Below are 55,554 nucleotides of genomic sequence, written 5' to 3'. Positions count from 1 at the left end.
CCGGATCGCGAGGATGCCGGCCAGCATCAGGATGATGGCGATGACCCATGCGAAGATGGGTCGATCGATGAAATAGCGTGACATGGGCGGTTACTTCCCGGCCTGCGCGGAACTGTTGCTGGTCGCACCGGACGCGTCGCCGCCTCCGGGTGCCGCGCCGGGCGCACCGCCAGCCGGCTTGGCGACCTGCTGCGGGGCGGCCGGCTTGACGGTTGCGCCGGGACGCAGGTTGAGCAGGCCCTCGACGATCAGCTTGTCGCCGGGCTTCAGGCCGCTGGTGACGATCCACTTGTCGCCGATCACGCGGTCGGTAGTGACATTACGCTGCTCGACCTTGTTCTGCGCGTTGACGACCAGAGCGGTTGCACCGCCGCGCGGATCGCGCGTGATGCCCGCGGTCGGTGCCATGATCGCCTGCGCGCGCGTGCCCTCGACCAGCTTCGCACGGACGTACATGCCCGGCAGCAACAGGCCGTTGGGGTTCGGGAAGCTCGCGCGCAGCGTCACCGCACCGGTGGTCTGGTCGACCGTGACTTCGGAGAATTGCAGGCGACCCTCGATCGGATAGGTGCTGCCGTTCGGGAGGATCAGCTGGACGCGCGCGCTGCCGTCGCCGCGGGTCACGCCGCCGCTCGCCATCGCCTGCTTCAGATCGAGCAGCTGCGCCGCCGACTGGACGACGTCGACATAGACGGTGTTGGTGCGCTGGATCGTCGCGAGCGGATCGGTCTGGCCGGTCTGGACCAGCGCGCCGACGGTCACGAGCGACCGACCGATGCGGCCCGAAATCGGTGCCTTGATGCGCGTGAAGCCCAGATTGACGCGCGCCGACTGGACCGCTGCCTGCTGCGCTGCAACATTGGCGCGAGCCTGTTGTGCGGATGCGTTTGCGTTGTCCGCTTCCTGCTTGCTCACTGCGTTCAGCTGCACGAGCTGGCCGTAGCGTTGCGCCTGGAGGCGGGTCGCGTTGATCTGCGACTGGGCCGCGCCAAGCTGGCCTTGCGCGCTGGCGAGCGCCGCGCGGTAGGGGGCGTCCTCGATCGCGTAGAGGACCTGGCCCTTGCTGACCATCGCACCCTCGGTGAACAGGCGATCGCGGACCACGCCGCTGACCTGCGGACGGACTTCGGAGGTTTCTACCGCGGCGATACGGCCGGGAAGCTCGGAGGTGAGCACGACCGCTTCCTCGCCGACGGTGACGACACCGACGGTCGGTGTGGGCGGAGGCGGCGGAGCCTGCTCCTTGCCGCAAGCCGACAGCAGGGCGAGCGCGAAGAGCGCCACCGATCCCTTGAGGTTCAATTGCTGCATGTTAAGCATCCCGACGTCCGTGCAGATTAGGTTCACCGGAATGAACGTTCATTCCGCTTGCTTGCCCGCTAGGATTGTGCGAGCGGCCGGTCAACCTAAAAACGCGTCGGGAACATGGTTTTGAGTGCAGTGCAGCATGAAATGGGAAGTCGGGAGCGTATTGTCTCGTCGGCCCGTCATCTGTTTGCGACACAAGGGTTTCATCAAACCCCGATGTCCGAACTGGCCGTGGCGGCGGGTGTGTCCGTCGGCCAGATCTATCGCCTGTTCACCGGCAAGAACGCTGTGATCCAAGCGATCGTAATGGAGGATGCGGCGGCCAAGATGGGCGAGCTGCAGACGATGAACGACTCGGTCAAATCGGAACGATTCTCGATCGAGGAAGGGTTCGTCGAACTGGCGCGGCGTGCCTTGTCCAAGGGTGACGAGGCACTGTCGTTCGAGATCATGGCGGAGGCGCATCGCAACGCGGACGTCGCCGACACGATCGCCGACCTGTGCCGCGATTTCCGCCGGATGATCCGCGAACTCGCCTGCGTCGCCAATCCGGATTTGCAGGAGAACGAACTGGAGGGCGCGGAGGAGCTGATCCTCGCGTTCATGTTCGGGCTTGGCCACCGTACGCTGTCGCGGCCGCGGTTGTCGGAGGATGAGACGGCGCGATTGACGGGACGGATGATCCTGGCGGCGGTCCGCGCGCTCTGAAATAATCCTCCCCCGCCAGGGGGAGGTGGCTGGCACTTGACAGACGGAGGGGGAGGTAAGGGAAAACCCTTGTTGCGTGTGCCTCCCCCTCCGCCGCCTACGGCGCCACCTCCCCCTGGCGGGGGAGGATTAGAAGGCTAGCGTACCGCGGCGCGGAGGGTGGCGCGGACGCCCGTGTGGGTCGGGTCGTATTCGACGATCGACTGCAGGCTCTGCGCCATTGCGCGGATCAGCTTCGTGCCGAGACCGGTGCCGCGCGGGACGGCGTCTTCGGGAATGCCGCAGCCATCGTCCTCGACCGCGAGCAGGAAGACGTCGTCGTCGACCCGGCGGAGCGCGACGCGGACTTCGCCGCCGCCGGTGGGGTAGGCGTATTTGCACGCGTTGGTGACGAGTTCGGTGACGATGACGCCAAGCGACACCGCGCGGTCGGTGGGCAGGCGGATCGGTTCGGCGGCGAGGGTCAAGGCGCGGGGGAGCGCTTCGGTCGACCAGGTCTCGGCGAGTTCGTCGACCAGTGCGCCGAGATATTCCTGCATGTCGACGCTCTCGACGTCGTTGCTGGTGTAGAGCCGGCGGTGGACCTGCGCGATCGCCTGGATGCGGCGCTGCGTATCTTCCAGTGCCTCACGCGCGGACGGGTCGGTCAGCGCGGTCGCCTGGAGGCGGACCATCGCTGAGACAAGTTGCAGCGAGTTGGCGACGCGGTGGTTGACCTCGCCAAGCAGCGCCTCGAGCCGCGCGTTGCTGGCGCGGAGATCGGCCTCGGCGGACGCCTTTTCCTGTTCGAGCATGGAACGCGCGCGCACCTGTTCGAACGAGGCGGCGAGCAGGTCGAAGAAGTCGTCGCCGACCGTCTTCACGACGTAATCGGCAGCGCCGGCCTTCAGCGCGGCGACCGCGATGCGGCCTTCCTCTGAGCCGGTGACGTACACGACTGGGGGCGGATCGGGTAGGCGGCGGAGTGCTTCGAGGGTTTCGAGGCCGTCCATGCCGGGCATGTAATGGTCGACCGCGATCAGGTCGAAGCGTTCTGCGGCGGCCTTAACGACGCCCTCGGCCCCCGTCTCGGCAACGGTCATCCGGTAGCCGCGGCGCTCCAGGGCACGCGCCGCCAGCCGCCGGATGCCGGCGTCGTCGTCGATGTAGAGGACGCGCGTTTCGCTCACTCGGCTTCGGGGACCTGGATCACCGACAGGAACAGCCCGAGCTGGCGGATCGCCTGGGCGAAACTCTCATAGTTGACCGGCTTGGTGATGTAGACGTTGCAGCCGAGATCGTAGCAGCGCTCGATCTCGACTTTGTCGTCGGTGGTGGTGAGCACGACGACCGGCGTGCGCTTGAGCGGGCTGCCCTCCGCCTTGATCCGCGCGAGGATGTCCGTCCCGCTCATGTCGGGCAGGTTGAGATCGAGCAGGATCATCGCCGGGCCGCTCTTGGCGGGGCCATCGGCGGCATTGAACAGGAAGTCGAGTGCGGTGGTGCCGTCGGTGAAGTGGCGGATATCGTTCAGGATTCCGGCGCGGCGGATGTTCTTCTCGATGAGGCGGGCATGGCCCTCGTCATCTTCGATCATCACGATACCGACGGTCTTGTGATCGTTCATGCTGCGTCCTGGATGGTCATGTGGGTCGGCAGGTTAAGCCGGAAGGTCGCGCCGTCGCCGAGCGTCGATTGTACGTCGATCGTGCCGCCCAGACGATAGGCGAGCGCGCGGACATGCGCGAGTCCGATGCCTTCGCCCGGCTGGTCCTGCGCGCCCGAGCGGCGGAACAGGTCGAACACGCGCTGGTGATCGCGCGGATCGATGCCGCGGCCATTGTCGACCACCGACAGGATCACGCGCCCGCGTTCGGTATGGCCCTTGACCGTGATTTCGCCGGGGCGGCCCGGTTTCAGGTATTTGGTGGCGTTCTCGATCAGGTTCGACAGGATCTGCTCGAGCGCGAGGCGATCGGTGACGATCGTGGGCATCGGCCGCTCGACGCGGACCACGGCGCCGCGATCGTCGACGATGTGCTGCATCGCGCCGACGATTGTGTCGACCAGTTGCGCGGGGTCGATATGCTCGGGCGCGATCGTCCGGCGGCCTTCGCGCGCGAGCTTAAGGATGGCGTTGATGAGCCGGTCCATCTTCTGCGTCGACGTGCGGATGAAACCGATCGCCTCGGGCAGGTCCTCACGCGCCGCCAGTCGCGCGTCTTCGGTGAGGATGTGCGGTGCCTCGGCTTCGGTGCGATCGACCAGCTCGGCGAGCGGCACCGCGGCGGCGGCGAGTTCGGCGGTGAAGCCCATCACGTTCACCAGCGGCGAGCGCAGATCGTGGCTGACGATATAGGCGAAGCGCTGGATTTCCTCGTTCGCGCGGCTGAGGTCGGCGGTGCGTTCGGCGACCTGCTCCTCGAGCGTTTCGTTGAGGGTGCGCAGGCTGTCGCGCGAGGCGGCGAGGTCGGCGGTGTAGCGGCGGATCAGCAGGACCGCGAGGATCGCGACGATCAGCAGCAGCGCTGCTGCGAGCCCGGCGACCGAGAGGAACAGCGCGCTGGTGCGTTCCTGTCGTTCGGTGCGGATCGCGAGCAGGCGGACTTCGTCGGCGGCCATCGCCTGGGTGCGGTAGCGGATGCCACGCATCAAGGGGACGCTGGCATCGACCGCGAACCGACGCTGCGCCTCGGCGATTCGACCCGTGGCTACCAAGGTCATCGATTGTGTCCGGAGCGCGCGCAACTGGACGAAGCGCGGCTCGATCAGGTCGAGGCGGGCACCCTGCCGCGGATTGTCGCGGGTCAGATGGCGCAGCTTGCGGATCGACGGGACGAGGTTGCCCGCAGTCCGCGCATAGGCGGTGGCGAACAGCGGTTTGCCGGCCAGGATATAGCCGCGCCGCGCCGTCTCGGATTGCTCCATCTGGATCTGGAGCGTGGCGATTGCCTGGCGGACGTCCTGCGTGTGGAGGATCTCGGCGGTGTAGGTGCGGTTGCGGACGGTGATCCAGCCGATTGCGATCGCGGCGGCGGCCAGCGCGATGAAGCCGAGCGTCATGAACGCGACCAGCCAACGTGCGACTCGCCCTTCCGAAGAGGGCAGTTTCAAGCGTACGCGAACCATAGGACGGGCGGTGTAGGCTGGCGGATGTCGTTACGCCAGCGATACTGCCGGGTCCGCCAGCGCAACGATATTGATTTAGAGCAGCAGGTCCTGCGCGCTCGCCTTGCCGACGCGGCCGCCACCGCTGCGCCGGTCCATCTCGTGGTTGGCGGTGAAGCGGATGTCGGGATCGCGGTCGGTCATGAACGCCATCAGCGTCTCGTGATCGAGCTCGGACCATTCCTTGCCGCGATCGGGGCCGTAGCGGACACGGGGGATGAGCCCCGGATCACGCGACCATTCGAGCAGTTGCGCAAGGCTCGCCTCGTTGAGCATGTCGCGCAGGTGGAACGCGGTGACGTATGCGTCCGGGAACGCGCGGTGTGCTGGCAGGCCGCGCTCGTGCTCCATGCCGTGCGGCTTGCGCCAGTAGCGCAGCACCTGGTTCGAGAAGCTCGGCGAGTCGGGCCAGAGCCGCAGCGCGCACTTCCACGTGCAGATCCACTCGGCGTCGCGGGTCAGCGCGGGAGTGCAGAATTTCTGCTCGAAATCCGCCCGGTGCGCGGCGAGTGCGAGACGGCGTGGCCACGGGTCGAGCACCTGGCGGGCGCAGTCATGCCAATACGGCGCGTCGGCGACATGCTCGTCGAGGATGTGGTGGATCGCCTGCGTCACCGGCGGGATCAGTCGGCCGGGATTGACGAGCAGGCTGCCGCCGTCGCCGTAGATCTCCCAGCGGCCATCCTCGCTGAGTGCGACGTCCTGCCAGCCGATCTCGCAGACGCCGTGCGCGGGCGGGGCCGAGCCGGTCGTCTCCAGGTCAACGACCCGGATCATCTGCGGTTGGGGTTTGGGCTTGGGATAGGGGGGCGCCATGCCCGCCATGTGGGGACAAAAGCGCGCTTAATCCAGCGCGTATGAGTCCTCGACGTCGAGTTCGCGAACGCCGCGGCGCTGGCGGGCGCGGTCGACCAGTTTCCGGAGACCTTCGCGACGGTCGCGTGCCATCGGGATATCGCGGAGCGTGAACTCGCCGCCGCTGGTCGTGCGGTCGCTGGAGGTGAGGATGATCGTGCCGATGTCGGTCATCTGGTTGAGCAGGGAGTAGCCGAGGCGGACGTCCTTGATCCGGTAGAGCTCGATCTCGTCGATGGTCTTGAACAGGATGCCGCGCTTGATGATGAGGCGCTGGTCGGTGATCTCGTAGCTCGCGCTGCGGTTTTTCAGCCACCGGACGCCGATGATGACGAAGCCGATGCCGGCGAGACAGGTGAGGAGGGTGCCCCATCCGGCAAAGCTGCCGAGCAGCCAGCGGCGCGTGCTGGAGCGGAATTCATCGACTGGGCGCTCCACTGGGGGACTCCTTGGGATGGTGGCGGGACGGTAGGCGAGGGGGGCGGTGAGTCAATCATGTGTCGCTGTCGTCCAACATAACGCCACTATCACCACCTCATCGTCATTTTCGCGAAGGCGGGGATCCATATTCTCAGGACGGTCGTGATCCTTGGGAGGCCAGCCAGTCTGGGTTCCCGCCTCCGCGGGAATGACGGGGGAGAGAGTTGCACTTCACTGCTCGCCGCGAGGTAGTCGTCTAATTCTGCGAGCGCTCCCTCTACCAGCACCACCCCGGCGGAGGCGGGGCCCCAATTGGGAGCCGTTGCTAACGGAGGGCAGCGCGTCGTTATATCCACCTTTCCAATTGGGCCCCGGCCTTCGCCGGGGTGGTGCAATTCTCGCGGTTAGCGTCGCGTTACACCGCTTGCCGCCAGTTGCGCGTCTACCTCGGCCAGCAGCGCATCGAGCGCCGCCTGGTCCTTCGCCTCCGCGCGGACGGTCAGCATCGCCTGCGTGTTCGAGGCGCGGAGGAGCCACCAGCCTCCCGCGGTCGTCACCCTCGCCCCATCGGTCAGGTCCATCGCTGCGCCTTCCGATTTCAACCGCGCGATCACCTCGTCCACCACCGCGAACTTCCGCGCGTCCTCGACCGGGAAGCGCAGGTCGGGCGTCGCCACCAGCGCCGGCATCGCATCGCGCAACTCGGTCAGCGAGCGCCCTGACAGATGCACCGCGCGGATCAGCCGCACTGCCGCGTAGTGCGCGTCGTCGAACCCGTAATATTCGCCCGCGAAGAACAGGTGCCCGCTCAACTCGCCGCCGATCGGTGCGCCGGTGCGGGTCATCGCGGTCTTCATCAGGCTGTGGCCTGTGGCGGCCATCACCGGCTTGCCGCCCAGTTCGGCGATTCGGTCGAACAACGCCTGCGACGACTTCACGTCGGCGACGATCGGCGCGCCGGGGTGTTCGCGCAGGACAGGTTCGACCAGAATGGAGAGAATCTGGTCGCCCCAGATCACGCGTCCCGCGCCGTCGACTGCGCCGATCCGATCGCCATCGCCGTCGAAGGCCAGTCCGAAATCGAGGTTCTTCTCCGCGACCAGTCGCTTGAGATCGGCGAGGTTCGCCTCTTCGGTGGGATCGGGATGATGGTTGGGAAAATTGCCGTCGACTTCGGCGAAGATCACATGATGCTCACCCGGCAGGAGCTGGACGAGCTTCTCGATCACCGGGCCGGCGGCGCCGTTGCCGGTGTCCCAGCCGATCCGGTACGCCCCGCCCGCATAGCCCGCCATCAGCCGGCCGACATAGGCGTCGAGCACGTCAGCTTCCGTCACTTCGCCCGCGCCTTCGCTCCACGTGCCCGAGGCGGCGAGCGCGGCCAGGTCCTGGATGTCGTCGCCGAAAAATGGCGCGTGGGCGTGCACTATCTTGAAGCCGTTATATTCGGGGGGATTGTGGCTGCCGGTTACCTGGATGCCGCCGTCCACTTCTAGCGTCGCCTCGGCGTAATACAGCATCGGCGAGGTGCTGAGGCCGATGCGGACGACGTCGACGCCGCCCGCGACGAGGCCGGATACGAGCGCGGCTTCGAGGTCTGGCGAGGAGTTGCGGCCGTCATAACCGACCGCGACGCGCGTTCCCCCAGCGGCGCGGATGCGGGTGGCGAAGCCTCGGCCGATCGCTACGGCGTCGGTGGGGCCGAGCGCTTTGCCAACGATCCCGCGGATGTCGTATTCGCGGAGCGAGGTCGGGTCGAACTGGTGGGTCATTGGCCTCTCGCTGGTCTCGTTTCGATTTTTAGGGCTGCGGTTCCCCCGCGAAAGCGGGGGCCCAGAGCCAAGAGCGATAGCGTTCGTAACCCTGGGCTCCTGCGTTCGCAGGAGAACAAGCCTTTACCGGGTCCGCTTCAGGAGGAGATCGCGCGCCGCATTGACTCGCCGGGTCAGGTCGGTCGAGCCGCCGCGGTCGGGGTGAACCGAGGCGATCAGGCGGCGGTGGGCGTTGCGGATCGCGTCGGCGTTCGCGTTGCTGTCGATGCCGAGGATCGAGCGTGCTTCGGCTTCATCCGTCACCATGCGTTGTTTCGGCTTGGGGCGGAGGTAATGCCAGGCCAGCCAGATGAAGACGGCGGCGACGATCCACTTCACGCAGCGACGCCCGGAACCTGCTCGACCACTTCGGGCAGCTGCAATGCCGCCATCATCTCGCGCAGTTCCTGGCGCGCGGCGACATGCGCGAGGCCCATGCTGCCGAACGCCTTCGAATCGATCATCGTCAGGCCAGCGGGGAACATCTCGCGGTAGATCACGCGCTCGCCGAGCCCCGGGATGATCCGGAAGCCGACGCGCTTCGCCAGTTGCGCGAGCGCGTCCGACACGCGGCGCATGTTGCGCGCCTCAATATGCTGGAGGCGGTTGCGCAGCACGACCCAGTCGATCGTCGTGCCGTCGGCGCGTGCGCGCTGCTTTCGCGCATCCCAGATCAGTTCGGAATAGAAGCTCGGGCGCGTCACCTGATACGTCTCGGGATCGACCTGACCGATCAGGTCGAAGTCGACGAAGCTGTCGTTCATCGGCGTGACGAGCGTGTTCGCCAGCGCGGCGGCGGTGCGTGCGAACGGGTCGTCGCGGCCCGGCGTGTCGACGACGAGGAAGTCCGAGCCTTCGCACAGCGAGTGCCACAGATCCTCGAACTGGTCTTCACTCTGCTCCGACAGCGTCGCGTGACGCGGCATCGGCAGGATCGAGCCGTTGCGCTTCATCGTCTCGGCGCGGTTGTCGAGATAGCGGCCGACGGTGCGCTGGCGGTGATCCAGATCGAGACACGCGACGCGCGCACCCTTGGCGGCAAGCGCGATCGCGACGTGCACCGCGGTCGTCGACTTGCCGGTGCCGCCCTTCTCGTTGGCGAACACGATCACGTGCGTCGTTGCCGACGGGGGGACGTGCGTTGAGCTTTGAGGAGAATCCGGGCCCGTGGCCAACGCGCGTTTCCTTATTGATCGTAACAGTCACCCTTCATAGAAGCCGCGACCGCACTTATCGAGTAGGAGTTTCACGTGGACACCGTCCGGGACCTTAATGCGTTACGCGAAAGCGTCGCCGCCTTCCGTGCGGGCGGCCAGCGCGTCGCGCTCGTCCCGACGATGGGCGCGCTGCACGCGGGCCATGTCGCGCTGATCGAGGCGGCGAAGCGGCCGGGGACCAAGGCCGTTGCGTCGATCTTCGTCAACCCGACGCAGTTTGGGCCGAACGAGGATCTGTCGCGCTATCCGCGGCGCGAGATGGCGGATATCCGGATGCTCAACGAAGCCGGGTGCGACCTGCTCTGGCTGCCGTCGGTCGAGACGATGTATCCCGATGGCTTTGCGACGTCGGTGCGCGTGTCGGGTGTCAGCGATGGGTTCGACGGCGCCTCGCGACCCGGCCATTTCGACGGCGTCGCGACGGTCGTGTCGAAGCTGTTCAACCAGGTCGGGCCCGACGCAGCCTATTTCGGTGAGAAGGATTACCAGCAGTTGGCGGTCGTCCGGCGGTTCGTGGCGGATCTCGACTTCGCTATCGATATCGTCGGGGTGCCGACGCAGCGCGACGACGATGGCTTGGCGATGTCGTCGCGCAACATCTATCTCGACGACGAACAGCGCAAGCAGGCGGTAGCCCTGCCGCGTGCGCTGGGTGTCGCCGCGCGGGCGATTGCGAAGGGCGAGGACGTCGAGTCAGTGCTGGACGATGCGCGGACGGCGTTGGTCGGCGCGGGGTTCACGATCGACTACGTCGCGCTGGCGGATGCCGAAACGCTCGCGGAAAAGCCGGCAGTGGGTCGTCCGTGGCGGTTGCTGGCGGCAGCGCGGATGGGTGCGACGCGGTTGATCGATAACATCGCCATCGATGCGCCAGACGCGTTGTAAAAATCGAGCGTTAACCCATTAACCATTTCGTAGCCCGAATCACGGCAGTCTGCCTTCAAGAACATTGGGGGCAAGACCATGGGTAGCAGTCTCAAGAACGCGAATATCGGAATGGAACGCCGTCTGGCAGATGCCGCGCGCGGCGACGACCGGGCGTGTTACGAACTGGGGATGGTGTATTCGACGGGGACGTCGGGCGTCGTCCTCGACCTGATCGAGGCGCATAAGTGGTTTAACCTGGCGGCGGTGTCGGGGAACATCGCCGCGCAGGAATGTCGTGCCGAGATCGCCGAGGACATGACCGCTCGGGAAATCTCGGTGGCGCAGCGCGCTGCTCGGGATTGGATGCAGCTGACGCAGCGCCGGGCTGCTTAGGCTAGCGTCTGTATCCTCCCCCGCCAGGGGGAGGTGTCTGGCACTTGCCAGACGGAGGGGGCGGTAAGCGATGACCGTCGTTTCGTGTCCTCCCCCTCCGTCACCTGCGGTGCCACCTCCCCCTAGCGGGGGAGGATCGAAAGGTTACGCTTCCGCTGTCTTCTTTGGGACGGCTTTCTTGGCGGGGGCCTTTTTCGCTGGAGCCTTTTTCGCTGGAGCCTTCGCCTCAGCCTCAGCCTCGTCCTTGGCCATTGCCGTCTTGGCAGGCGCCTTTTTCGCCGCTGGCTTCTTGGCGGGCGCTTTCTTCTTCTTCGTCGCCGGCGCCGCGGCGGCGCGTGCGTCGATCAGCGACGCGGCTTCCTCTAGCGTCAGTTGATCCTTTTCGATCGACTTGGGCAGCGTCGCGTTGGTGGTGCCGTCGGTGACGTAGGCGCCGTAACGCCCTTCCATCAGCTTGATCTCGGCCTCGGTGCGCGGATGGTTGCCGAGGACCTTGAGCGGTGCCTGCGCCCCACGCGCGGTGCGGCCGCCGCCGGCTGCCGCTTCGGCAAGCTTCACCACCGCGGCATTCATGCCCGTCTCGAACACGTCTGCCGTGGTCTGGAGGCGGGCGTATTTGCCTGCGTGCTTCAGGTACGGCCCGAACTTGCCGATCGTGGATATGATCGGTTCGCCGGTCTCGGGGTGGTTGCCGACTGTCCGCGGGAGCGACAGCAGCTTGACCGCCCATTCCAAATTAAGCTCGCCGATGTCCTTCGGGATCGAGGCCATCTTGCGGTCTTCGCCTTCGCCGATCTGCAGGTACGGGCCGAAGCGTCCCGATTTGCGCTCGATCGGCTGGCCCGTGTCGGGGTGTGTGCCGAGCGTCGACGGGCCCGCATCCGCCTCGGCGTCGCCGCCGGGTTGCGCGAAGCGGCGCGTGTATTTGCACTCGGGATAGTTCGAGCACGCGATGAACGCGCCGAACTTGCCGCCGCGGAGCGCCAGCTGGCCCTCGCCGCAGTTCGGGCAGAGACGCGGATCGCCGCCGTCAGCCTTGGCCGGGAACAGATACGGCGCGAGGAAGGTGTCGAGCTCCGCCGTGATCGCCGAGGGCTGCTGCTCCATCACCTCGTTGGTGCGAGGCTTGAAATCGCGCCAGAACGCGTCGAGCACCGACTGCCACTGCGCGCGGCCACCGGAGACGTCGTCGAGTTCTTCTTCCAGCTCGGCGGTGTAGTCGTAGCCGACATATTTCTCGAAGAAACGCTCGAGGAACGCCGTCACTAGGCGCCCGCTCTCCTCGGCGAAGAAGCGGTTCTTCTCGATCCGGACGTAGGCGCGGTCCTTCAGCGTCTTAATGATCGACGCGTAGGTGGACGGGCGGCCGATGCCGAGTTCCTCCATCCGCTTGACCAGCGAGGCTTCGGAGAAGCGCGGCGGCGGCTGGGTGAAGTGCTGCTCAGCGTCGACCTTCTTCTTGGCGGGCGCATCGCCTTCGCGCATCCGCGGCAGGCGGCGGGCGTCCTCGTCGGCCGAGTCATCCGAGCCTTCCTCGTACAAGGCGAGGTAGCCGGGGAAGAGCACGACCTGGCCGGTGGCGCGCAGGATGTTGCGGCCGGTGCCGTCGGCCATCTCGACCGTGGTGCGCTCCATGCGGGCGGACGCCATCTGGCTGGCGAGCGCGCGCTTGAATATCAGGTCGTAGAGGCGCGCATGATCGCCGCCGCCGGCCTTGTCCTTGCCGAAATCGGTGGGGCGGATCGCTTCGTGCGCTTCCTGTGCGTTCTTCGCCTTCGACTGGTATTGCCGCGGCTTGTCGGGGACATAGCTCGCGTCGAAGCGGTTCGCGACCGCCAGACGCGCGGCGCTGATCGCGCTGCCGTCCATCTGCACGCCATCGGTACGCATGTAGGTGATCGTGCCGTCCTCGTAGAGGCCCTGCGCGATCCGCATCGTGTGATCGGCCGAGAAACCGAGTTTGCGCGAGGCTTCCTGCTGCAGGGTCGAGGTGGTGAACGGCGGCGGTGGGTTGCGCGTGGCAGGCTTGGTCTCGACCGACTGGACCGAGAAATTGCCGTCGAGCACCGCCTGCTTCGCGCGCAGGGCATCGCCTTCGTTGCCGATCGAGAGGCGGTCGAGCTTGTTGCCCTCGAACTGCGTCAGGCGCGACGTGAAGGCGGTGCCGTCATGCTCCATCTCGGCCGTAACCGACCAGTATTCCTGCGGCTTGAAGACGTCGATCTCGCGCTCGCGCTGGACGATCAGCCGGAGCGACACCGACTGGACGCGACCGGCGGACTTGGCGCCGGGCAGCTTGCGCCACAGCACCGGCGAGAGCGTGAAGCCGACCAGGTAATCCAGAGCGCGGCGGGCGCGGTACGCGTCGATCAGGTCGTCGTCCAACTCGCGCGGGTTCTTCATCGCCTCAGTGACGGTCGCCTTGGTGATGGCGTTGAAGGTGACGCGCTCGACCTCTTTCGGCAGCGCCTTCCGCGCCCGCAGGACCTCACGAACGTGCCACGAGATCGCCTCGCCCTCGCGATCCGGATCGGTCGCGAGGATCAGGCGGTCGGCGAGCTTGGCGAGATCGGTGATCGCCTTCAGCTGCTTCGACTTGTCCGCGTAATTCTCCCACGTCATCGCGAACGCATCGTCGGGATCGACCGAGCCGTCCTTGGGCGGCAGATCGCGGACATGGCCGTAGCTGGCCAGGACGCGGTAATCGCTGCCCAGATACTTCTCGATGGTTTTGGCCTTGGCAGGCGATTCGACGATGACAAGCTGCATGGGGAAACCGGGGTCCTTACGTGTACGCGTACGAGGGTGGGGACGAAGGGGCGGTGCCGTCAACCCGGGGTGGGTATGAGCGGAGTACGCAGATGAGGACGCAGGCGCTGCTTTTCGAGAGGGGCTCCTGGGGGCGGGGTATTTCCCGGATTATGCCGGCGCTGCTGGCACAATATCCGTGTCGGTATGATGACAGTAGACCAATCCCTTTCGTTGCGTCCGATCAGATCAGGCGCCGAGATCGTTACAATTGACGGTCCTCAGTCATCTCTTTCACCGGCCGCTATATCTGGTCGCGCGCACAATTTTCGTCCGGCTTCCTGGCTACCGCAACCGGATACCTCGTTTCGCCAAGGACTTGCAGTTCGGCGTAATCACGATGGATCGTTGCTGGAAGGCGCGAGCCAATGTTCTGCACTGGACGGGGAGGATAGAGCGTGACCAGACATGACCTCGCGATAGCGAAATGGAAGTGTTCGTTCCTTGCCAAAAACATCGTCATTCTTCGCCAGTCGGATCCGGAGCCTCATGTCCTCAACCTGATCGCCTCGCACCAGCACGAACTGGACCTGCTGCTCGCGGCAATCGCGAAGACGCATGAGGCAAAGGACTGGGCTGCGGCGTGGATGGCGAACTCGCAGGCTGAGGGTAGTGTGGCCTTGGCGGCGTCCTGAAACCAGGACGATCAGCGCAGGCTGGCTCGGCCGCCCGCATGACGTTCCAGATGGCCGCCGAGTTCGAGTTCGAGCAGCACGGTTTGGACGACCGCCGGGCTTAGGTGCGACTGGCGGATGAGTTCGTCGATCGTCACCGGTACGGGGCCGAGCAGGTCGGTGATCCTGCGGCGCTCGGTATCGGTCGCGTCTTCCGGGGGCGAGGCGGCGTAGGAATCGATCGGCGAGCGGACCGAACGCGGGTCGAACGGGCGGATCTGTTCGAGGATGTCGGCCGCCGATTGGACGAGCGTGGCGCCTTCGCGGATCAGCAGGTTGCAGCCTTGCGCGCGCGGGTCGAGCGGGCTGCCGGGGACGGCCATGACTTCGCGGCCGGACTCGTTGGCGAGGCGCGCGGTGATGAGCGAGCCGGACTTGGGGACGGCCTCGACCACCACGGTGCCGATCGCGAGGCCGGCGATGATGCGGTTGCGCGAGGGGAAGTTGCGCGCCTTGGGCTCGGTGCCGGGGGGCTGTTCGGCGAGCAGGAGGCCTTCGGTGGCGATGCGCTCTTGCAACGCGGTGTTGTCGGGCGGGTAGGCGATGTCGATGCCGCTGGCGATCACGCCGATCGTGGCGCCGCTGGAGTCTGCGCCGAGCGCGCCGATGTGCGCTGCGGTGTCGATCCCTCGGGCCAGGCCGGAGACGATCGTCGTGCCTTCTTCTGCGAGTTGCAGCGCGAGCTGGCGGGCGAAGCGGCAGGCGGCGGCGGATGCGTTGCGCGCGCCGACCATGGCGATGCAGGGGCGGCTGGCGTGCGCGATGTCGCCGCGGAGGATCAGGGCCGGGGGTGCGGTCTCGATCTCGGCGAGCAGGCGGGGATAGTCCGGGTCGTCGAGGAAGAGGTAGCGTGCGCCGAGCCTTGCGGTGGCGGCCATTTCGCGTTCGGCGAGGGCGGCGTCTGCGATTCTTGGCGCGCGTCCGCCGCCACGTTGGGCGAGCATCGGGAGCGCGTCGATCGCGGCGTCGGCGCTGCCGAAGCGGGCGATGAGTTGGCGATAGGTGACCGGTCCGATCCCGGTCGTGCGGATGAGCCGAAGTCTTGAGACCGTCGGGTCAGTCACCCGGTGGTCGTTTGGAGCGGCCGATGCGTGGCTCGGTGCCGGAGAACAGGCGATCGACGTTCTCGCGGTGCTTCCACAGGACGATCAACGCGAGTGCGAGGAGCAGCAAAACGAGATCGAAGCGACCGAACAGGGCCGCGGCAAATGGCGCGCTGAGGGCTGCGGCCATGCCTGCGACCGAGGAGATGCGCAGGCCTGCGAGAAGTCCCAGCCAAACGACCGCGTAGACCAGCCCGAGTGGCCAGTGGAGTGCGACGACGATGCCCATGAGGGTTGCGACGCCCTTGCCGCCCTTGAACTTCAGCCAGACGGGGTAGCAATGGCCGATGAACGCACCGGCAGCCGCGAGCAGTGCGTTGCCGGGGAACAGGTGTGCGACCAGCAGCACGGCGACCGCACCCTTGGCCATGTCGAGCAGCAGCGTGGCAGCGGCGAGACCCTTCCGGCCGGTGCGCAGGACGTTGGTTGCGCCGATGTTGCCCGAGCCGATCGTCCGCAGATCACCTGCGCCGCCGAGCCTCGTGAGGATGACACCGAACGGGATCGAGCCGAGCAGATAGCTCAGCACGAGCGATAGCGTGGGCGCGACCCAGAGAATTTCCGTCTGCAACTATGTCCCCCGTTCTGGAGGGGCTTATAAACGACGCGGGGCTGACGGCAAATGGCGTGAATTTCAGCGAGGGACGCCAAGGGCCGACGTGCTCCCCTCCCTGGAAGGGAGGGGCTGGGGGTGGGTAGGTCGGCTCATGTCGCGAGGTTTGCGGATGCGGAAGCCGACCCACCCCTAACCCCTCCCTTCTAGGGAGGGGAATCTGTTGCTCTGGTTTAACCCGGTTAATTCATCCTAAGGACAGCGCATGGACACGCGCCCCATCCTGTTTTTCGATTCCGGTGTCGGCGGGCTGTCGATCGTCGGTCCGGCGCGCGCCGCGCTGCCCGATGCGCCGTTCGTCTATGCCGCCGACTCGGCCGGCTTCCCCTACGGGACCAAAAGCGAGGCGGAGATTGCGGCGCGGGTGCCTGTGCTGCTGGGGCGGCTGGCGGAGCGGTATCGGCCGCGGTTGATCGTGATCGCGTGCAACACCGCCTCGACGATCGCGCTGCCGGTGGTGCGCGCGGCGCTCGACCTGCCGGTGGTCGGGACGGTGCCGGCGATCAAGCCCGCCGCGCTGCTGTCGAAGACGCGGACGATCGGCGTGCTGGGGACCGAGGCGACGGTGCGGCAGGCGTATGTCGATGATCTAGCGGCGAAGTTCGCGGGCGATTGCACGGTGCTGCGTTACGGCTCGGCGGCTCTGGTCGAGATGGCCGAGGCGAAATTGCACGGCCGAGTCGTCGCGCCGGAATGTTATGCAGCGGTGCTAGACGGCTTGTTTTCGCAACCCGGTGGCCATTCGATCGACGTGATCGTCAACGCCTGCACGCATTTTCCACTGGTGGAAGCGGAGCTTGCGGCCGCTGCTCCCGATGTACGCTTCGTCGATGGTGGACCGGGGATCGCGCGGCGGATCGTGCATCTCATGCAGGGCGAATCATGGTCGGGCGCGGGGGAGGGCGTTGCCGTCTTCACCCGGTTGGGCGACGAGGAGCGCGCGCTCGGACCGGCTCTGGCGGCGCACGGGTTTGGCAGGATCGAGCAGCTTTAAGCGCTGACCTGGGACAATGTGCCACCTTGCGTCGCGGCCGCATCGTGGCAATGTGCTGCCAGGATGAGGAAAGCGATCACCGTAAGAGCGGTATTGCGCTGGAAACGAGTGAAAGCGAGGCGTAGTGCCCAAGGCCATGATTAGCGACGGCATTCCGGCAACGGATTCGATCAAGGGTCCGCGAGTCGATTATTCGCGCGTTTTCACGCAGGCGATCGACCGGTTGCATGCCGAAGGGCGCTACCGCGTTTTCATCGACATTCTCCGTAACAAGGGCGCGTTTCCGAATGCGCGCTGCTTCGCCGGGCATAACGGGCCGAAGCCGATCACGGTCTGGTGCTCGAACGATTACCTCGCGATGGGCCAGCATCCGAAGGTGATCGCGGCGATGGAAGAGGCGTTGCATGACGTCGGTGCGGGCTCGGGCGGCACGCGCAACATCGGCGGCAACACGCATTACCATGTCGACCTGGAAGGCGAACTCGCCGACCTGCACGGCAAGGAAGCGGCTTTGCTGTTCACGAGCGGTTACGTCTCGAACGAGGCCACGCTGGCGACCTTGGCAAAGGTTTTGCCGGGGTGCATCATCTTTTCCGACGAACTGAATCACGCGTCGATGATCGCGGGCATCCGCAATTCGGGCTGCGAGAAGCGGGTGTTTCGCCACAACGACCTCGCGCATCTCGAAGAACTCCTCGCGGCCGAAGATCCGGCGGCACCAAAACTGATTGCGTTCGAGAGTGTGTATTCGATGGAGGGCGACATCGCGCCGATCTCCGCGGTGTGCGATCTGGCCGACCGGTACAACGCGCTGACCTATTGCGACGAAGTCCACGCGGTCGGGATGTATGGCGCGCGCGGCGGCGGCATCTCGGAGCGGGACGAGGTCGCGCACCGGATCACGATCCTCGAGGGGACGCTCGGCAAGGCATTCGGCGTGATGGGGGGCTATATCGCCGCCGATCGTACGATCGTCGATGTGATCCGCTCGTACGCGCCGGGGTTCATCTTCACGACCTCGCTGTCGCCGGTATTGGTCGCTGGCGTGCTCGCGAGCGTGCGGCATCTGAAAAGCTCGAGCGTCGAGCGCGAGGGGCAGCAGGCGTCGGCGGCGATGCTGAAGGCGATGCTGAAGGACGCCGGGCTGCCGGTGATGATTGGCGATACGCATATCGTGCCGCTGATGGTCGGCGATCCGGTCAAGGCGAAGAAGATCAGCGACGTGCTGCTCGCCGAATACGGCGTGTACGTGCAGCCGATCAACTATCCGACCGTGCCGCGCGGCACCGAGCGGCTGCGATTCACGCCGGGCCCTGCGCATACTGAGGCGATGATGCGCGAACTGACGGATGCGCTGGTGGAGATCTGGAGCCGCCTGGATCTGCGCAAGGCGGCTTGAGGCTGGTCCCGCTCACTGCGGTGCAGCGCTGATCAGTCGATCGTAATCGAGCCGTCAGCGCCCGGCACGTCTAGCGTTTCACCGAAACCTACCGAATGGAACCGCGTGTAATCGCCTTCCAGGGGGTTGGCGTAGACATGGACCACGGACCGGTTTCCATCGACCACCCAGTAATGCGGAATGCCGCCGCGCGCATAGGCGAAGCGCTTCATCGTGGTATCGCGCGCGACCGACGTTTCCGCGACTTCGACGACGAGCAGGAAGTCGGCGGCGAGCAATAGGCGGTTTTCTTCGACCGACGTGCGTAGAACGGCGACGTCGCAACCAAGCACCGTATCGTTACCCAGATCGACGCCGGCCTCGCCAACGATTCTTGACTCAGCAAATAGACGAGACAGGCGAATGGCGATCTTGGCCTGACGCGAGGCGTGCGCAAACTGGGGCGGGCTCATCCGGACGAGTTCCCCTTCGACCAGTTCGACCTTCATGTCGTCGAACGCGCCGGACTCACCCATGCGCAGGAACTCGGCGGTGGTGAAACGCGCCTTTTCCTGCCGATCGGTGCGGAGACTCGCGGCGGATGTATTCATGACCGATTCGTACCATGAATCGAGCCAGCCCGCGAATCGTGCGGCGTGGCCTTAAAGCGCGGCGGCGAGCATCGTCAGGACGCCGAGACCAAGCGACAAAGGTATGCGCAAGGCCATCCAGCCCGGCGGGGCGATGCCGGCGCGGACCAGCGCGCGGTCGACGAGCAGCGCGGCGATCAGGCTGATGCCGAGCACGACCAGCGAGGGACCGGGCCAGCGCAGGCCGACCATCCAGGGCCAGGCGGTGACTAGCGCGATCAGCGACGGCGCGACGCTGGCGAACCACAGCCAGCGGGGCGGCGAGTCGGCGCGCGCGGCCAAGCCCCACCAGAGCCCGCCGAGAAAGCTCAGGATGATCGCGGCATAGGCGTAGGCGATCGCCAGCGCGGAGAACCGGCTTTGCGGATCGCCGCTCAGCAGCAGCGCGACTGCCGCGAGTTGCGGGAGGAGGCCGCTCAGCCCGAGCAGCCGCGCGATCGGCGGGATGCCGCCGGTCGCGGTAGGTCGCACGGGCATCAGACGCGCGCGACCACGCCGGTAGCGACGACCGGGCCGGTTGGCAGGCCGGTCGGCGAGCCGCCGAGTGGCTCGACCGAGATCGCGAGCGTCGCGCCGGGGGTTATGCGACCGCGGTCGACGCCCTTGGGTGCCAGTGAGGTCGGACGGCCCGAGAGCAGGCCGAGCGAATGCGGCACGCCGTCGCCGCCGATCACCCAGAGCTGCGCGACGCGGGCGTTCGGAACGCCGGGACCGGCCGCGACGCGGAGCGCGCCGTTTGCGGGATCGTACACTGCGGCGACGGGCGACTTCGCGTCGCCGAGCATCGCGACGAGCACGCTGGTCGGGCGCGCGACGGGGATCGGTTGCGAGACGGGCACGGTCGGTTCTGGGCGGACCATGACGAACAGCAACAGCGATGCGGCGATCGCGCTGGTGACGGCGGCGAGCGCCGGCCAAGCGAAGCGGCTCGTTTGCGCGGGGGCTGGCGTGCCATCGAGACTGGCTTCGATCCGGGTGGCAAGATGCGCCGGCGCGGCGTGTTCGGGCCAGAGGTCGAACAAGACCGCCAGGCGCGACCGCCACCATTCGACCTGCGCGGCGAAACCGGGTTCGGCGAGTACGCGGCGAAGTGCGGCTCCGCGTTCCTCGCCTTCGAGCAGGCCGAGTGCGAGTTCGGCGGCGGCAATGTCCTCAGGCACGCCGGCATCGGTGGTCGGATCAACCATCGAGGCAATCCTTCAGGCGGGCGAGGCCGCGGCGGACCCAGCTCTTCATCGTGCCCAGCGGCACGGCGCGCTTGATCGCGAGTTCGGCGTAGGTGATGCCGTCGAAGAACGCGGTCCGGATCGCGTCGCGCTGTTGCGGTTCGAGGCCGTTCAGGCACTCGATCAGTTCGCGCGATGATTCGCTCGCCAGCATCCCTGCCTCGGCACCCTCGCCGGGATCGGCGACGTCGGGCGCATCGTCGAGCGGGCTCGTGCGGCGGACGCCCTGTGCGCGCTGCCAGTCGATGGCGCGGTTGCGCGCGATCGTCGCCAACCAGGTTATCGGGCTCGCGCGGCCGGGTTCCCAGGCACCGGCGCGTTTCCAGATCGTGAGATAGACCTCGTGCAGCACATCCTCCGCGGCTTGGGCGTTGCCACAGATACGGTGGGTGATCCCGAAAAGCTTCGCGCTGGTCAGCGTATAGAGTTCGCGAAACGCTTCGCGGTCCTCTTGCCCGGTGCGCAGGAGCACTTCTGAGAGGTGCGCGCGGGCGGCGTCGGCGTTGGCATGTGCGATAGTCACGGGCGGGAACCTAGCGGCTAAGTCCGTCGCGGCAATAGCCTTCACCGGGCTTTACGGTGAGGCAGTCGGTTTTGCCGAAAAGGTATTTGAGCCCGGTCGCGTCGCCGTTGGTCGGGCGCAGCGTTTGGCGGACGCCACCGCGATCGAACGCTATCGTGTCGCCGGTCGCGATGCCGTCGAACTTGCCCTTGTTGTCGAGGTCCCATTGCATCGTCAGTGCGTAGTGGCCGGCGGTGGCGGTCGGGGCGACGTCGAGGACCATGCCTTCGACGCCGATCCAGCGACCGGTGTAGTCGGGCGCCGGTTTAGGCTTGGGAGCGGCGACCTTGCGTTCGACCGATCCGGCGGACGTCATGTTGCCGTCGCTGCTGGTATCGGGGGCCGGGCCGGAACATGCGGTCAGCGCGGCGGCGGCAAGCAGGGTGAGGGCCTTCATGAATGTCTCCTTCACGGTCTCGTTCGACGTCATTCTCGACCTTAACGCGCCATCCTGACGAAAGCGCCCGCGAACAGGTGTGGCAAATTCCGGCTCGGGGGGGTAGGGGGCTGGGCACCCGATCTCCCGTCACAGGAATACGCCAGGTGCGCATCGCCATCGCGTCCGATCACGCCGCCGTTTCGTTGAAAGCGGTGCTCGCCGCTTGGCTGCGCGAGGCAGGGCATGACGTGCTCGATCTCGGGCCCGAAGGCACCGCCAGCGTCGACTATCCGGACTATGGGTTCAAGCTCGCGTCGGCGATCGCCGACGGTCGAGCCGAGCGCGGTATCGCGCTGTGCGGCTCCGGGATCGGTATTTCGATCGCTGCCAATCGCAATCCCGCCTGCCGCTGCGCGCTCGTGTCCGAACCGCTGTCGGCGAGCCTTGCGCGCATCCACAACGACGCCAACGCTATCGCGATGGGCGCCCGCCTGATCGGCGAAGAAATGGCGAAGGCGTGCGTCGAAGCTTTCCTGTCCGCCGAATTCGCCGGCGGCCGTCATCAACTCCGTGTCGACAAGTTAAAGGTCCCCGCATGAGCACTCAGCCCCGCGAACTCCACGACGTCCAGCCCGACGGCTTTTTCACGCGCGGCCTCGCCGATGCAGACGCTGCCGTATTCGCCGGCGTCGCCGCCGAACTCGAGCGCGAGCAGACGCAGATCGAGCTGATCGCGTCCGAGAACATCGTCTCGAAGGCGGTGCTAGAGGCGCAGGGCTCGGTGTTCACGAACAAGTACGCGGAAGGCTATCCGGGCAAGCGCTATTACCAGGGCTGTGCGCCGTCCGACACGGTCGAGACGCTGGCGATCGAGCGCGCCAAGCAGATCTTCGGCTGCGGGTTCGTCAACGTGCAGCCGCATTCGGGCGCGCAGGCGAACGGCGCGGTGATGCTGGCGCTGGTCAAGCCGGGCGACACGATCCTCGGCATGAGCCTCGATGCAGGCGGTCACCTGACGCATGGCGCGAAGCCGGCGATGTCGGGCAAGTGGTTCAATGCGGTCCAGTACGGTGTTGATGCGACTACGCACCTGATCGACTACGATCAGGTCGAGGCGCTGGCTGTCGAGCATCAGCCGAAATTGATCATCGCGGGTGGCTCGGCCTATCCCCGCGTCATCGATTTCGCGAAGTTCCGCGCGATCGCAGACAAGGTCGGCGCGTATTTCATGGTCGACATGGCGCATTTCGCCGGGATCGTCGCAGCGGGCCTGCACCCGACGCCGTTCGGCCATGCGCATGTCGTGACGACCACCACGCACAAGACTCTGCGGGGCCCGCGCGGTGGCATGATCATGACCAATGACGAGGCGATCGCGAAGAAGATCAACTCAGCGGTGTTCCCGGGTCTGCAGGGCGGGCCGCTGATGCATGTGATCGCGGCGAAGGCGGTCGCGTTCGGCGAGGCGCTTCAGCCCGACTTCAAGAGCTACATCGCCGCGGTCGTCGAGAACGCGAAGGTGCTGGCGGCGACGCTCAAGGAGCGCGGCTCGGACGTAGTCTCGGGCGGCACCGACACGCATCTCGCGCTGATCGATCTAACCCCGCTCGGCATAACCGGGCGCGATGCGGACGAGGCGCTGGAGCGCGCGGGGATCACCTGCAACAAGAACGGCATCCCCAACGATCCGCTGCCGCCGGTCAAGACGAGCGGCATCCGCGTCGGTTCGCCCGCAGGCACGACGCGCGGGTTCGGCCCGGCGGAGTTCCGCGAGATCGGCAATATGGTCGCCGACGTGCTGGACGGCCTCGCGAAAAAGGGCGAGCATGGGGACCCGGAAGTCGAAGCGGACGTTCGGACGCGTGTTCGTGCACTGTGCGCGCGCTTCCCGATCTATCAAGGATAAACAGCATGTCGAAGTTCGACGACGTCCAGAACGACATCAAGGCGACCCCCGGCCTCGGCAAGAGCATGGCCAAGTGGAGCGCACTCGGCGCGGTCGTGGCGATCCCGGTGCCGGTAATCGGCCCGATCTTCGGCGCACTCGCGGGCGCGGGCTACGCCTATTACAAGGGCAAGAAGAAGGTCTGAATGCGCTGCCCCTTCTGCGGACATGAAGACAGCCAGGTAAAGGACAGCCGCCCCACCGAAGACGGGGCGGCGATCCGACGTCGGCGCCAATGCGAAGGGTGCGCCGCGCGTTTCACGACGTTCGAGCGGATCCAGTTGCGCGAACTGTTCGTGCTGAAGAGTGAGGGGCGCAGGGAGCCGTTCGATCGCGAGAAGCTGCTCAGGTCGTTGTCGATCGCGACGCGGAAGCGGGCGATCGAGGCGGGACGGATCGAGAAGCTGGTGAGTGGGATCCAGCGGCGGCTGGAAACGCTGGGCGAGAACGACGTGACGTCGAAGCGGATCGGCGAGATGGTGATGGACGGGCTCAAGGGGCTCGATTCGGTGGCGTATATCCGGTTTGCGAGTGTGTATCGGGATTTTAGCGAGGCGAAGGACTTCGAGGCTTTTGCCGGGAGTGTTGAGGAGGTCGGGCGAGCGGAGTGATGCGCGCGCATTGCCCGGCTCGCGTCCGCGCAACTGGCAGCATCGCAAACTTTACCTTATCGACGGTTCCTCACTCCTCTTCCGTTCGTCCTGAGTAGGGACTGAGCTCGGCGAAGGCCCGTATCGAAGGACAGGTCGCATGAGCTTTTACGCCTACATGCTCCGCTGTTCCGACGGCAGCTACTACATCGGCCACACCGACGCCCTGGAACGCCGGATCGCGCAACATCAGCACGGTGAGCTTCCGGGATACACGCACGATCGGCGCCCGGTGACGCTGATGTGGTCGCAGGATTTCCCCAGCAGGATCGAGGCTCTGGAAGCCGAGCACCAGTTGAAAGGCTGGACCCGGGCAAAGAAAGAAGCATTGGCGGCAGGGATTGGGACGCGGTGCGCTTACTCTCGCGCAAATCCTTCGATACGGGTCTTCGGCTTCGCTCAGCCCCTACTCAGGACGAACGGGGTGGGGTGGGTGAGCAGGTTGACTTGGCGGGCACGACGGATTGGCCGACCGCGATGAATTGGTTGTGCCGGACGACTTTGGTGAGCTTGACGAGATTGGTGGATTTGGCGACGTGATTGACGAAAACATGATTGGTACGGACGTGGCTAGCGACAGCGATGTGCTCTCGGACGGGCTTGGAGCGGTCGGCGCCTCGACTCCACCCCCCGTAATCGTCCTGGTCCGCCCCCAACTCGGTGAGAACATCGGCAAGGCCGCGCGCGCCATGCTCAATTTCGGGCTGACCGAAATGCGTCTGGTCTCCCCGCGCGACGGCTGGCCCAACCCCTCCGCCGGTCCCGCCGCCAGCGGTGCCGACATCGTGCTCCAGAACGCAAAGGTCTACGACAGCGTCGCCGCCGCCACCGCCGATTGCGCGCAAATCTACGCCACCACAGTGCGGAAACGCGGCGTGACCAAGCCGGTCGTCACCCCCGAACAGGCCGCAACCGAGATCCACGCCGCCCCCGGCCGCTCCGCGATACTGTTCGGACCCGAGCGCTCCGGCCTCGAAACCGACGACGTCGCGGTCGCGCGGACGATCATCACGGTGCCGATCAACCCGGAATTCGGCTCACTCAACCTCGCCCAGGCCGTGATCCTGGTCGCATATGAATGGTCGAAGGGCTTAACCGCCGAGCGCGAGCTGTCGCAGCCGTCGATCAACCCGATCATGCCGCCCGCACCGCAGGAAGAGCTCGACGGGATGATCGGGCAGCTCGACGCGATGCTGATGGGGGCGGGGTTCTTCCACCTGCCCGACAAGATGCAGTCGACGCGGCGGACTCTCCGCACGCTGTTGACGAAGCCGGGCTGGTCGAGCCAGGAGATCCGGACTCTCCGCGGGGTGTTGTCGTCGCTGGCGGGGAAGAGACCGCGAGCCTAGCGCCGGTCGAAGGCGGCGAGTTCGTAGGCGATCGAGGCTTCGACCAGGCGTTCCCACAGATCCGCGACCACGGCCTCCGGAACGCCCAGCCTCACCGCCTCGGCCCGCGCATTGTCGATCACCTGTGTCTTCCGACCCTCGTCGCGCACATGCCCGCGCTCCGGCTTGATGCGCGCGGCTGCGTCCATGTAGGCGAAGCGCCTGGCGAGCAGCGCGACCAAGTCGCGGTCGAGCGCGTCGACGCCTGCGCGGACCTCGGTCATGGTGCTGCAATCTGGGCCGGGGAGAATGGTCATGCGCCGTCTCTTGCCGAGCCCCATCCGGCCTGTCCAGCTTGACTCTGGACCGCCCCCCGTCTAGGCGCCCGCCTTCGCAATGGCCCTGCACCCCGGTGAAGCGGTGGCCCTGCCCTGTCTGGACATCAGTCTCGTACAGCCAGCAGAGCGATACCGGGAACAACGTTGTTAGCATTTGCCAAGGACTTACTATGTCGAAGCGTCAAAGCGCGAAGTACAAACTCGATCGCCGTATGGGCGAGAACATCTGGGGTCGTCCCAAGTCGCCGGTCAACAAGCGCGAATACGGTCCGGGCCAGCACGGTCAGCGCCGCAAGGGCAAGGTCAGCGATTTCGGTATCCAGCTGCGCGCCAAGCAGAAGCTTAAGGGCTATTACGGCGACGTGACCGAGAAGCAGTTCCGTGCATGCTACCACGAGGCTGCGCGTCTGAAGGGCGATACCTCGCAGAACCTGATCGGCCTGCTCGAGCAGCGCCTCGACATGATCGTCTACCGCGCCAAGTTCGCGCCGACGATCTTCGCGGCACGCCAGATCGTTTCGCACGGCCACATCCGCGTCAACGGCGTGAAGTGCAACATCGCCTCGCGTCGCTGCTTCGTCGGCGACGAGATCACGCTGGGCACCAAGGCGCAGGAAATGGCGCTGGTCATGGAAGCCCAGAGCCTCGCCGAGCGTGAGATTCCCGATTACGTCGCCACCGACGGCGCGGCCAAGGTCACCTTCACGCGCGTCCCGACGCTCGACGAAGTGCCTTACCCGGTGAAGATGGAGCCGAATCTGGTCGTCGAGTTCTACTCGCGCTGATCTTTCGGTATTATTGATACGAGGAAAAGGGCGGTCCCGCGGGGGCCGCCCTTTTTCGTTGCGCTACATGCCGAGTGACGCGCGAAGGAATGCATCCGCTTTCGTCAGCATGGTCGTCCGCGCACTTGCGTCGTCAAGCTGGTGATCCAGCCCGGCGAACTCGACCAGCTCGACCTTGCCCCCAGCGGATTTCAGCCGGGTCGCCATCAGCCGGGATTCGCCAATCCCGACGTTGCGGTCCTTGTCGCCGTGGAACAGCAGGACCGGCACCTTGATCTTGTCGGCGTTGCGCGCAGGCGAGCCTTCGCGAATGTGTGGGCCCTGCCCGATAAAGGCGTCGACCATCTTGAAGTTGCTATAGTTCCGCGACTCTTCGCGAAGGCTATCGAGATCGGTGACCGGCGCGATCGCGACGATCGCCTTGAACAGACCCGGATCCACCACCGACGATTGCAGTGCCGCATAGCCGCCATACGACCAGCCGACGATCGCGAGTTTGTCCGGCGCAGCAATGCCCTGCGATACCAGCCAGCGGCCGGCGTCGTCGACATCGCCGATCGCGGTCCGCCAGGACTGGAAGCCATTCTTCTTGAACCAAGCCGATCCATAGCCCGTCGATCCACGGAAGTTCGGTTGCAGCACCGCGAACCCGCGCGCCGCGAAGAATTGCGAGAGCCAGTCGAAGCCCCACTCGTCCCGATCGCCGGGGCCGCCATGTGGCATCACGATCGCCGGCAGCCCTTTCCCTGTGCTGCCGGCGGGTAAGGTCAAATAACCGGGGATCATCGTCCCGTCGGCGGCACGGAAGGTGATCGGCTTGACGCTGGCGAGCGTGGTCTTTGTGAGTTGCGGCCGTGCGGGCAGCACTTCCTCCATCTTTCGCGTCGCCCGATCGAGCAGATAGTAGCGACCGGGATCGACGTCGCTGCCCGCGAACAGCAACAGCTTGCTTTCGTCGCTGCTCGCGTCGACGAACGTGATCAGAGGTTGGCCGGGCAGTGCCTTTCGCAGTGACGCGGCGAGGGCCCGCAACGCGGGGTCGAAGAACTCCGTCTCGCGGCGATCGGTAGCATAGGACGCGCCGACCACGCGCTTCTGTCGCCCGATCCTGATCAACTGGTCGACGTCGACATCGGCTCGAGCAAGGACGACCTCGCGTTTCAGGCTACCGTCCAGCGCGATTTTATAGAGCGCGGTCCGTCCGTCCTTGTCGTCGAAACCATAGGCGACGTTAAGACCAGAATCGACGGCATAGGGATTGAAGCCCGTATCTCCATCTCCGCCGATCGTCAGGCGGCCGAGTGGTTGCCAACCACGGTCGCCGGGTTTTCGATACGAATAGCTGATGGTGGCAGCATCGTATCCGATACCGGTCTTGGCGCGCGTTCCGACGATCCGCACGACACCTTGGCCATCGCTGATATATTCGACCGCACCGCCACGCGGCTGTTCGATCGTTCGACGGGCGAGCGTGACGGTATCGATTCGTTCCACACCCAGGCCGTCTGTCTCGTTCGCTAGATGGGTCCCCGTGGTCACCTCGGGTACGAACTTGCGGGTCATCAGCACCGATCCGGTTGCACCGTCGGCGGTCCAATCGATCACGGTGCCGCCGTCCTGCATCACGTCCAGCGCGCGGGCGTTGTCGGATGCGGTCAATATCTTCATCTTGCCGCCGTCGCTATCGAGCGCGATCGCGCGACTGAAACCCAGTATGTTGTAGCCATCGTCGGCGACGGTGACCATCTGACAGACCAGCCGGATCGTGGTCGACCAATGGCAATCGGCGAGATGGTCGGGGTTTCCCGATGCGGTCAGGATCGTCCTCGGATTGCCGCCCGCGACGAGATCGGCAATCTGAAGCGCTTCGCCGCGGCCGTTCGTGGGCACGACCAGCGCGACGTGCGTGCCGTCCGGCGACAGGCTGATCTGTCGGATGGCTTCACGAGCGCCGAAGGCGGCGGCGGTCGGTCCGACGGGGTCGGGGGCTGCCTGCGCTGGCGGCATTCCAAATGCCACGCAGACGGTAGCACTCGCACGAATTGCAGATCGTAACCGCATCGCCGTTTCCCCCCAATGTCCCCTTTGGGTATCCTATCGACGCCGGGCGGCACGGCAAGAGCAGCGGCGCTTGCGCGGTATCGAGCGCACTGCCAAAATGCGTATGACTTAACGGGGATATGTAGATGCGCGCTGCCATTTTGCCTTTGCTGCTGCTCGGGACCGCCGCGTCCGCGCAGACCACCCCTGCGATCTCGGTCGAGACGTTGAAGACCGTCACGCAGGTGCTGTCGTCCGACGCGTATGAGGGCCGTGCGCCGACCACGCCTGCGGAAGCGAAGACGGTCGCGTATATCGTCGAGCGGATGAAGGCGGCGGGGCTGAAGCCCGGCAACAAGGGGTCGTGGACGCAGGACGTGCCGATGGTGGAGGTCACCGCCGGCAACGTCGCGCCGTTCACCTTCACCGGCGGCAAGGCGCCCGTCAGTCTTGCCTATCGCACCGACATGGTTGCGGGGACGTACCGCGTGGCGCCCAAGTCCGCGGTGGCGAATAGCGACGTGGTGTTCGTCGGCTACGGCATCACCGCGCCCGAGAAGGGCTGGGACGATTATGCCGGCACCGACGTGAAGGGGAAGACCGTGGTCATCCTCATCAACGACGCCGACTGGCAGACGATGTCGCGCGAGGGGCCGTTCGAGGGCCGTGCGATGACGTGGTACGGGCGCTGGCCGTACAAGTTCGAGAATGCGGCGAAGCACGGCGCGGCGGCGGCGATCATCGTCCATGATACCGAGCCGGCGGCGTACCCTTGGGCGGTGGTGCAGTCGTCGTGGACCGGGCCGCAGCTCGAGCTGGACGAGAAGGGCGATCATCTCGACCAGTCGCAGATCGTCGGCTGGATGCAGAAGCCCGCGGCGGAGCGCGTGTTCGCGAGCGCGGGCAAGGATTACGCGACGCTGGCGGCGGCGGCCAAGGTGAAGGGGTTCAAGGCGGTGCCGCTCGGGCTGAAGTTCGGCGGTGGGTTCGACAACACGATCAAGCGGCAGGCGTCGAAGAACGTCATCGGCGTGTTGCCCGGTACTGCCGCCCCGAATGATTACGTGATGTACTCCGCCCATTGGGATCATCTCGGGCGCTGCGACGCGGTAGACGGCGACGATATCTGCAATGGTGCTCTGGACAACGCGAGTGGCGTGGCCGGGCTGATTGCCTTGGCGGAGACTCAGGCGAAGGCGGGGCCGGCCAAGCGTTCGATCGCGTTCCTGGCCGTGACGGCAGAGGAATCGGGGCTGCTCGGATCGCGCTACTATGCCGAGCACCCGGTGTATCCGCTGGCGCATACCGTCGGCGGCGTGAACATGGACGGATTGAACATCGTTGGGCGCGCGAAGGATTTCGTGCTGGTCGGCGCGGGTAAATCGGAGATCGAGGATTTGGTGAAGCCGTTCGTTGCCGCCGAGGGCCGCGTGATCGGCACCGAGGCGAACCCGGAGCGTGGCAGTTATTATCGGTCCGACCATTTCAGTTTTGCCAAGCTTGGCGTGCCGATGCTCGATGGCGGGAGCGGCGAAGACCTCGTTGTCGGTGGTACGGCAGCGGGGCACGCGGCGCGCGAGGATTATGTCGCGCACCGCTATCACAAGCCGGCCGACGAATATGACGCGAAGTGGGACTGGTCGGGTACGGTCGAGGATTTGACGATCTATTACGGGCTTGGGCGGAAGCTCGCGGACGATACCAGTCTGTGGCCGAACTGGTATAAGACCGCCGAATTCCGCGGCATCCGTGACCGCGATCGCGCAGGAGCCAAGTAAGTGACCACGACCGTCTCGACACCCGCCGAATGGGCGCACCACAAGGCCGTCTGGATCGGCTTTCCGAGCCATGCGGACCTGTGGCTTGAGGATCTCGAGCCCGCGCGGGACGAGGTCGTCGCGTTTGCCAAAGCGGTACATGCTGGCGGCAAGGGCGAGACCGTGATCCTGGTCGCCGCCGATGTCGGGTCGGCGACCACCGCCAAGAAGCTTGCCCCGTTCGCGGACGTGGTGGTCGAGCCGTTCGGCGATATCTGGCTGCGTGATACCGCGCCGATCATCGTCGGCGACGGCAGCGCGCGGGACTTTCGGTTCAACGGCTGGGGCGGGAAGTATGACCTGCCCGGTGACGACACGATCGGGCAGCGGCTGGCGGAGAGCCGGAACACGCGAGTCGAGGCGTGCGACTGGGTGCTCGAGGGCGGCGCGATCGATGGCGATGGTACCGGGACGGTGGTGACGACGCAGCAGTGCCTGCTCAACCGCAACCGCAATCCGTCGCTGAGCAAGGCGGAGATCGAGGCGCGGCTGGCGTCCGATCTGGGCTATACGCGCGTGGTGTGGCTGGGGGACGGGCTGGTCAACGATCATACCGACGGCCATGTCGACAACCTCGCGCGGTTCGTCGGCGAGGGGCGCGTGGCGATCCCGAAGGCGACCGACAACGATCCGAACTGGCAGGTGTACCAGAACGCGGCGCGGGATGCCGAGGCGGCCGGGCTGGAGGTCGTGACGATCCCGTCGCCGGGCCGTGTGCTGCGCGACGAGGAGGTCGTGCCGGCGAGCTACATGAACTTCTATATCGGCAATGCCGCGGTGGTGGTACCGTTGTACGGAGCCGAGAACGATGCGGCGGCGGTTGTCGCGATCCAGGCGTTGTTCCCGGACCGCGAGGTCGTGGGACAGCGCGCGGACCATATCCTGACCGGGGGCGGGAGCTTCCACTGCATCTCGCAGCAGATTCCGGGGTAAACCCACTTTCCGTTTGTCCCGAGTAGCTGTCGAGTAGCTCCGTAAGGAGCGTATCGAGACGGCGTATCGAAGGACAGGTTGGCGTTCGGAACCTGTACCTCGATACGAGCCCTCGATACGCCCAAGCGGGCTACTCGGTCTCTACTCGGCACGAATGAGATGGGAGTTGCCGTGTTTGTACCGCTCCCTGAACCAACCACCACCCCGGCGGAGGCCGGGGTCCAATTGGGGTACGTAGCCAACGGAGGACCGTCCCTTCGTTATGCCAACCTTCCCAATTGGGCCCCGGCCTTCGCCGGGGTGGTGGCGAGAGGGCGAGTTCAGCGGCTCCAGCGGGCCCAGATTGCGGTGGGGAGCGTCAGCCCGCGCGCTTCTTCGCGGACGCCGAGTTCGCCGACTTCGACCTTGCCGGGGAGGTCTGCGAACACTTGGTTCAGCAGTTCGCCGATCGCCAGAGCGGACATCCGGACCGCGTAGACCGTCAGGAACAGGAAACGGGAGTTCTCGTCGAGCAGCTTCCGGCAGTCGGCGATCAGCTTCGGCAGGTCTTCTTCGAGCCGCCACACTTCACCCTCCGGCCCACGCCCATATTTCGGCGGATCGAGCAGGATCCCATCATACCGCCGCCCTCGCCGTACTTCGCGCGCGACGAACTTCGCCGCGTCGTCGGTCATCCAGCGGATCGGCGCGTCGGCCATGCCGGACAGCTTCGCGTTCGCCTTGGCCGCCTCGACCGACTTCTTCGACGCATCCACATGCACCATGCGGACGCCCTTGGTCGCCATCGCCAGCGTGCCGACGCCTGTGTAGCCGAACAGGTTCATGCACTCGGGCGAGTCGAGCCCCGCGACGCGCTCGCGCATCCAGCTCCACACCGGCGCCATGTCGGGAAAGAAGCCGAGGTGGCGGAACGGGGTGGTCTGCGCGGTGTAGGACACCTCGTTCCACTTGAGCGTCCAGCCTTCGCGGGGAACGGGTTCAGCGAATTCCCAGCGGCCGCCGCCGTCCTCGTCGGAGCCGGGGACGAATTCGCCCTGCGCCTGCCAGTCGGGCGAGGCGGGCGCCCACATCGCCTGTGGTTCGGGGCGGATGAAGCGGAAGCGGCCGTAGCGTTCGAGCTTCTTGCCGTGGCCGGAGTCGATCAGGCCGTAATCCGCCCAGGGCTCGCCGATGAGGGTTTCGAGTTTCATGCCGACGGCTTCGCGCGCTCGGTGATGTAGGCGGTGATCGCCTCGAAGGTCGCAGGCAGCGTGGCGTAGCGCTCCTCGCGGTCGAACAGGTCGCCAACGCGGGTGGGCAGCGAGGGACGGACGCCGGTGGCGCGCTCGACCGCATCGCCGAACTTGGCGGGGTGCGCGGTGGCGAGCGTCACGATCGGCACGCCGGCGGGGACTTCGGTGCGCAGGGCTGCGGCGAGGCCGATCGCGGTGTGCGGGTCGATCACCTGCCCTGCGTGCTCGTGCGCCCAGCGCATCGCCAGCGTCATGTCGTCGAGATCGATGCGCTCGCTCTGGAACAGCGCGGAGGCGCCCTGCGACTGCGCGTTGGTGAGGCGCATCGCACCCGAGGATTCGAAGCCGGCCATCTGTGCAGCGAGCGCGGCGCCATCACGATCGCCGAGGTCGAACAACAGGCGTTCGAAGTTCGAGCTGACCTGGATGTCCATCGACGGCGTTGGGGTCTGCTGGACGCCCCCCTTCGAATAATCGCCGGTGCTGAGCGCGCGGTGGAGGATGTCGTTGACGTTGGTCGCGACCACCAGCTTGGCCACCGGCAGGCCCATCTTTGCCGCGACATAACCGGCGAAGACGTCGCCGAAATTGCCGGTGGGGACTGCGAACGCGACCTCGCGATCGGGCGCGCCGAGGCGGACGGCGGCGTAGAAGAAATACACCACCTGCGCCATCAGGCGGGCCCAGTTGATTGAATTGACCGCCGACAGCGCGAACTTGGTCGAGAAGGCGCGGTCGTTGAACATCGCCTTCACGAGCGCCTGCGCATCGTCGAAGCTGCCTTCGATGGCGATGTTGTAGACGTTGGGGCTGAGCACCGTGGTCATCTGGCGGCGCTGCACGTCGGAGATGCGGCCGACCGGGTGGAGCATGAAGATGTCGATCCCCTCGCGCCCCGCGACCGCGTCGATCGCCGCCGAGCCGGTGTCGCCGCTGGTCGCGCCGACGATCGTCAGGTGCTTGTCCGTGCCGGCGAGGAAGCGTTCGAAGAACAGCCCGAGCAGCTGGAGCGCGACGTCCTTGAATGCGAGCGTCGGGCCGTGGAAGAGTTCGAGCAGCCATTGGTCGTGGTCGAGTTGCACCAGCGGGGTCACGGCGGCGTGCGAGAAGCGACCATAGGCCTGTTCGCAGAGTGCCTTCAGTTCCTCGCGCGTCATCGCGTCGCCGACGAACGGGGCCATCACCGCGACGGCGGTGTCGACATACGATAGCCCGGCGAGTGCGGCGATCTCGTCGCGGGTCAGCGTCGGCCACGCGTCGGGGAGGTAGAGGCCGCCATCGGAGGCGAGGCCGGCGAGCGTCGCCGCTTCGAAATCTAGGATGGGCGCCGAGCCGCGGGTGCTGATGTAACGCATGGCCAAGCGGTTAGCGAATGGGCGGGTAGGCGACAAGCTGCGGGCGTTGTCCGTTTTCCTGCGAACGCAGGAATCCAGGGTTACGAAGGAATGCGCGCGGTACCCTGGGCTCCTGCGTTCGCAGGAGAACGGCTAGCGAGGCCGGCGGCGCAGCGCGAGCGTGTAGATGATCGCGGCGATAGCGGCGAAGAAGAACCATTGGCCGGCATAGGCGAGGTGGTTGTTCGGCACCGACGCGATGTCGGGCTTGCCGTTGGGGCTAAGGCCGGCCTGCGGGGTGTCCGCGACCAGCATCAGGCGCTGCGGGGTGTGATCGAACAGCGATCCGATCAGCGAACGGCCGTCGGGCGCGTGGCTGATGTAGCCAGAGACTTCGCCACCGGTCCACGCGATCTTGGCCATCGGATCGCGCGTGGTGCCGAGCTGGACGATCATGCCGGGGCCTTCCGCGCCGATGCGGCACTGGGCGATCGCGCGGAAGCCGGATTTGCCGGCGCCGGCGAGCTTGATCTCGGTCGGCTGGAGGCAGAGGCTAGAGGCGCGGCGGAACAGCAGCGTCTCGTCGGGGAAGCGCGGGAAAGCCATTGGCGGCTTGGCGGGGTTGGCGGCAAGCTGCGCGAGGAACGCTTCCTTCTTCGGGAGGCGGTCGAGGAGTTGCCACAGACCGAGGCCGATCATCGCTGCGATCGCGAGCGTGACGAGGATGGTCGGGATGACGGGTATGCGTCGTGCGGTGCGGGTCACGGGTCGATTCGGCCTTCGCGGGCTGCGTTGCGGTATTCGGCGGACATGAGCGCGCCTTTGGCTGCTCGGAGCGAGAGGACGACTCCGCCGGCAGTGAAGGGGATCCAGATCAGCATGTGCAGCCAGAGCGGCGGGTGCACCTTGAGTTCGAGCGTGATCGCGAGCGCGACGACTAGCGCGCCGAGGATCAGGGTCAGGAATGCGGCGGGGCCGTCGCCGACGTTGAACTTGCTGAAGTCGAGCCCGCAGTTCGGGCAACTGTCGGCGAAGTTGGACCATTTCGCGAAGAGCGTGGGCTTGCCGCAGCGGGGGCACAGGCCTTTCAGCGCGACCTGGGCGATCGTGGGGGCTTTGGCGAGCGGGTATGGGTCTTCGGTCACGCCGTCAGTTCCTCCATACCTTGTATCCCCGCGAAGGCGGGGATCCAGACTGGGCTCCCGCCTTCGCGGGAGAACAAGGTAAGAGGGCGCCGGTTGGTTCGCATCCGTGCCGCATCCAAAACCGCCACCACCCCGGCGAAGGCCGGGGCCCAATCGGGGGACCCCGCTAACTGCGGACAGCGCTTCGTTACTGCATCCTTCCCACTTGGGCCCCGGCCTTCGCCGGGGTGGTAGCTATCGGGGTGGTCGCAGTGGATGGGCTGGTAGAGGCTCAACCGCCGTGGACGGGGGCGCCCCAGCCGCCCCATACGTAGACGGTGACGAACAGGAACAGCCACACGACGTCGACGAAGTGCCAGTACCACGCCGCCGCCTCGAAGCCGAAATGCTGGCGCGGGGTGAAGTCGCCGCGGTAGGCGCGGACCAGGCAGACGATCAGGAAGATCGTGCCGATCAGCACGTGGAAACCGTGGAAGCCGGTCGCCATGAAGAACGCCGCGCCGTAGTTGATGCCCTTGAACGGGAACGGCGCGTGGACGTATTCGTAAGCCTGGATCGAGCTGAACAGCGCGCCGAGGATCACGGTGAGCCAAAGGCCCTTGAGCACGCCATCGCGGTTGCCGACGCCGATCAGGCCCCAAGCCCCCGTCTTCTCGCCGCCGCGCTGGTTGTGGATCAGTGCATGGTGCGCCCAGGTCACGGTGGTGCCGGAGGTGAGCAGGATCAGCGTGTTGAGCAGCGGCAGTTCGAACGGGTTGATGACCGTCAGGCCCTTGGGCGGCCACTGCGCGACGATCGCCGCACCGCCTTCGACGGCACGCGTGACCGTGCCGTCGGCGAAGGTCATCGCGGTCGGGAACAGCGAGAAGTCGAAGAACGCCCAGAACCAGCCGACGAAGAACATCACTTCGGATGCGATGAACAGGATCATGCCGTAGCGGAAATGGAGCTGGACGACGGGGGTATGATCGCCCGCGCGGGCCTCATGCACGACCTGCGTCCACCAGGAGTACATCGTGAAGAGCACGCCCGCGAGCCCGATGAAGAACACCCAGCCGCCGCCATTGGGCTTGTCGATATGGCCGCCGTGCATCCACATGATGCCGCCGACCGCCATGATCAGCGCCGAAAACGACCCGACCAGCGGCCAGATGCTCGGCGGCAGGATGTGGTAATCATGGTTCTTGGCGCCGGCCATCGGTACTCCCCTATTTTCTTTGGCGTCGTTCTAGCTGGCTGTTTTCGCAGAATCCACCGGGTAAAACGTATAGCTGAGCGTGATCGTCTGGATATCGGCCGCGTCGGGGTCCGTCAGGATCTTCGGATCGACGAAGAAGATTACCGGCATCCGCGCGGTCTCGCCGGGTTTCAGCGTCTGCTGCGTGAAGCAGAAGCACTGGATCTTGGTGAAATACTTGCCGGCCTGCGCGGGCTGGACGTTGAACGTCGCGGTGCCGGTCAGCGGCTTGTTCGACGTGTTGGTGGCGGTGAAGAACGCCATGTCGCGCGCGCCAATATCGACCGTGTCCGAACGATTCTCGGGCGTGAACTTCCACGGCAGCTTGGGGCTGACGTTGGTGTCGAAGTCGATCCGGATCTTGTGGTCGACAGCGCCGGGGGCGGCCAGCCCGCGGTTGGTGGTGCCGTTGAGACCGGTCGCGGCACAGAACAGGCGGTAGAGCGGCACGCTGGCCCAGGCGAGCCCGGTCATGAAACAGATGAAGAGAACCGCTAGCGCCGCCGTACGGTTGGTGCGCGACATGGCCTTCCAGCCGGCCATCAGTGCGGCATCCCCGCCCGGATCTTGGCGATCGAGATCGCGAAGACGAGGATGACGAACGCGCCGAGCAGGATGGCCATCACGCGCGCGCGACCGCGCTGGCGGCTGCGGATGAGATCTTCCTCGCGGATGGGATCGGGGATGCTCATGCGAACCACCGATCGACGACCAGCGCGCCGAACATAACGAACAGATACAGGATCGAGTATTTGAACAAGGCCTTCTCCGGTTTCATCGCATCGTCGGCATGCGTGGTGCGCTTCGCGACGCGGACGGCGAGCAGTGCGAACCAGCCGGTCAGCAGGACGGCCGCGATGCCGTAGATCGGACCGGTGAGCCCAAGCGGCCAGGGCAGGATCGCGACCGCCGCCATCGGGATCGTGTAGAGCCCGATCTGCGTCCGCGTCGTCCGCTCGCCTGACACGACGGGAAGCATCGGCACCCCTGCGGCGGCGTAATCGCTCTTCATGAACAGCGCGAGCGCCCAGAAATGCGGCGGCGTCCAGAGGAACACGAACAGGAACAGCAGGACGGGGAGCAGCGCGATATCGCCGGTCGCCGCGGCCCAGCCGATCAGTGGCGGGAACGCGCCCGCGGCACCGCCTATGACGATGTTCTGCGGCGTCCGGCGCTTCAGCCAGACAGTGTAGACCAGCACGTAGAACAGGATCGAGACGGTCAGGATCGCGGCTGCGACGACGTTGACCGCGAACCCCATGAACAGCACCGAGAACGCGCCGAGCCCGACGCCGAAATGCAGTGCGGCCTGACGGTCCATGCGGCCGTCGGGCAGTGGACGCTTCTGCGTCCTGCGCATGACGGCGTCGATGTCCGACTCGTACCATTGGTTGAGCGCACCCGCCGCACCTGCACCGAGCGCGATGCAGAGGATCGCGGTGAAGCCGATCACCGGATGCACGCCGACCGGGGCCGCGAGCATCCCGCAGAGTCCGGTGAAGACGACGAGCGTCATCACGCGCGGCTTGGTCAGCGCAAGGAAATCGCGCCAATGCGCCGGTGGCAGGAGGGGGGTGGCGGGAGTCATGGTTCGGGTACGCTATACGCGTTGCGGCGGAGGTCGGAAAGCCTTCGTGATGGCTCAGCGGTTTGCCCGGTGCGTGGGTACGGCTTGGTGAATGACCGCGGTATCGTCCGCGTAGATCCGCCGCCAAGCGGGGTCATGGTCGAGCAAGCGGACCAGTGGCGAGCGCGGCGGCAGGATGGTCCAGCCGAAATGCCACTTCGCATTCGCCGCATGCCAGCGATCCGCGTCGCCGCGGGCGATCGCAAAATAGTCGAGCGTGAAGGCGTCGCCGTACATGTCGGTCCGTCCATCGATATACGGACGGATGCCCGCTAGGATCAGCGATCCGCCGAAGCCGTATTCGTTGAAGACGCGCTGGTGGCGTAGCGCAGGCGGAAGATGCGTGAGCGCGCGGACGGGAATGCCTCTGGTTTCCGTGCGGACGACCGGCACTGCGACGCGGTAGGCTGTGAGACTGATTGCAAGAGCGGATACCAGAAAGGCTACGATCAGTCGCTCTGAGCCATGGGGAAGGGGGTTCGAAAAGCTGGTATCGCGGTAGCGCCGCGCGCGGCCGAGCGGCTTGGCCAGCACGAGTATGCCGACGGTCACGAGGATGATCTCGTGGCGGGTGTGCTGCAGCGTCATGTGGAGCATGCCGAGCAGCAGCAGCACGCGGATCGGTGGGATACGGATCGGCCGCGCCAGCAGGAACGCGAGGCTAGCGAGCAAGATCGCCTCGAAGCCGGAAAAGGTTCTGAAGTCGGACGGCTGCCATTCGTTGATCTGACCGAGCGCTTTCAGGTCGTTCAGATAAAATGGAAACGTCAGGCCGTGCACGCCCCACGGCGTGACGGCTGCAGCGATCGTCGCGCTAATTCCGAAGAGGCCCCAGCGCTGGATCACAGTGCGGCGGTCGGAGGGCTTGGCGGCCAGCAACGCCTCGAGCGCGAATACGCCGACCAGCGCCAGTCCGAAGACGTAGCTGCCATGCGCATTCGCCCAGATCAGCATCGCCGCCGCCATCGGTAATGGTGGAACTCGGTCGTGTTCGCGCGCGCGCAACAGCGCGATCGTCCAGCCGGCAAGGATGGGCAGCACCAGCATGTGCGGCCTTGCGATCAGCGACGGAAGTAGCCCGGTGGCGAGCAGCAGCAGCGCGATGATGCTTGCCCGCGCGCTCATCCAGCGGCGGAGTTCAGCCGCTACCAGCGCGAACAGCGCTGCCATTGCCACGCCGACCAGGACGATCACGCCGCTCCAACCGCCCGCGCGGTAACTCGCGTACATCGCTACTTCGGATAGCCATTCGTGTGCGACCCAGGGACGGCCGACGACGCTGAACGAGAACGGATCGGTGGTCGGCACAGCCGCATGCGCGACGATCCAGGCGCCGGCGACGAGATGCCATCCGGTGTCGCCGTCGCGCAGCATGGTGGGGACGATGATCGTGAACGCAAACGCCGCAAAGGAAGATAGCAGGGCAAAGGTCGAATGAGGGATGCCGGTTGGCGCGTCGGGGCGGACTGGGGGTGGCGCGCTCGGCATGACGCGGGGTTAACGCGATTGTCCTGTGGAATGATGAATGAGAGGTGCTCGGGTTGGGATTTGGCCAATCCTATCTTGTCATCCGAGCGAAAGCTGGGGTCTCGCTGATGACCCGCGAATGGAGGCACAGGGTGCAATCCCAACCCCGCTGGGAGGACGTATGCGGGGGATGACGTCCGCGGGCGCTCGCTTCCTTCGTTCTCCCTGCCGAGGCGGGAGCTTAAGGTGGGTCCCCGCCTTTCAGCGGAAACATCGTGGGACTGGGGACGGCCATTTAATGAAAACGCCCCGGATTTCCCTGAGGCGTCTTCCTTTTTGGCTCGCCCCGACACGGGACTAAATCCCGTGTCGTCGGACGCGGCGTTGCTGCGCCGGCCGGTCGGATGCGTGCGGCTCGGCCACACCGCCGCGTAGCTGGCGCTACGCGGCCTCGCATCCTAATCGATCCGCGGCAGCGTCTCGAACTGGTGGTATGGCGGCGGCGAGGAGATCGTCCACTCCAGCGTCGTCGCGCCGTCGCCCCAAGGGTTGTCGCCCGCTGGCTTGCCCGCGACCAGCGACCAGATCAGGTTGACGAAGAACACCACCATGCCCGCGGCCATGATCATGTAGCCGACCGAGGCCACCGTGTTCCAATGCTCGTACTGCGGCGTGTAGTCCGGGATGCGGCGCGGCATGCCCTGCAAGCCCAGGAAGTGCATCGGGAAGAACATTACGTTCACGCCGACGAAGAACACCCAAAAGTGCAGCTGGCCGAGGAACTCGTTGTACATCTTGCCCGACATTTTCGGGAACCAGTAATAGAACCCGGCGAACAGCGAGAAGACCGCACCCAGCGACAGCACATAGTGGAAATGCGCCACCACGTAATAGGTGTCTTGCATGTAATCGTCGATGCCGCCGTTGGCGAGCACCACGCCGGTCACGCCGCCGACGGTGAACATGAAGATGAAGCCGATCGACCAGACCATCGGCGTCTTGAAGGTCAGCGAGCCGCCCCACATCGTGGCGATCCACGAGAAGATCTTGATGCCGGTCGGCACCGCGATGACCATCGTCGCCGCGGTGAAGTACATCTTGGTGTTCACGCTCAGGCCGGTGGTGAACATGTGGTGCGCCCACACGACGAATCCGACCACGCCGATCGCGACCATCGCATACGCCATGCCGAGATAACCGAAGACCGGCTTGCGGCTGAACGTCGAGATGATCTGGCTGACGATGCCGAAGCCCGGCAGGATCATGATGTAGACTTCGGGATGGCCGAAGAACCAGAACAGATGCTGGTACAAGACGGGATCGCCGCCGCCGGCCGGATCGAAGAAGGTCGTGCCGAAGTTGCGATCGGTCAGCAGCATCGTGATCGCCGCGGCGAGCACCGGCAGTGCGAGCAGCAGCAGGAACGCGGTGACGAGCATCGACCACACGAACAGCGGCATCTTGTGCAGCGTCATGCCGGGCGCGCGCATGTTGAAGATCGTGGTGATGAAGTTGATCGCGCCGAGGATCGACGATGCGCCCGCGAGATGGAGCGCGAGGATCGCCATGTCGGTCGACGGCCCGGGCTCGCCGTACGTCGAGAGCGGCGCGTAGAGCGTCCAGCCGTTACCCGCACCACCGAAGAACGGCGACGCCAGCAGCAGCGTGAAGGCAGGGATCAGCAGCCAGAACGACACGTTGTTCATGCGCGGGAACGCCATGTCCGGCGCGCCGATCATGATCGGCACGAACCAGTTGCCGAAGCCACCGACCATCGCCGGCATGACCATGAAGAACACCATGATCAGGCCGTGCGCGGTGATCAGCACGTTCCAGAGATGGAGCGATTCGTCGAGGCTGGCGGGACCGCCGTGGAGCATGCTCGCCCAGCCCTGCAGATACTGGATGCCGGGATGCGCGAGCTCGGCGCGCATGAGGCCCGAGACCGAGCCGCCGATGATCCCCGCGACGATCGCGAAGATCAGGTACAGCGTGCCGATGTCCTTGTGGTTGGTCGACATGAACCAACGCGCGAAGAAGCCCGGCTTGTGATCGGTATCGTGGTGATGGTCGTGCGCTTCGTGGGACACGAAGGCCGACGGGGTGAGAGCGGTGTCGGTCATCTTACTGTCCCGCGTTGCCGGCGCCGGCCGGGTTTGAGGTCGCGCCCTGCGTGGTCGCGGGGGCTGTAGTGGTCACGTTCTCGACCGGGCCGGTGGCGTTGGCGGTTTCCGCCGCCTCTTCGACCTTCGCCGCGGAGCCGTCGGCGCCGGGCTGCGGGATGACCTTGTCGGACGCCTTGCCCGGGGTCGGCATCGTGCCGCCCTTGGCCTTGACCCAAGCCGCGTATTCGGCGGGCGGAACCGCCTCGACTGCGATCGGCATATAGCCGTGGCGCGCGCCGCAGAGCTCCGAGCATTGGCCGAAATACAGGCCGGGCTTGTCGATCGTGAAGCTGGTCTCGTTCAGGCGGCCGGGGATCGCGTCGAGCTTGATCCAGAACGCCGGGACCGCCCAGCTGTGGATCACGTCGTTCGAGGTCGTGATCAGGCGGATCGGCACGCCAACGGGGAGGACGATGCGGTTGTCGGTGGCGAGCAGCTTGGGGCCGTCGGCATCGGTGCGGCCACGCTCGCCGGCGGCGACGTCAGCCTTTTCCTTCAGCATGTTGGCGGTGATCTCGAAGCCGCCATTGTCCGGATACTGGTAGGTCCAATACCATTGGTTGCCGATCGCCTTCAGCGTCACCGCGCCGGAGGGCGCCGGCTTGAACTGGGCTTGCAGCAGACCGATCGAGGGGACCGCGATCAGCACGAGGATCACGACCGGCGCGAGCGTCCAGATGATCTCGATGAAGGTGTTGTGGCTGGTCTTCGACGCGACCGGGTTGCGCGCCTTGCGGTAGCGGAACGAGACCCAGAACAGCAGCGCGAGGACGAACAGCGAGATGATCGTGATCGTCGGCACCAGGATCGAATTGTGCATCCAGTGCGCGAACTGGCCGTTCTTGGTGACCTGGGGCTGGAGCCCGAACAGGCCATCGGTCGGCTGGCCGATCATCGGCTTGACCGTCATCGCGGGCGCACCGTCCATCGCGAGCTCGGGGCTGGACGGGTTGGCGGTGGGCGTCGCGGCGGCGGTCGTCGGCGCAGTGTTCGACACACCCCCCGGAGCGGCAGCGGCTTGCGGTGCAGGCGTCGCTGCTGGCGTGCTCGCAGGCTGGGCCGCATGCCCGGCGGCACCACCGAGACTCGCCAGTGCGAGCCCCGCTGCCATCGCAAATCCTCTCATCCCCATCTTGCGCATCGTTATTCTTGACCCCGGTTTATAGCGAACCCGATTCCGGACGCGCGGATGTCTGCTTATGATTTGGGAAGAGCTATACCCAGCGGGGGGGCTCGCCTCAAGCCTTGTCTGGCATGGGCCTTTTAAGCGCCTGCCCTAACCGCCCGTCATCCTGACGAAAGTCAGGATCCACGATAACGAACGCCGTCCCCTGTGGCTCTGGGTCCTGACTTTCGTCAGGATGACGGAGAAGAGGCGGGGCGCAACGAAACGCAGGTTGACGGTGAGCCGCCGGTTCTCGTTGCGTGCGGTTTCGCGCGCTCGTATTAGCGCGGGCAGACCATTTGGAGCGATGACCCGCGATGACCGAAGACGACGTGCTCGCCGAATTCCGCGCTGCCGAAGCGTTGCTCGAAGGGCATTTCATCCTGTCCTCCGGCCTGCGCAGTTCGCGCTACCTGCAATGCGCGCGGGTTTTGATGGACCCCGCGCGAGGCGCGCGTTTGTCGGAGGCGCTCGTCGCGTCGATCCCCGAAGAACTGCGTGCGCAGATCGATATCGTGGTCTCGCCGGCGATGGGCGGCGTGATCGCGGGTCACGAAATGGGCCGCGCGCTTGGCGTCGAGGCGGTATTCCTCGAGCGGCCCGATGGCGTGTTCGAACTGCGCCGCGGGTTCCGGCTTGCACCGGGCCAGCGCGTGTTGATGATGGAGGACGTCGTCACCACCGGGCTGTCGTCGCGCGAGGCGATCGCGGCGATCGGGCGCGCGGGCGGCGTGACCGTGGCGGCGGCGGCTTTGGTCGATCGCTCGAACGGGACGGCGGATCTGGGCGTGCCGTTCTTCCCGCTGATCCGGCTCGACGTGCCGACCTATCCGGCTGATGCCTTGCCGCGCGAACTTGCCGCGATCCCTGCGATCAAGCCGGGAAGTCGGGCGGCGGCATGAGCCCCTCCGGCAACGACCACCTGCGCCTTGGGGTGAACATCGATCACGTCGCGACGGTGCGGAATGCGCGGGGGGCGGGGTATCCCGATCCGGTGCGCGCGGCGCTGATCGCGGCGGCGGCGGGGGCTGACGGAATCACCGCGCATCTGCGGGAGGACCGGCGGCACATCACCGACGACGACATCGCGCGGCTGTCGGCCGAGCTGACGATTCCGCTCAATCTGGAGATGGCGGCGACCGACGAGATGCTCGGCATCGCGCTGCGCCACAAGCCGCACGCCGCGTGCATCGTACCGGAAAAGCGCGAAGAACTGACGACCGAGGGCGGGCTCGACGTCGCCGGGCATTACGACCGGATGGCGCGACTGGTGGATGCGCTGGCGGGAGCGGGCATCCGCGTATCGCTGTTCATTGAACCCGACGCGCGCCAGATCGAGGCGGCGGTGCGGCTCAAGGTGCCGGTCGTCGAGCTGCACACAGGTTTATACGCGGAACTGTCGGGCGAGGCGCGGACGGTGGAGCTGCGGCGGCTGACCGACGCAGCGGCGCTAGCGGCGAAGAACGGCATCGAGGTGCATGCGGGGCACGGTCTGACCTACGACAATGTCGCACCGATCGCGGCTATCCGGCAGGTTCGGGAGCTGAACATTGGGCACTTCCTTGTCGGCGAGGCGCTGTTCGTCGGGCTTGGCGAGGCGGTTCGGCTGATGCGTGAGGCTATGGATGCGGCGCGGTAGTAAGGCAGTTTTGTTCGCGCAGAGGCGCAGAGGCGCGGAGCAGAAGAGGGGGCTAGCCCGTGGCTGGATTCTCTCGCTGCCTCACTCGATCTTGCCGCCCTTGCGGCCCTCATACTCTCCGCGCCTCTGCGCCTCTGCGCGCAAATCTAATTTTGTCTTCCGACTTGAGGCGTCGCGATGATTATCGGGCTCGGGTCCGACCTGTGCAATATTGAGCGGATCACCGCCTCGATCGAGCGGTTCGGGGAGCGGTTCGAGCAGCGGGTGTTTACCGATGTCGAGCGGGCGAAGGCAGCGCGGCGGCCCTTTACCAAGGCGGGTACGCTGGCGAAGCGGTTCGCCGCCAAGGAGGCATTTTCGAAGGCGGTGGGGACCGGGTTTCGCGCGGGCGTGTTCATGCGCGATATCGGCGTGGTCAACGCCCCCAGCGGCGCGCCGACGTTGGCACTGACCGGGGGCGCCAAAGCGAGGCTTGACGCGTTGACCCCCGAAGGCCACGCCGCGCGCGTGCATTTGACGATGACCGATGATCACCCGTGGGCGCAGGCCTTCGTGATCATCGAAGCTATACCTCTGATATCCCCGGACATGCGCCAGGATACGAATCGATGAAGGACGCGGCGTTGGACGGCAACGAGTTCCCCGAAAAGCCCCTCGCGCAGGCCCCCCTAGCGCAGACGACGGCGGCGGATACCGCGCCACTGGCCGGCACTACCCCCGAAACGACACGCCGCCGCGGTACCGACTGGTGGGGCGAGGTAAAGGGCATCTTCTGGCTGATCCTGGTCGTACTCGGCTTCCACAGTTTCATCGCCAAGCCCTTCTATATCCCCAGCGAATCGATGCTGCCGGGCTTGCGCATCGGTGACCGGCTGGTGGTGACCAAGTTCGCGTACGGCTGGTCGTTCGTGTCGCCGACGATCCCCAACCCGGTCGCGATCTTCAAGGGCGTGGTGCTGCGCCAGCAGGAAGACAGCTGGAGCGTGTCGCTGCCGTTCATCCACGGCCGCTTGTTCGGCTCGCTGCCGACGCGCGGCGACGTCGTGATCGTGACGCCGCCGGGCACGCATAACGACTATATCAAGCGCGTGATCGGCCTGCCGGGCGATAAGCTCGCGGTGCGCGGCGGGATCGTGTTCCTGAACGGCGTCGCGGTGAAGCGTGGTCCTCTGCATGATACGCTGATCCCGGTCGACACCAACAGCCCGTGCAGCGAGATCGACTATCCCGGCGCGCGCGAGACTCTGCCCGACGGGCGTGAGATGTGCCGCCTGCCGACCTATGCCGAGACGCTGCCGAACGGTCGCCGCTACGAGACGATCGATCTGGAATCGGACAGCCAGGGCGACAATTTCGCGGAGATCACGATCCCCGCGAATCACGTCTTCCTGATGGGCGACAACCGCGATCGCTCGGCCGACAGCCGGTTCGCGCTGAGCCAGCTCGGACTTGGCGGACCGGTGCCGTACGAGAATCTCGGCGGTCGTGCGGAGTTCATTACCTTCAGCCTCGACGGCGATGCGACGTTCAACCCGCTGAGCTGGTGGAGTTCGCTGCGGTCGGATCGCGCCGGCACCTCGCTCCACCCCGCCAAGGTGAACTGAGATGGCCGAGACCAAAACCGTCGACGAATTGAGCCCGGTCGAGATGCGCGATCCGTTCCTGCGCAAGGAACTGAAGCGCGCAGCGATCTGGCTCGGGCTCGCATGCGTGATCGCGCTGCTGATCGTGCTGGTGCAGCCGTTGCTGATCATCTTTGCCGGCGTCGTGTTCGCGGCGCTGCTCGATGGTGGCGTGCGGCTGCTCGGGCGGGTGCTGCCGATCGGGCGCGGCTGGCGGTTGCTCATCGTCGTGCTGCTGACGTTCGCGTTCCTGGTCGGGACGTTCATTCTCACTGGCGTGCAGGTCACCGAACAGGTGACGCAGCTGCGCTCGACGCTGGAATCGCAGGCCAATCGCTTCACCGGCTATCTGACGTCGCAGGGGCTGATGCCGGGTGCATCGGACGTCAACGGGATCGTCAAGCAGGCACTCGGCTCGGTCGGGCGCGTGACGTCGTGGGTGGGCAGCGCGATCGGCGCGATCACCAGCATGTTCATGATCCTGATCCTCGGGCTGTTCATCGCGATGGACCCGGGCACCTATTCGCGTGGGATGCAGTGGATGGTGCCGAGCGATCTTCGCCCCGAGTTCGCCAGGACTTTGGTCAAGATGGGCGCGACGTTGCGGCGGTTGCTCGCCGGGCGCCTGCTCGGGATGGCGGTCGAGGGTGTCGCGAGCGGCATCGCGCTGGCGGTCGGCGGCGTGCCGATGGCGATGCTGCTGGGTATCATCGCGGGGATTTTGGCGTTCATTCCGAACGTCGGCGCGATCGTGACCGGCGTGCTGATGGTCGCGGTCGGGTTCAGCGCGGGCGTCGATACGGGCTATTGGGCGATCGGCACGTACCTCGTGGTGCAGACGATCGACGGGTATGTGATCGTGCCGATGGTCGCCAAGCGGACGGTCGATCTGCCGCCGGCGTTGACGTTGGGTGCGCAGATTTTGGCGAGTGCGTTGTTCGGGATTTTGGGGCTGGCGCTGGCCGATCCTATGACTGCGATGTTGAAGACAGCGCTGGAGCGGCGGTCTGAGCGGGAAGAGGAGAAGGCCGAGGCTGACGATCAAGCTACGGCCTGACGTTCTCCTTACCACTTGTTCCGGGTTCCAGCTCCTCTTCCGTCATCCCCGCGTCCGCGGGGATGACGGGGGGTGACGTCAATGGGGCGGGTAATCGATAGGAAGTTACTGCCTTACCAGCTGGTCAAAGAGGGCGAGGTAGCGGTTGGCTGAGTCCGCGCCCGGTTGGGCAACTGGTTCGGGTCGCTGCCGAGTCGGCTCTAGCCACGCATCCAGCGCTTCAACCAATGCAGCAGCGTCGTCCTTCGCAATCACCGTCCCAAGCTCCGGCCGATCAATAATCTCCGACACCGCCGCGCTCGAGTCGGTCGAGATCACCGGCGTTCCGACGGAAAGGGCTTCTCGCAAAACTCCCGGTACGCCTTCGTACTCCGACGTCAGCACCAGTACCGCGGCGCGCGCCATCACCGGGAGCGGATCGCTGCTGTGGCCGAGCAGGAGGACGCGGCCCCCCAAGCCGAGCGCGTGGATTTGCGCTTCGATCGCCCCCCGCTCGCTCCCCTCGCCGAGGATGACGAGCGGTATCGCTTGGTCCGCCAGCAGCGGAAGCGCGACGATCACGCGGTCCCAGCGCTTCTGCGGTTCGAGCCGGCCGACACCGAGAATGTAGCGCGGTGGCAGGTCGGGCAGCGCAATAGGAATCGCCACCGCCGGCGGGTTCGGGATGACGCTCGTCCGCCCGATCATCCGGGTCGCCAACGCCGCCTCGTTCGCGGTCGCCGGCGTCATCGCGACGAGGTGATCGAGGAAGCTCCCGTGACGCGCGAGCCAGAGCTGGTGCGCGGCGTGCATCAGGCGGCCGTGATCGGCGCGCGCGGGGGCGTTGGACATCTTGGCGACGATCGGCGGACACGTCTTGCCGAGTCGCAGCCGGGTCCATGCCGCGATGCCGGTATAGAAATTACCGGGGCAGAATATGATGTCTGGCGCGAGACGTTGCACCACCTTCGGCAGCGCCAGCAGCCGCGAGGGCGTGACGATCTCCAGACCTTCCGGCAGTTCCGCCGCCAGCGGCCCCGAGATATCCTCGATCGCCAGCGTCACGCGCCGGCCCGCCGCAAGCCAGCCGCGCGCGAGGCGCAGTTGCGCGCGTTCTACCCCGCCGCCGCGCAAGTCCTCGGCATAGGTCAGGATGTGCTGGGCGATCGGTGGCTTGCTCACGAGTGACATATGGGGGTCATCATACTGCGCGATGGGTAGAGCGGAGATCGTGACCGAATGAAACCGACTTTGCGTGCATGCACGGCGGCGGGCGGCTATCAGGCCGCGCGAGGGAAGGCGGGCACCAAGTAGCAGGGAACGGGCGGCGGAACGGCTTGAGGACAATGGTTTGAGGACCGGCGAGTGAACTTCCGTACCAAAACTGCCGATCGCGACGGCTATGCGGATATCGCGCGCGCCGGGCTCGAGCCGCTGAAGGCGCTCGGCAGCCGCTGGCCCGCGATCATCGGTGCGGTGCTGACGCTGGCGATGATTGTCGGATTGGGGCGCGAACTGCTCGGGCATGGCCTTGCCGGACTGTCGCGCTCGGTGCCGCAGGACCCGCGCTTCTATGTGTGTTTCGGTCTGCTCTACATGTCGCCGCCGACCGGGGATTACGTCATCTTCCGCCGGCTCTGGGGTATCCCGCTCGGCGGGCTGGTCGCGCTGATCAAGAAGCGGATCGCGAACGAAGTCGTGTTCGGTTATTCGGGCGACGCGTATTTCTACGCCTGGGCGCGGGCAAAGGCGCGGATGGTGGCATCGCCGTTCGGCGCGGTGAAGGACGTGTCGATCCTGTCGGCGATCGCGGGCAATGCGGTCACGCTGCTGCTGGTGGCGATCGCGTTGCCGCTCGGCCGGCATCTGCTGACGCACGACCAGTTCCGCACGGTGCTGGCGTCGGCGGGCGTGACGCTGGCGATCTCGCTGCCGTTCCTGATCTTCTCGCGCCGCGTGTTTTCCCTGCCGCGCGCGAAACTGTGGTGGGTGTTCGGGATTCATTGCATCCGGCTGTTGTGCGGCTCAGTGTTGATCGCGTTCGCATGGCATTATGCGTTGCCCGGGGTTCCGGTCGGGATGTGGCTGTTCCTTGCCGCCGGGCGCCTGCTGGTGTCGCGCCTGCCGCTGGTGCCGAACAAGGACCTGCTGTTCGCCAACGCCGCGATCCTGTTGATTGGGCAGGACCAGACCTTGTCCGAGCTGATCGCGTTTACCGCCGCGCTGACGTTGCTGGTCCATGTCGCGCTGATCATCCTGTTCGGCATCCATGCCGGGCTCACCCGGTTACGCGCATGATCCGCGCCTGTGTCGCGCTGGCCGCGATCGTTGCGCTTGCAGGGTCGGCCGGGGCGCAGGTGCTCGGCAGCGATGCGGCGGCGTGCCGACCGGGCGAGGGGCCGGCGATCGCGGTGGAGGTCACCGGGCTGAAGGATCGTACGGGCGAGTTGAAGCTCGAACTCTATCCTGATGACGAAGCGGGCTTTCTTAAGGACGACCACGTGCTGATAGCGGCCGGGAAGACGTTTCGCCGGGTGGTGGTGCCAACGCCGCCGAGCGGCGCGCCGATGCTGTGCATCCGGGTACCGCGGCCGGGCCGCTATGCGCTGTTGCTGACGCATAATCGCGACGGGAAGAACAAGTTCAGTTTCTGGACCGATGGCGCCGGGTTCGCGAGCAACGTGAAGCTCGGGCGGTCGCGGCCCAAGGTCGAGCAGGCGCTGGTCGAGGTCGGTGTAGGCGTGACGACGGTGCGGATCACCGTGCAGTATCTGCGCGGGCTCGGCGGGTTCGGACCCGTCACGCCATGAGAGTGGTGGCATGAGAGTCGTCGACGTCAACGAGTTCTACTCGCCGACCGGCGGCGGCGTGCGGACCTATGTCGATCGGAAGATGGGGATCATGGCGGACATGGGCCATGAACTGATCGTCGTCGCGCCGGGCAAGGAGGACCGCGTCGAGGAGCGGCCCGGCGGCGGGCGGATCATCTATCTCAAGTCGCCGGGGATGCCGTTCGATCGCAACTACGGATTGTTCTGGGACGAGGGCGCGATCCACCGGGTGCTCGACGATCTCGATCCGGACGTGGTCGAATGCTGCTCGCCGTGGCGACCGGCGTGGTTCGTCGGCGACTGGGAGGGACGCGCGGTAAAGGCGTTCTTCATGCACAACGACAACATCGCGGCCTATGCGCAACGCTGGTTCGCCGGCGTCGCGAGCCATGACCAGATCGAGCGCGGGTTCGCCTGGTACAGCCGGTACATGAGCCGGTTTCTCGAGAAATACGATGTCGTCGTCACCAACGGCCCGGCGCTGGAGAAGCGGTTGCGCGCGCGCGGACTGCGGATCGATGCGGCGATGCCGCTGGGGATCGAGCGCGGGCATTTCTCGCCGGACCTGCGCGATGCCCGGTTGCGCGCGGCGTTGCTGCGACAGTGCGGCTTGCCCGAAGACGGCATGCTGCTGCTCGGGCTAGGGCGGCATCACGGCGAGAAGCGCTGGCCGCTGGTGGTCGATGCGGTGGCGCGGGCGGGGGCGACTTTGCCGGTCGGGCTGGTCCTGATCGGTGCGGGCGCGCAGACCAAGGCGATCCAGCGCCGGATCGGCGGCTCGCCGCATATCCGGATGTTCGCGCCCGTGTACGACCGCGAGAGACTCGCGCGGATCATGGCGAGCTGCGACGCGCTGATCCACGGGTCGGAGGCGGAGCCGTTCGGGCTGGTCGCGTCGGAGGCGATGGCATCGGGCCTGCCGCTGATCGTACCCGATACGGGCGGGTGCGCGGAGGTCGCGGACCACCATGCGAGCGAGCTTTACGCGGCGCGCGATGCGGAGAGTGCGGCGGCGGCGATCGGACGGTTGTTCGTGCGCGATCCGGCGATGTTGCGGCGCGCGGCGGCGGTGGCGGCGCGGCATGTCCGCAGCGACCGCGAGCATGCGGTCGAGCTCATGGACTATTATGCGGGGCTGGTCGCGGCGAAGCACGGCGTGCGACGTACAGGGTGAATCGCGTGCCGGGGACGGAGACGGCGCGATAGCCGTGGTGTCGGGCGTAGGCGGCCAGGACTGCATCAATCTGATCGTCACCGCTACTCCAGGCGCCTTCACCGCCGGTGAGGATGGCGGACGGATAGCCGAGGAGATGCGTTCGGGCCTGCGATACGAGGTGGAGGGTGTACTCCTGACGCGCGTCGAGCAACGCGGTGCTCCGGAAATAGAAGGGGCCGGTAGCAAAGTGTGGGTCGATCGCTCGGCCGGGGAGAAATTGCGGGGAGAGCGTCGCGACCGGGCCGGCGATGTGTTCGCGGTCCAGCGTCTGGCGAGCGGACGAGGCGTCGCGCATCGCGTCGAGCATTGGGATGCGCCCGCTCGCGACGGCTTCGATCGTGGGGGCGAGACCGGCGCAGGCGAAGACGGTTGCGGCGATCCGCATCGCCTTGCCGGGCGGATGCGCGTGCCAGACTAGCGCGAGACGCACGAATAGCGCCGGCAGCACTGGCAGCAGATATTGCCGCCATGTCGGCACCGGCGCGAGCGCGGCGATCAGGCCGGCGAGGATCAGCAGGTCGAGGATCAGGTGCCAGCGTTGCCGCCTGCCGGTGGTGGCGACGATCGCGAGCAGGGCAGGGCCGAGCGCGAGGAACTTGAGGGTGTCGATAATCTTGACGCTGTTCGACAGCTTCCAGGGGCGGGACTGGTACCATTCGGTTGGCGCCTGGCGAGGGAAGCCGAGCACGCCGAACAGGAAGCCTTCGGGCGATGCGGCGAACAGCGCCAGCGTGAAGAGCGCGAACGGCATTGCGCCAAGCAATGTCCACCACGGGCGTCGGTTGCGGCTGAACAGCGTCCAGATGCCGTAGGTGAGTGCTGGGAGGACATAGGAGATTTTCGCGGTCGCGGCGGCGGCGAGCAGGAGGCCTATCAGGACCGCGTCGCAGCGGCTGGCCTGATCGCGCGCGGTTCTGACGATCGCGGGGAGGGCTAGCGCGAGGCAGGCGGCCGGGAGCGCGTCGTTGCGCGCGGTGCCGATGCTGAAGAGGAGGATGTCGCACGTGGCGAACAGCGCGGTTGCGATGGTTGCGGTGCGCGTGCTGGCGCCGCCGATGCGTGCGGCGCGGTGGACCGCGGCGATGGTGGCTGCGCCGAGGAGGGCGTTGGTTATGCGGAGGGCTGGCCAGGTCCAGGTGCTGGCTAGCGCTGCGATCGGGGCGAAGAGATAGGGTTGGAGCGGGGTCTGGAGGTAAGCGAAGTCTTTGTAGGGGAGCAGGCCGTGCGCGGTGAGGAGGGCGGCGGCGACGTACTGGCTCTCATCGTGGTCGACTGGGCGGAGGAGGGCGAGGGTGATGAGGATCATCGCCAGCGCCGCAAACGGCAAAAGTATGTTCACCCGCGAAGGCGGGTGCCCAGTCTGGGCACCCGCCTTCGCGGGTGAACATGGTTGGGGAGCGGTGTGCTCAGCCACGAATGCCACCATACCCACCGCTTTCACCTCGGCGAAGGCCGGGGACCAGTTGGGGGACGGTGATGGCTAAGGACGGCGCTTCGTTACCCCGGCTTTCCCAACTGGGCCCCGGCCTTCGCCGGGGTGGCGGAGAAGGCGGGGGTGGAGGCGTGTAGGGCAAGGTCAGGCTTTTACGGCGGTCAGGAAGTAATCGAGACTGGTTGAGTCGCTCAGCGCAAACCCGGTCGCCGGCGAGAAGCTCAGCCCTCGCGTGTCCGTCACGCGAAGCCCCGCATCCTTCAGCAACGCGGTCAGTTCCTCGGGCGTCAGGAACTTGTTCCAGTCGTGCGTGCCCTTGGGAATGACGCCAGCGCCCTCCGCCACGGTAATCATTGCCAACCGCGACAACGGCGTCCGGTTGGGCGTCGAAAGAATCAGCAACCCACCCTCCGCCAACGTCCGCGCGAGACCGCGCACGAAGCCGGCAGGGTCACTGACGTGCTCGATCACTTCGAGGCTGGTGACGAGGTCGAACTGCCCGACCAGCCCCTCGACGCCTCCCGCGCGGTAGTCGATCGCGAGGCCACTCTGCGCTGCATGGATCTCCGCAACCGCGATATTCTCGGGTGCCGCATCGATCCCGGTCACCGCGGCACCGAGCCGCGCCAACGGCTCGCACAGCAACCCAGCACCACACCCGACGTCGAGCGCGGTCTTTCCCGCTAGCGGCGTGAAGGTCGAACCGTCGCCGCCCCAATGCGCATCGACCTGCTCGCGGATGTAGCGCAGTCGTGGCGGATTGAGCTTGTGGAGCGGGGCCGACGAACCCTTCGGATCCCACCAGTCCTTCGCCATCGTGCCGAAATGCGCGGCCTCGCGCGGATCGATTGTTGCGTTCGTTACGGTGTCGCTTGCCAGTATCATGCGCGCTACCTATCAGGGCCGCCGCTTCGACCCAAAGGGATTTGCGCTGCCAATGGCCCGTATCGTGATGAAATTCGGCGGGACGTCGATGGCTGGGATCGAGCGGATCCGCAACGTCGCCGCGCGCGTGAAGCGCGAAGTCGACGCCGGCAACCAGGTCGCCGTCGTCGTCTCCGCGATGGCGGGCGAGACCGATCGGCTGGTCGGCTTCTGCCGCGAGGCGTCGTCGCTGTACGACGCCAAGGAATATGACGTCGTCGTCTCGGCCGGCGAGCAGATCACGAGCGGCTTGCTCGCGATCGCGCTCCAGGCGGCGGGCTGCAAGGCGCGGAGCTGGCTCGGCTGGCAGTTGCCGATCAACACGTCGGACGCGCACGGATCGGCCCGCATCGGCGAGATCGACACGGCCGCGCTCGATGCGAGCCTCGCGGACGGTGTCGTCGCGGTGATCCCCGGTTTCCAGGGGGTCGCGGACGGCCAGCGCGTCACGACGCTCGGTCGCGGCGGCTCGGATACGTCTGCGGTGGCGATGGCGGCGGCGATGAAGGCCGACCGATGCGACATCTATACCGACGTCGACGGCGTCTACACGACCGACCCCCGGATCGTGCCTCGCGCGCGGAAGCTGAGCAAGGTCACGTACGAAGAGATGCTGGAACTCGCCAGCGTCGGTGCCAAGGTGTTGCAGACTCGGTCTGTCGGCCTGGCGATGAAAGAGAATGTGCGTGTGCGCGTATTGTCCTCGTTCGAGGATGGCGACACCAATGATGGTCACCCCCTAAGCGGACAACGGGGCACGTTGATCGTGGGCGAAGAGGAAATCGACGATATGGAACGCCAGCTCATCACCGGCATCGCGCACGACAAGAACGAGGCGAAGATCACCCTGACGCAGGTCAGCGATAGGCCGGGCTCGGTCGCGGCGATCTTCGCGCCCCTCGCCGATGCGGGGATCAACGTCGACATGATCGTGCAGAACGTCGCGCATTCGACCGGCTCGACCGACGTGACGTTCACGGTGCCTGCGGCCGATCTGGCGCGCTCGCTCGACGTGCTCGACAAGGCGAAGGACGCGATCGGCTATGCGACGATCGTCCACGACACGCGCGTCGCCAAGGTATCCGTCGTCGGCGTCGGAATGCGCAGCCACGCGGGCGTCGCCTCGACGATGTTCACGACGCTCGGCGAGCGCGGCATCAACATTCAGGCGATCGCCACGTCGGAGATCAAGGTCAGCGTGCTGATCGAAGAGGATTATACCGAGCTGGCCGTGCGCGTGCTGCATACGGCATACGGGCTCGATGCCGAGGATGCGGCTTGAGCTTGATACATAACGACATGATCCCGGCAGGCGCCGGGACGACGGGGATGGATGCATGACGATCGGTACTGAGCGGCTGCAACGCCGGATGGCGCGCGGCGCCGCGTTCCTCGGGTCGGAGGTCGCGATTCTCGGCGGCGCGATGTCGTGGGTGAGCGAGCGTCACCTCGTCTCGGCGATCTCGAACGCAGGCGGGTTCGGCGTGATCGCGTGCGGCGCGATGACGCCCGCGCTGCTCGATACCGAGATCGCCGCCACCAAGGCGATGACGGACAAGCCGTTCGGCGTGAACCTGATCACGATGCACCCCGACCTGTTCGAGCTGATCGCGGTCTGCGCCAAGCATCAGGTCGGCCACGTCGTGCTCGCTGGTGGCCTGCCGCCCAAGGGCAGCATCGAGGCGATTAAGGAAACCGGCGCCAAGCTGATCGCGTTCTCGCCGGCGCTGGCGCTCGCGAAGAAGCTGATTCGGAGCGGCGTCGATGCGCTGGTGATCGAGGGGATGGAGGCCGGCGGCCATATCGGCCCGGTCTCGACCAGCGTGCTCGCGCAGGAGATGCTGCCCGAGATCGCCGAGCAGGTCCCCGTGTTCGTCGCCGGCGGGATCGGTCGCGGCGAGGCGATCGCCGGGTATCTCGACATGGGCGCGGCGGGTGTCCAGCTCGGCACGCTGTTCGTGTGCGCGACCGAGTCGATCGCGCACGCCAATTTCAAGAAGGCCTTCATCCGCGCGTCGGCGCGCGACGCTATCGCCAGCGTGCAGATCGATGCGCGGCTTCCGGTCATCCCGGTCCGCGCGCTGAAGAACGCGTCGAGCGAGTTGTTCACGGCGAAGCAGCGCGAGGTTGCCGGGCATCTTGATGGCGGTCGCGTGGAAATGGCCGAGGCGCAGTTGCAGATCGAGCATTACTGGGCGGGTGCACTGCGCCGTGCGGTGATCGACGGCGATGTCGAGCATGGCTCGGTGATGGCGGGCCAGTCGGTCGGCATGGTCAAGCGCGAGGAGCCGGTCGCGGACATCATCGGCGGATTGATGGCGCAGGCGGCGGCTGCGCTCGAGGCGCGTGCGGTTTAGCGCTCGATCCTCCCCCGCAAGGGGGAGGATCGAGAGGGTGCGCCTTCTACATGCTGATGTTCACAAAAGCGTCTACCTAGCACCACCCCGGCGGAGGCCGGGCCCAGTTGGGGGACGTCGCTGACTAAGGTCGCGCTCCGTTACTGCAACCTTTCCAACTGGGCCCGGCCTCCGCC

Annotated in this window: 59 protein-coding genes (1 of these 59 only partly in view); 25 read left to right on the top strand and 34 right to left on the bottom strand. The window is 66.1% G+C overall.

Features of this window, described 5'->3' with window-relative positions; translation table 11 throughout:
• Both J4O76_RS16585 and J4O76_RS16580 read right to left on the bottom strand, forming a co-directional pair.
• Positions 1-84, bottom strand: partial view of an efflux RND transporter permease subunit gene (locus J4O76_RS16585; protein ID WP_426282975.1) — the 5' end (the start) only. Its footprint begins 3,126 nt before the window's first position; the window shows 84 of its 3,210 coding nt (coding positions 1-84); the start codon lies at positions 82-84; its stop codon lies off the left edge, out of view.
• A 6-nt stretch (positions 85-90) separates the two neighbouring features.
• Positions 91-1,311 carry an efflux RND transporter periplasmic adaptor subunit gene (locus tag J4O76_RS16580; protein WP_426282974.1) on the bottom strand — a complete coding sequence of 407 codons (1,221 nt, stop codon included), beginning with the start codon at positions 1,309-1,311 and terminating at the stop codon, positions 91-93.
• A gap of 213 nt (positions 1,312-1,524) precedes the next feature.
• Between J4O76_RS16580 and J4O76_RS16575 the strand changes: the two genes are divergently transcribed.
• A complete protein-coding gene (locus J4O76_RS16575) occupies positions 1,525-2,016 on the top strand; it encodes a TetR family transcriptional regulator (RefSeq protein WP_243650215.1) in 492 nt (163 codons plus the stop codon).
• A gap of 137 nt (positions 2,017-2,153) precedes the next feature.
• On the opposite strand, the gene J4O76_RS16570 is transcribed toward J4O76_RS16575, so the two are convergent.
• The 8 genes from J4O76_RS16570 to J4O76_RS16535 form a co-directional block, all read right to left on the bottom strand.
• A complete protein-coding gene (locus J4O76_RS16570; RefSeq protein WP_426282973.1) occupies positions 2,154-3,185 on the bottom strand; it encodes a sensor histidine kinase in 1,032 nt (343 codons plus the stop codon).
• Entirely contained in the window at positions 3,182-3,622 is a 441-nt protein-coding gene (locus J4O76_RS16565) for a response regulator (protein WP_056053360.1), read from the bottom strand. Before J4O76_RS16565 ends, J4O76_RS16570 begins: the two co-directional genes overlap by 4 nt.
• Positions 3,619-5,109, bottom strand: a complete 1,491-nt coding sequence (locus J4O76_RS16560; RefSeq protein ID WP_426282972.1) for a sensor histidine kinase — start codon at positions 5,107-5,109, stop codon at positions 3,619-3,621. Before J4O76_RS16560 ends, J4O76_RS16565 begins: the two co-directional genes overlap by 4 nt.
• A 90-nt stretch (positions 5,110-5,199) precedes the next feature.
• Entirely contained in the window at positions 5,200-5,979 is a 780-nt protein-coding gene (locus tag J4O76_RS16555) for an exonuclease domain-containing protein (RefSeq protein WP_426282971.1), read from the bottom strand.
• A gap of 27 nt (positions 5,980-6,006) precedes the next feature.
• Positions 6,007-6,456: a PH domain-containing protein gene (locus J4O76_RS16550; RefSeq protein WP_426282970.1), complete on the bottom strand. Its 450-nt coding sequence runs from the start codon at positions 6,454-6,456 to the stop codon at positions 6,007-6,009.
• Positions 6,457-6,842: 386 nt separating this feature from the next.
• On the bottom strand, positions 6,843-8,210 hold the full coding sequence (gene pgmG, locus J4O76_RS16545; protein WP_426282969.1) for a phosphoglucomutase/phosphomannomutase PgmG: 1,368 nt from the start codon (positions 8,208-8,210) through the stop codon (positions 6,843-6,845).
• A 123-nt stretch (positions 8,211-8,333) separates the two neighbouring features.
• Entirely contained in the window at positions 8,334-8,588 is a 255-nt protein-coding gene (locus J4O76_RS16540) for a DnaJ domain-containing protein (protein ID WP_426282968.1), read from the bottom strand.
• Positions 8,585-9,424, bottom strand: coding sequence for a division plane positioning ATPase MipZ (locus tag J4O76_RS16535; protein ID WP_426282967.1), 840 nt, complete (start codon positions 9,422-9,424; stop codon positions 8,585-8,587). The genes J4O76_RS16540 and J4O76_RS16535 overlap by 4 nt, the downstream gene beginning before the upstream one ends.
• 75 nt (positions 9,425-9,499) lie before the next feature.
• Between J4O76_RS16535 and panC the strand changes: the two genes are divergently transcribed.
• Both panC and J4O76_RS16525 read left to right on the top strand, forming a co-directional pair.
• A complete protein-coding gene (gene panC, locus J4O76_RS16530) occupies positions 9,500-10,351 on the top strand; it encodes a pantoate--beta-alanine ligase (RefSeq protein WP_426282966.1) in 852 nt (283 codons plus the stop codon).
• Between the two features lie 78 nt (positions 10,352-10,429).
• Complete coding sequence (locus tag J4O76_RS16525; RefSeq protein ID WP_426282965.1) at positions 10,430-10,726, top strand: hypothetical protein; 297 nt, start codon at positions 10,430-10,432, stop codon at positions 10,724-10,726.
• Between the two features lie 144 nt (positions 10,727-10,870).
• On the opposite strand, the gene topA is transcribed toward J4O76_RS16525, so the two are convergent.
• Positions 10,871-13,495 carry a type I DNA topoisomerase gene (gene topA / locus J4O76_RS16520; protein ID WP_426282964.1) on the bottom strand — a complete coding sequence of 875 codons (2,625 nt, stop codon included), beginning with the start codon at positions 13,493-13,495 and terminating at the stop codon, positions 10,871-10,873.
• A 437-nt stretch (positions 13,496-13,932) separates the two neighbouring features.
• On the opposite strand from topA, the gene J4O76_RS16515 reads away from it, so the two are divergent.
• A complete protein-coding gene (locus J4O76_RS16515; protein WP_426282963.1) occupies positions 13,933-14,169 on the top strand; it encodes a hypothetical protein in 237 nt (78 codons plus the stop codon).
• Positions 14,170-14,180: 11 nt separating this feature from the next.
• Here the strand turns inward: J4O76_RS16515 and dprA are convergent, their stop codons facing one another.
• Both dprA and plsY read right to left on the bottom strand, forming a co-directional pair.
• A complete protein-coding gene (dprA, locus tag J4O76_RS16510) occupies positions 14,181-15,272 on the bottom strand; it encodes a DNA-processing protein DprA (protein WP_426282962.1) in 1,092 nt (363 codons plus the stop codon).
• Positions 15,265-15,882 carry a glycerol-3-phosphate 1-O-acyltransferase PlsY gene (gene plsY / locus J4O76_RS16505; protein ID WP_056066307.1) on the bottom strand — a complete coding sequence of 206 codons (618 nt, stop codon included), beginning with the start codon at positions 15,880-15,882 and terminating at the stop codon, positions 15,265-15,267. Before plsY ends, dprA begins: the two co-directional genes overlap by 8 nt.
• A 247-nt stretch (positions 15,883-16,129) precedes the next feature.
• Here plsY and murI point away from each other — a divergent pair, with 247 nt between their 5' ends.
• Positions 16,130-16,918 carry a glutamate racemase gene (gene murI / locus J4O76_RS16500; RefSeq protein WP_426282961.1) on the top strand — a complete coding sequence of 263 codons (789 nt, stop codon included), beginning with the start codon at positions 16,130-16,132 and terminating at the stop codon, positions 16,916-16,918.
• Positions 16,919-17,054: 136 nt separating this feature from the next.
• On the top strand, positions 17,055-18,317 hold the full coding sequence (gene hemA, locus J4O76_RS16495; RefSeq protein ID WP_056066301.1) for a 5-aminolevulinate synthase: 1,263 nt from the start codon (positions 17,055-17,057) through the stop codon (positions 18,315-18,317).
• A gap of 32 nt (positions 18,318-18,349) precedes the next feature.
• Here hemA and J4O76_RS16490 read toward each other — a convergent pair whose 3' ends face one another.
• The 5 genes from J4O76_RS16490 to J4O76_RS16470 are packed head-to-tail and all read right to left on the bottom strand — an operon-like array spanning position 18,350 to position 21,131.
• Positions 18,350-18,907: a Uma2 family endonuclease gene (locus J4O76_RS16490; RefSeq protein WP_426282960.1), complete on the bottom strand. Its 558-nt coding sequence runs from the start codon at positions 18,905-18,907 to the stop codon at positions 18,350-18,352.
• A gap of 51 nt (positions 18,908-18,958) precedes the next feature.
• On the bottom strand, positions 18,959-19,423 hold the full coding sequence (locus tag J4O76_RS16485; protein WP_426282959.1) for a DUF3429 domain-containing protein: 465 nt from the start codon (positions 19,421-19,423) through the stop codon (positions 18,959-18,961).
• The gene (locus tag J4O76_RS16480) at positions 19,423-20,133 is read right to left on the bottom strand and encodes an anti-sigma factor (protein ID WP_426282958.1); all 711 of its coding nucleotides are present in this window, start codon (positions 20,131-20,133) and stop codon (positions 19,423-19,425) included. Before J4O76_RS16480 ends, J4O76_RS16485 begins: the two co-directional genes overlap by 1 nt.
• Positions 20,126-20,695, bottom strand: coding sequence for a sigma-70 family RNA polymerase sigma factor (locus J4O76_RS16475; RefSeq protein ID WP_426282957.1), 570 nt, complete (start codon positions 20,693-20,695; stop codon positions 20,126-20,128). Before J4O76_RS16475 ends, J4O76_RS16480 begins: the two co-directional genes overlap by 8 nt.
• Positions 20,696-20,705: 10 nt before the next feature.
• Entirely contained in the window at positions 20,706-21,131 is a 426-nt protein-coding gene (locus J4O76_RS16470; protein ID WP_426282956.1) for a hypothetical protein, read from the bottom strand.
• A gap of 146 nt (positions 21,132-21,277) precedes the next feature.
• Between J4O76_RS16470 and rpiB the strand changes: the two genes are divergently transcribed.
• From rpiB to J4O76_RS16440, 6 genes are all read left to right on the top strand, one after another.
• The gene (gene rpiB / locus J4O76_RS16465; RefSeq protein ID WP_192977141.1) at positions 21,278-21,712 is read left to right on the top strand and encodes a ribose 5-phosphate isomerase B; all 435 of its coding nucleotides are present in this window, start codon (positions 21,278-21,280) and stop codon (positions 21,710-21,712) included.
• Complete coding sequence (locus J4O76_RS16460; RefSeq protein WP_426282955.1) at positions 21,709-23,019, top strand: serine hydroxymethyltransferase; 1,311 nt, start codon at positions 21,709-21,711, stop codon at positions 23,017-23,019. The genes rpiB and J4O76_RS16460 overlap by 4 nt, the downstream gene beginning before the upstream one ends.
• Positions 23,020-23,024: 5 nt before the next feature.
• Complete coding sequence (locus J4O76_RS16455) at positions 23,025-23,204, top strand: hypothetical protein (protein WP_056053298.1); 180 nt, start codon at positions 23,025-23,027, stop codon at positions 23,202-23,204.
• The gene (gene nrdR, locus J4O76_RS16450; protein ID WP_056487307.1) at positions 23,205-23,669 is read left to right on the top strand and encodes a transcriptional regulator NrdR; all 465 of its coding nucleotides are present in this window, start codon (positions 23,205-23,207) and stop codon (positions 23,667-23,669) included. It begins immediately after the preceding gene.
• A 139-nt stretch (positions 23,670-23,808) separates the two neighbouring features.
• Positions 23,809-24,189 carry a GIY-YIG nuclease family protein gene (locus J4O76_RS16445; protein WP_426282954.1) on the top strand — a complete coding sequence of 127 codons (381 nt, stop codon included), beginning with the start codon at positions 23,809-23,811 and terminating at the stop codon, positions 24,187-24,189.
• A gap of 70 nt (positions 24,190-24,259) precedes the next feature.
• The gene (locus J4O76_RS16440; protein WP_426283482.1) at positions 24,260-25,057 is read left to right on the top strand and encodes an RNA methyltransferase; all 798 of its coding nucleotides are present in this window, start codon (positions 24,260-24,262) and stop codon (positions 25,055-25,057) included.
• Here the strand turns inward: J4O76_RS16440 and J4O76_RS16435 are convergent.
• Positions 25,054-25,353: a chorismate mutase gene (locus J4O76_RS16435; protein ID WP_426282953.1), complete on the bottom strand. Its 300-nt coding sequence runs from the start codon at positions 25,351-25,353 to the stop codon at positions 25,054-25,056. The genes J4O76_RS16440 and J4O76_RS16435 overlap by 4 nt on opposite strands.
• 191 nt (positions 25,354-25,544) lie before the next feature.
• On the opposite strand from J4O76_RS16435, the gene rpsD reads away from it, so the two are divergent.
• A complete protein-coding gene (rpsD, locus tag J4O76_RS16430; RefSeq protein WP_056487297.1) occupies positions 25,545-26,159 on the top strand; it encodes a 30S ribosomal protein S4 in 615 nt (204 codons plus the stop codon).
• A 63-nt stretch (positions 26,160-26,222) separates the two neighbouring features.
• Here the strand turns inward: rpsD and J4O76_RS16425 are convergent, their stop codons facing one another.
• The gene (locus J4O76_RS16425; protein ID WP_426282952.1) at positions 26,223-28,178 is read right to left on the bottom strand and encodes an alpha/beta hydrolase family protein; all 1,956 of its coding nucleotides are present in this window, start codon (positions 28,176-28,178) and stop codon (positions 26,223-26,225) included.
• A 167-nt stretch (positions 28,179-28,345) separates the two neighbouring features.
• Between J4O76_RS16425 and J4O76_RS16420 the strand changes: the two genes are divergently transcribed.
• The gene (locus J4O76_RS16420; protein ID WP_426282951.1) at positions 28,346-29,977 is read left to right on the top strand and encodes a M28 family peptidase; all 1,632 of its coding nucleotides are present in this window, start codon (positions 28,346-28,348) and stop codon (positions 29,975-29,977) included.
• On the top strand, positions 29,978-30,949 hold the full coding sequence (locus J4O76_RS16415) for an agmatine deiminase family protein (protein ID WP_426282950.1): 972 nt from the start codon (positions 29,978-29,980) through the stop codon (positions 30,947-30,949).
• Between the two features lie 320 nt (positions 30,950-31,269).
• Here the strand turns inward: J4O76_RS16415 and J4O76_RS16410 are convergent, their stop codons facing one another.
• The 11 genes from J4O76_RS16410 to coxB form a co-directional block, all read right to left on the bottom strand.
• Entirely contained in the window at positions 31,270-32,139 is an 870-nt protein-coding gene (locus tag J4O76_RS16410; protein ID WP_426282949.1) for a class I SAM-dependent methyltransferase, read from the bottom strand.
• Positions 32,136-33,536 carry a threonine synthase gene (gene thrC / locus J4O76_RS16405; RefSeq protein ID WP_426282948.1) on the bottom strand — a complete coding sequence of 467 codons (1,401 nt, stop codon included), beginning with the start codon at positions 33,534-33,536 and terminating at the stop codon, positions 32,136-32,138. Before thrC ends, J4O76_RS16410 begins: the two co-directional genes overlap by 4 nt.
• Positions 33,537-33,668: 132 nt before the next feature.
• Entirely contained in the window at positions 33,669-34,280 is a 612-nt protein-coding gene (locus J4O76_RS16400) for an SURF1 family cytochrome oxidase biogenesis protein (RefSeq protein WP_426282947.1), read from the bottom strand.
• Positions 34,277-34,660, bottom strand: coding sequence for a DUF983 domain-containing protein (locus J4O76_RS16395; protein WP_426282946.1), 384 nt, complete (start codon positions 34,658-34,660; stop codon positions 34,277-34,279). The genes J4O76_RS16400 and J4O76_RS16395 overlap by 4 nt, the downstream gene beginning before the upstream one ends.
• 271 nt (positions 34,661-34,931) lie before the next feature.
• Positions 34,932-35,858 (bottom strand): cytochrome c oxidase subunit 3, encoded by a 927-nt coding sequence (locus J4O76_RS16390; protein ID WP_426282945.1) that lies wholly within the window; start codon positions 35,856-35,858, stop codon positions 34,932-34,934.
• Positions 35,859-35,888: 30 nt separating this feature from the next.
• Positions 35,889-36,440, bottom strand: coding sequence for a cytochrome c oxidase assembly protein (locus J4O76_RS16385; protein WP_426282944.1), 552 nt, complete (start codon positions 36,438-36,440; stop codon positions 35,889-35,891).
• Positions 36,440-36,589, bottom strand: coding sequence for a hypothetical protein (locus J4O76_RS16380; protein WP_175518304.1), 150 nt, complete (start codon positions 36,587-36,589; stop codon positions 36,440-36,442). Before J4O76_RS16380 ends, J4O76_RS16385 begins: the two co-directional genes overlap by 1 nt.
• Positions 36,586-37,485: a heme o synthase gene (locus J4O76_RS16375; protein WP_426282943.1), complete on the bottom strand. Its 900-nt coding sequence runs from the start codon at positions 37,483-37,485 to the stop codon at positions 36,586-36,588. Before J4O76_RS16375 ends, J4O76_RS16380 begins: the two co-directional genes overlap by 4 nt.
• Before the next feature lie 54 nt (positions 37,486-37,539).
• Positions 37,540-39,012, bottom strand: a complete 1,473-nt coding sequence (locus tag J4O76_RS16370; RefSeq protein ID WP_426282942.1) for a hypothetical protein — start codon at positions 39,010-39,012, stop codon at positions 37,540-37,542.
• A 437-nt stretch (positions 39,013-39,449) separates the two neighbouring features.
• A complete protein-coding gene (gene ctaD / locus J4O76_RS16365; protein ID WP_426282941.1) occupies positions 39,450-41,114 on the bottom strand; it encodes a cytochrome c oxidase subunit I in 1,665 nt (554 codons plus the stop codon).
• A gap of 1 nt (position 41,115) precedes the next feature.
• Positions 41,116-42,267 (bottom strand): cytochrome c oxidase subunit II, encoded by a 1,152-nt coding sequence (gene coxB / locus J4O76_RS16360; protein ID WP_426282940.1) that lies wholly within the window; start codon positions 42,265-42,267, stop codon positions 41,116-41,118.
• A gap of 371 nt (positions 42,268-42,638) precedes the next feature.
• Between coxB and pyrE the strand changes: the two genes are divergently transcribed.
• The 5 genes from pyrE to J4O76_RS16335 all read left to right on the top strand — a co-directional run bounded on the left by pyrE (position 42,639) and on the right by J4O76_RS16335 (position 46,639).
• The gene (gene pyrE, locus J4O76_RS16355) at positions 42,639-43,223 is read left to right on the top strand and encodes an orotate phosphoribosyltransferase (protein ID WP_132895705.1); all 585 of its coding nucleotides are present in this window, start codon (positions 42,639-42,641) and stop codon (positions 43,221-43,223) included.
• Positions 43,220-43,960 carry a pyridoxine 5'-phosphate synthase gene (locus J4O76_RS16350; protein WP_426282939.1) on the top strand — a complete coding sequence of 247 codons (741 nt, stop codon included), beginning with the start codon at positions 43,220-43,222 and terminating at the stop codon, positions 43,958-43,960. The genes pyrE and J4O76_RS16350 overlap by 4 nt, the downstream gene beginning before the upstream one ends.
• A 177-nt stretch (positions 43,961-44,137) precedes the next feature.
• Complete coding sequence (gene acpS, locus J4O76_RS16345; protein WP_426282938.1) at positions 44,138-44,572, top strand: holo-ACP synthase; 435 nt, start codon at positions 44,138-44,140, stop codon at positions 44,570-44,572.
• Positions 44,569-45,564 (top strand): signal peptidase I, encoded by a 996-nt coding sequence (gene lepB / locus J4O76_RS16340; protein WP_426282937.1) that lies wholly within the window; start codon positions 44,569-44,571, stop codon positions 45,562-45,564. Before acpS ends, lepB begins: the two co-directional genes overlap by 4 nt.
• 1 nt (position 45,565) lies before the next feature.
• Positions 45,566-46,639: an AI-2E family transporter gene (locus J4O76_RS16335; RefSeq protein WP_426282936.1), complete on the top strand. Its 1,074-nt coding sequence runs from the start codon at positions 45,566-45,568 to the stop codon at positions 46,637-46,639.
• 105 nt (positions 46,640-46,744) lie between these two features.
• Here the strand turns inward: J4O76_RS16335 and J4O76_RS16330 are convergent, their stop codons facing one another.
• Entirely contained in the window at positions 46,745-47,809 is a 1,065-nt protein-coding gene (locus J4O76_RS16330; RefSeq protein WP_426282935.1) for a glycosyltransferase, read from the bottom strand.
• A gap of 174 nt (positions 47,810-47,983) precedes the next feature.
• Between J4O76_RS16330 and J4O76_RS16325 the strand changes: the two genes are divergently transcribed.
• Genes J4O76_RS16325 through J4O76_RS16315 form a run of 3 tightly spaced genes read left to right on the top strand, consistent with a single transcriptional unit; the run spans position 47,984 to position 50,623 of the window.
• Complete coding sequence (locus J4O76_RS16325; RefSeq protein WP_426282934.1) at positions 47,984-48,916, top strand: hypothetical protein; 933 nt, start codon at positions 47,984-47,986, stop codon at positions 48,914-48,916.
• A complete protein-coding gene (locus J4O76_RS16320) occupies positions 48,913-49,428 on the top strand; it encodes a DUF2141 domain-containing protein (protein ID WP_426282933.1) in 516 nt (171 codons plus the stop codon). The genes J4O76_RS16325 and J4O76_RS16320 overlap by 4 nt, the downstream gene beginning before the upstream one ends.
• A 10-nt stretch (positions 49,429-49,438) precedes the next feature.
• Entirely contained in the window at positions 49,439-50,623 is a 1,185-nt protein-coding gene (locus tag J4O76_RS16315; protein WP_426282932.1) for a glycosyltransferase, read from the top strand.
• Here the strand turns inward: J4O76_RS16315 and J4O76_RS16310 are convergent.
• Positions 50,565-51,971, bottom strand: coding sequence for a DUF2029 domain-containing protein (locus J4O76_RS16310; RefSeq protein WP_426282931.1), 1,407 nt, complete (start codon positions 51,969-51,971; stop codon positions 50,565-50,567). The genes J4O76_RS16315 and J4O76_RS16310 overlap by 59 nt on opposite strands.
• A 270-nt stretch (positions 51,972-52,241) precedes the next feature.
• Positions 52,242-52,982, bottom strand: coding sequence for a bifunctional 2-polyprenyl-6-hydroxyphenol methylase/3-demethylubiquinol 3-O-methyltransferase UbiG (gene ubiG, locus J4O76_RS16305; protein ID WP_426282930.1), 741 nt, complete (start codon positions 52,980-52,982; stop codon positions 52,242-52,244).
• Positions 52,983-53,034: 52 nt separating this feature from the next.
• Here ubiG and J4O76_RS16300 point away from each other — a divergent pair, with 52 nt between their 5' ends.
• Positions 53,035-54,303: an aspartate kinase gene (locus tag J4O76_RS16300; RefSeq protein ID WP_426282929.1), complete on the top strand. Its 1,269-nt coding sequence runs from the start codon at positions 53,035-53,037 to the stop codon at positions 54,301-54,303.
• A 55-nt stretch (positions 54,304-54,358) separates the two neighbouring features.
• Positions 54,359-55,378: an NAD(P)H-dependent flavin oxidoreductase gene (locus J4O76_RS16295; RefSeq protein ID WP_353466837.1), complete on the top strand. Its 1,020-nt coding sequence runs from the start codon at positions 54,359-54,361 to the stop codon at positions 55,376-55,378.
• Positions 55,379-55,554: the final 176 nt, after the last annotated feature.

Source organism: Sphingomonas sp. NFX23, assembly GCF_049887795.1.
Classification (GTDB): Bacteria; Pseudomonadota; Alphaproteobacteria; order Sphingomonadales; family Sphingomonadaceae; genus Sphingomonas.
Note: the sequence above shows the minus strand (reverse complement) of the source record. Positions and strands in the feature narration are given on the sequence as shown.

What these genes read in the sequence shown, in the direction of transcription:
- J4O76_RS16420 (WP_426282951.1), top strand. Translation starts at nt 28,346, where the DNA reads ATGCGCGCTGCCATTTTGCCTTTGCTGCTGCTCGGGACCGCCGCGTCC.
- J4O76_RS16335 (WP_426282936.1), top strand. Translation starts at nt 45,566, where the DNA reads ATGGCCGAGACCAAAACCGTCGACGAATTGAGCCCGGTCGAGATGCGC.
- J4O76_RS16350 (WP_426282939.1), top strand. Translation starts at nt 43,220, where the DNA reads ATGAGCCCCTCCGGCAACGACCACCTGCGCCTTGGGGTGAACATCGAT.
- ctaD (WP_426282941.1), bottom strand. Translation starts at nt 41,114, where the DNA reads ATGACCGACACCGCTCTCACCCCGTCGGCCTTCGTGTCCCACGAAGCG.
- J4O76_RS16575 (WP_243650215.1), top strand. Translation starts at nt 1,525, where the DNA reads ATGTCCGAACTGGCCGTGGCGGCGGGTGTGTCCGTCGGCCAGATCTAT.
- lepB (WP_426282937.1), top strand. Translation starts at nt 44,569, where the DNA reads ATGAAGGACGCGGCGTTGGACGGCAACGAGTTCCCCGAAAAGCCCCTC.
- J4O76_RS16565 (WP_056053360.1), bottom strand. Translation starts at nt 3,622, where the DNA reads ATGAACGATCACAAGACCGTCGGTATCGTGATGATCGAAGATGACGAG.
- hemA (WP_056066301.1), top strand. Translation starts at nt 17,055, where the DNA reads ATGATTAGCGACGGCATTCCGGCAACGGATTCGATCAAGGGTCCGCGA.
- J4O76_RS16525 (WP_426282965.1), top strand. Translation starts at nt 10,430, where the DNA reads ATGGGTAGCAGTCTCAAGAACGCGAATATCGGAATGGAACGCCGTCTG.
- pgmG (WP_426282969.1), bottom strand. Translation starts at nt 8,210, where the DNA reads ATGACCCACCAGTTCGACCCGACCTCGCTCCGCGAATACGACATCCGC.
- murI (WP_426282961.1), top strand. Translation starts at nt 16,130, where the DNA reads ATGGACACGCGCCCCATCCTGTTTTTCGATTCCGGTGTCGGCGGGCTG.
- ubiG (WP_426282930.1), bottom strand. Translation starts at nt 52,982, where the DNA reads ATGATACTGGCAAGCGACACCGTAACGAACGCAACAATCGATCCGCGC.
- thrC (WP_426282948.1), bottom strand. Translation starts at nt 33,536, where the DNA reads ATGCGTTACATCAGCACCCGCGGCTCGGCGCCCATCCTAGATTTCGAA.
- J4O76_RS16490 (WP_426282960.1), bottom strand. Translation starts at nt 18,907, where the DNA reads ATGAATACATCCGCCGCGAGTCTCCGCACCGATCGGCAGGAAAAGGCG.
- J4O76_RS16485 (WP_426282959.1), bottom strand. Translation starts at nt 19,423, where the DNA reads ATGCCCGTGCGACCTACCGCGACCGGCGGCATCCCGCCGATCGCGCGG.
- J4O76_RS16580 (WP_426282974.1), bottom strand. Translation starts at nt 1,311, where the DNA reads ATGCAGCAATTGAACCTCAAGGGATCGGTGGCGCTCTTCGCGCTCGCC.
- J4O76_RS16370 (WP_426282942.1), bottom strand. Translation starts at nt 39,012, where the DNA reads ATGCCGAGCGCGCCACCCCCAGTCCGCCCCGACGCGCCAACCGGCATC.
- J4O76_RS16480 (WP_426282958.1), bottom strand. Translation starts at nt 20,133, where the DNA reads ATGGTTGATCCGACCACCGATGCCGGCGTGCCTGAGGACATTGCCGCC.
- J4O76_RS16470 (WP_426282956.1), bottom strand. Translation starts at nt 21,131, where the DNA reads ATGAAGGCCCTCACCCTGCTTGCCGCCGCCGCGCTGACCGCATGTTCC.
- J4O76_RS16460 (WP_426282955.1), top strand. Translation starts at nt 21,709, where the DNA reads ATGAGCACTCAGCCCCGCGAACTCCACGACGTCCAGCCCGACGGCTTT.
- J4O76_RS16555 (WP_426282971.1), bottom strand. Translation starts at nt 5,979, where the DNA reads ATGGCGCCCCCCTATCCCAAGCCCAAACCCCAACCGCAGATGATCCGG.
- topA (WP_426282964.1), bottom strand. Translation starts at nt 13,495, where the DNA reads ATGCAGCTTGTCATCGTCGAATCGCCTGCCAAGGCCAAAACCATCGAG.
- J4O76_RS16435 (WP_426282953.1), bottom strand. Translation starts at nt 25,353, where the DNA reads ATGACCATTCTCCCCGGCCCAGATTGCAGCACCATGACCGAGGTCCGC.
- J4O76_RS16385 (WP_426282944.1), bottom strand. Translation starts at nt 36,440, where the DNA reads ATGGCCGGCTGGAAGGCCATGTCGCGCACCAACCGTACGGCGGCGCTA.
- coxB (WP_426282940.1), bottom strand. Translation starts at nt 42,267, where the DNA reads ATGGCAGCGGGGCTCGCACTGGCGAGTCTCGGTGGTGCCGCCGGGCAT.
- nrdR (WP_056487307.1), top strand. Translation starts at nt 23,205, where the DNA reads ATGCGCTGCCCCTTCTGCGGACATGAAGACAGCCAGGTAAAGGACAGC.
- acpS (WP_426282938.1), top strand. Translation starts at nt 44,138, where the DNA reads ATGATTATCGGGCTCGGGTCCGACCTGTGCAATATTGAGCGGATCACC.
- J4O76_RS16330 (WP_426282935.1), bottom strand. Translation starts at nt 47,809, where the DNA reads ATGTCACTCGTGAGCAAGCCACCGATCGCCCAGCACATCCTGACCTAT.
- J4O76_RS16390 (WP_426282945.1), bottom strand. Translation starts at nt 35,858, where the DNA reads ATGGCCGGCGCCAAGAACCATGATTACCACATCCTGCCGCCGAGCATC.
- J4O76_RS16410 (WP_426282949.1), bottom strand. Translation starts at nt 32,139, where the DNA reads ATGAAACTCGAAACCCTCATCGGCGAGCCCTGGGCGGATTACGGCCTG.
- rpsD (WP_056487297.1), top strand. Translation starts at nt 25,545, where the DNA reads ATGTCGAAGCGTCAAAGCGCGAAGTACAAACTCGATCGCCGTATGGGC.
- J4O76_RS16445 (WP_426282954.1), top strand. Translation starts at nt 23,809, where the DNA reads ATGAGCTTTTACGCCTACATGCTCCGCTGTTCCGACGGCAGCTACTAC.
- J4O76_RS16455 (WP_056053298.1), top strand. Translation starts at nt 23,025, where the DNA reads ATGTCGAAGTTCGACGACGTCCAGAACGACATCAAGGCGACCCCCGGC.
- J4O76_RS16320 (WP_426282933.1), top strand. Translation starts at nt 48,913, where the DNA reads ATGATCCGCGCCTGTGTCGCGCTGGCCGCGATCGTTGCGCTTGCAGGG.
- pyrE (WP_132895705.1), top strand. Translation starts at nt 42,639, where the DNA reads ATGACCGAAGACGACGTGCTCGCCGAATTCCGCGCTGCCGAAGCGTTG.
- J4O76_RS16300 (WP_426282929.1), top strand. Translation starts at nt 53,035, where the DNA reads ATGGCCCGTATCGTGATGAAATTCGGCGGGACGTCGATGGCTGGGATC.
- J4O76_RS16315 (WP_426282932.1), top strand. Translation starts at nt 49,439, where the DNA reads ATGAGAGTCGTCGACGTCAACGAGTTCTACTCGCCGACCGGCGGCGGC.
- J4O76_RS16380 (WP_175518304.1), bottom strand. Translation starts at nt 36,589, where the DNA reads ATGAGCATCCCCGATCCCATCCGCGAGGAAGATCTCATCCGCAGCCGC.
- J4O76_RS16310 (WP_426282931.1), bottom strand. Translation starts at nt 51,971, where the DNA reads ATGATCCTCATCACCCTCGCCCTCCTCCGCCCAGTCGACCACGATGAG.
- J4O76_RS16440 (WP_426283482.1), top strand. Translation starts at nt 24,260, where the DNA reads ATGATTGGTACGGACGTGGCTAGCGACAGCGATGTGCTCTCGGACGGG.
- J4O76_RS16375 (WP_426282943.1), bottom strand. Translation starts at nt 37,485, where the DNA reads ATGACTCCCGCCACCCCCCTCCTGCCACCGGCGCATTGGCGCGATTTC.
- J4O76_RS16295 (WP_353466837.1), top strand. Translation starts at nt 54,359, where the DNA reads ATGACGATCGGTACTGAGCGGCTGCAACGCCGGATGGCGCGCGGCGCC.